The 57,671-nt window shown below is 75.0% G+C and carries 43 protein-coding genes, 1 tRNA gene and 1 pseudogene (2 of these 45 cut by a window edge); 14 read left to right on the top strand and 31 right to left on the bottom strand.

Features of this window, described 5'->3' with window-relative positions; genetic code table 11:
• A protein-coding gene (locus tag OH807_RS23230; RefSeq protein ID WP_406202064.1) for a CU044_5270 family protein crosses the window boundary here: on the top strand, nucleotides 1-642 show its 3' portion. It extends 435 nt beyond the left edge of the window; 642 of the gene's 1,077 nt are visible here — the last part of the coding sequence; its start codon lies beyond the left edge, outside the window; the stop codon is at nucleotides 640-642.
• A 295-nt stretch (nucleotides 643-937) separates the two neighbouring features.
• Here OH807_RS23230 and OH807_RS23225 read toward each other — a convergent pair whose 3' ends face one another.
• From OH807_RS23225 to OH807_RS23180, 10 genes are all read right to left on the bottom strand, one after another.
• A complete protein-coding gene (locus tag OH807_RS23225; protein ID WP_406202061.1) occupies nucleotides 938-1,411 on the bottom strand; it encodes a carboxymuconolactone decarboxylase family protein in 474 nt (157 codons plus the stop codon).
• A 259-nt stretch (nucleotides 1,412-1,670) separates the two neighbouring features.
• Complete coding sequence (locus OH807_RS23220) at nucleotides 1,671-2,462, bottom strand: hypothetical protein (RefSeq protein WP_406202058.1); 792 nt, start codon at nucleotides 2,460-2,462, stop codon at nucleotides 1,671-1,673.
• Nucleotides 2,463-2,527: 65 nt separating this feature from the next.
• On the bottom strand, nucleotides 2,528-3,034 hold the full coding sequence (locus OH807_RS23215; RefSeq protein ID WP_406202056.1) for a SigE family RNA polymerase sigma factor: 507 nt from the start codon (nucleotides 3,032-3,034) through the stop codon (nucleotides 2,528-2,530).
• Nucleotides 3,035-3,143: 109 nt separating this feature from the next.
• The gene (locus OH807_RS23210) at nucleotides 3,144-3,647 is read right to left on the bottom strand and encodes a GNAT family N-acetyltransferase (RefSeq protein ID WP_406202053.1); all 504 of its coding nucleotides are present in this window, start codon (nucleotides 3,645-3,647) and stop codon (nucleotides 3,144-3,146) included.
• A gap of 213 nt (nucleotides 3,648-3,860) precedes the next feature.
• Nucleotides 3,861-4,523: an HAD family acid phosphatase gene (locus OH807_RS23205; RefSeq protein WP_406202051.1), complete on the bottom strand. Its 663-nt coding sequence runs from the start codon at nucleotides 4,521-4,523 to the stop codon at nucleotides 3,861-3,863.
• A gap of 323 nt (nucleotides 4,524-4,846) precedes the next feature.
• The gene (locus OH807_RS23200) at nucleotides 4,847-6,526 is read right to left on the bottom strand and encodes a protein kinase domain-containing protein (RefSeq protein WP_406202049.1); all 1,680 of its coding nucleotides are present in this window, start codon (nucleotides 6,524-6,526) and stop codon (nucleotides 4,847-4,849) included.
• A 15-nt stretch (nucleotides 6,527-6,541) separates the two neighbouring features.
• Complete coding sequence (locus OH807_RS23195) at nucleotides 6,542-8,716, bottom strand: bifunctional polysaccharide deacetylase/glycosyltransferase family 2 protein (protein WP_406202047.1); 2,175 nt, start codon at nucleotides 8,714-8,716, stop codon at nucleotides 6,542-6,544.
• A 216-nt stretch (nucleotides 8,717-8,932) separates the two neighbouring features.
• Nucleotides 8,933-9,535 carry a hypothetical protein gene (locus OH807_RS23190; protein WP_406202045.1) on the bottom strand — a complete coding sequence of 201 codons (603 nt, stop codon included), beginning with the start codon at nucleotides 9,533-9,535 and terminating at the stop codon, nucleotides 8,933-8,935.
• A gap of 279 nt (nucleotides 9,536-9,814) precedes the next feature.
• Nucleotides 9,815-10,813, bottom strand: a complete 999-nt coding sequence (locus OH807_RS23185; RefSeq protein ID WP_406202044.1) for a hypothetical protein — start codon at nucleotides 10,811-10,813, stop codon at nucleotides 9,815-9,817.
• Nucleotides 10,810-11,544, bottom strand: a complete 735-nt coding sequence (locus OH807_RS23180; RefSeq protein WP_406202042.1) for an RNA polymerase sigma factor — start codon at nucleotides 11,542-11,544, stop codon at nucleotides 10,810-10,812. Before OH807_RS23180 ends, OH807_RS23185 begins: the two co-directional genes overlap by 4 nt.
• A 522-nt stretch (nucleotides 11,545-12,066) precedes the next feature.
• On the opposite strand from OH807_RS23180, the gene OH807_RS23175 reads away from it, so the two are divergent.
• The 5 genes from OH807_RS23175 (at nucleotide 12,067) to OH807_RS23155 (ending at nucleotide 16,398) form a co-directional block, all read left to right on the top strand.
• Nucleotides 12,067-12,762 carry a hypothetical protein gene (locus OH807_RS23175; RefSeq protein ID WP_406202040.1) on the top strand — a complete coding sequence of 232 codons (696 nt, stop codon included), beginning with the start codon at nucleotides 12,067-12,069 and terminating at the stop codon, nucleotides 12,760-12,762.
• A gap of 243 nt (nucleotides 12,763-13,005) precedes the next feature.
• Entirely contained in the window at nucleotides 13,006-13,749 is a 744-nt protein-coding gene (locus OH807_RS23170) for a VC0807 family protein (protein ID WP_406202037.1), read from the top strand.
• A 176-nt stretch (nucleotides 13,750-13,925) separates the two neighbouring features.
• Nucleotides 13,926-14,663 (top strand): tyrosine-protein phosphatase, encoded by a 738-nt coding sequence (locus OH807_RS23165; RefSeq protein WP_406202035.1) that lies wholly within the window; start codon nucleotides 13,926-13,928, stop codon nucleotides 14,661-14,663.
• A 151-nt stretch (nucleotides 14,664-14,814) separates the two neighbouring features.
• Nucleotides 14,815-15,528, top strand: a complete 714-nt coding sequence (locus OH807_RS23160; RefSeq protein ID WP_406202033.1) for a class I SAM-dependent DNA methyltransferase — start codon at nucleotides 14,815-14,817, stop codon at nucleotides 15,526-15,528.
• Nucleotides 15,529-15,648: 120 nt separating this feature from the next.
• A complete protein-coding gene (locus OH807_RS23155; RefSeq protein WP_406202031.1) occupies nucleotides 15,649-16,398 on the top strand; it encodes a Clp protease N-terminal domain-containing protein in 750 nt (249 codons plus the stop codon).
• Between the two features lie 134 nt (nucleotides 16,399-16,532).
• Here OH807_RS23155 and OH807_RS23150 read toward each other — a convergent pair whose 3' ends face one another.
• Together OH807_RS23150 and OH807_RS23145 are read right to left on the bottom strand one after the other, a co-directional pair.
• Complete coding sequence (locus tag OH807_RS23150; RefSeq protein WP_406202028.1) at nucleotides 16,533-17,024, bottom strand: NUDIX domain-containing protein; 492 nt, start codon at nucleotides 17,022-17,024, stop codon at nucleotides 16,533-16,535.
• 109 nt (nucleotides 17,025-17,133) lie between these two features.
• The gene (locus OH807_RS23145; RefSeq protein ID WP_406202025.1) at nucleotides 17,134-17,571 is read right to left on the bottom strand and encodes an SRPBCC domain-containing protein; all 438 of its coding nucleotides are present in this window, start codon (nucleotides 17,569-17,571) and stop codon (nucleotides 17,134-17,136) included.
• 197 nt (nucleotides 17,572-17,768) lie between these two features.
• Between OH807_RS23145 and OH807_RS23140 the strand changes: the two genes are divergently transcribed.
• Nucleotides 17,769-18,143: an STAS domain-containing protein gene (locus OH807_RS23140; RefSeq protein ID WP_406202022.1), complete on the top strand. Its 375-nt coding sequence runs from the start codon at nucleotides 17,769-17,771 to the stop codon at nucleotides 18,141-18,143.
• Here the strand turns inward: OH807_RS23140 and OH807_RS23135 are convergent.
• The 5 genes from OH807_RS23135 to OH807_RS23115 all read right to left on the bottom strand — a co-directional run bounded on the left by OH807_RS23135 (nucleotide 18,054) and on the right by OH807_RS23115 (nucleotide 22,323).
• The gene (locus OH807_RS23135) at nucleotides 18,054-19,028 is read right to left on the bottom strand and encodes a sigma-70 family RNA polymerase sigma factor (RefSeq protein ID WP_406202019.1); all 975 of its coding nucleotides are present in this window, start codon (nucleotides 19,026-19,028) and stop codon (nucleotides 18,054-18,056) included. The genes OH807_RS23140 and OH807_RS23135 overlap by 90 nt on opposite strands.
• Nucleotides 19,029-19,145: 117 nt before the next feature.
• Nucleotides 19,146-20,402, bottom strand: coding sequence for a serine hydrolase domain-containing protein (locus tag OH807_RS23130; RefSeq protein WP_406202017.1), 1,257 nt, complete (start codon nucleotides 20,400-20,402; stop codon nucleotides 19,146-19,148).
• A gap of 264 nt (nucleotides 20,403-20,666) precedes the next feature.
• Complete coding sequence (locus OH807_RS23125; protein WP_406202014.1) at nucleotides 20,667-20,939, bottom strand: hypothetical protein; 273 nt, start codon at nucleotides 20,937-20,939, stop codon at nucleotides 20,667-20,669.
• A gap of 162 nt (nucleotides 20,940-21,101) precedes the next feature.
• Complete coding sequence (locus tag OH807_RS23120; RefSeq protein ID WP_406202012.1) at nucleotides 21,102-21,368, bottom strand: UBP-type zinc finger domain-containing protein; 267 nt, start codon at nucleotides 21,366-21,368, stop codon at nucleotides 21,102-21,104.
• 61 nt (nucleotides 21,369-21,429) lie between these two features.
• Nucleotides 21,430-22,323 (bottom strand): helix-turn-helix transcriptional regulator, encoded by an 894-nt coding sequence (locus tag OH807_RS23115; RefSeq protein ID WP_406202010.1) that lies wholly within the window; start codon nucleotides 22,321-22,323, stop codon nucleotides 21,430-21,432.
• A gap of 167 nt (nucleotides 22,324-22,490) precedes the next feature.
• On the opposite strand from OH807_RS23115, the gene OH807_RS23110 reads away from it, so the two are divergent.
• The gene (locus OH807_RS23110) at nucleotides 22,491-23,252 is read left to right on the top strand and encodes an SDR family oxidoreductase (protein ID WP_406202007.1); all 762 of its coding nucleotides are present in this window, start codon (nucleotides 22,491-22,493) and stop codon (nucleotides 23,250-23,252) included.
• A 126-nt stretch (nucleotides 23,253-23,378) separates the two neighbouring features.
• Nucleotides 23,379-25,988: a lysylphosphatidylglycerol synthase domain-containing protein gene (locus OH807_RS23105; protein WP_406202005.1), complete on the top strand. Its 2,610-nt coding sequence runs from the start codon at nucleotides 23,379-23,381 to the stop codon at nucleotides 25,986-25,988.
• Between the two features lie 84 nt (nucleotides 25,989-26,072).
• On the opposite strand, the gene OH807_RS23100 is transcribed toward OH807_RS23105, so the two are convergent.
• Nucleotides 26,073-26,267: a hypothetical protein gene (locus OH807_RS23100; RefSeq protein WP_406202003.1), complete on the bottom strand. Its 195-nt coding sequence runs from the start codon at nucleotides 26,265-26,267 to the stop codon at nucleotides 26,073-26,075.
• Nucleotides 26,268-26,537: 270 nt separating this feature from the next.
• On the opposite strand from OH807_RS23100, the gene OH807_RS23095 reads away from it, so the two are divergent.
• Both OH807_RS23095 and OH807_RS23090 read left to right on the top strand, forming a co-directional pair.
• Nucleotides 26,538-27,179, top strand: a complete 642-nt coding sequence (locus OH807_RS23095) for a class I SAM-dependent methyltransferase (RefSeq protein ID WP_406202000.1) — start codon at nucleotides 26,538-26,540, stop codon at nucleotides 27,177-27,179.
• The gene (locus tag OH807_RS23090; protein ID WP_406201998.1) at nucleotides 27,176-27,751 is read left to right on the top strand and encodes a TrmH family RNA methyltransferase; all 576 of its coding nucleotides are present in this window, start codon (nucleotides 27,176-27,178) and stop codon (nucleotides 27,749-27,751) included. Before OH807_RS23095 ends, OH807_RS23090 begins: the two co-directional genes overlap by 4 nt.
• A gap of 56 nt (nucleotides 27,752-27,807) precedes the next feature.
• On the opposite strand, the gene OH807_RS23085 is transcribed toward OH807_RS23090, so the two are convergent.
• The 6 genes from OH807_RS23085 to OH807_RS23060 form a co-directional block, all read right to left on the bottom strand.
• Nucleotides 27,808-28,866 (bottom strand): MDR family NADP-dependent oxidoreductase, encoded by a 1,059-nt coding sequence (locus OH807_RS23085; protein ID WP_406201996.1) that lies wholly within the window; start codon nucleotides 28,864-28,866, stop codon nucleotides 27,808-27,810.
• Nucleotides 28,863-30,572, bottom strand: a complete 1,710-nt coding sequence (locus OH807_RS23080) for a phytoene desaturase family protein (protein ID WP_406201993.1) — start codon at nucleotides 30,570-30,572, stop codon at nucleotides 28,863-28,865. Before OH807_RS23080 ends, OH807_RS23085 begins: the two co-directional genes overlap by 4 nt.
• Before the next feature lie 146 nt (nucleotides 30,573-30,718).
• Nucleotides 30,719-31,909 (bottom strand): cytochrome P450, encoded by a 1,191-nt coding sequence (locus OH807_RS23075; RefSeq protein WP_406201990.1) that lies wholly within the window; start codon nucleotides 31,907-31,909, stop codon nucleotides 30,719-30,721.
• A gap of 55 nt (nucleotides 31,910-31,964) precedes the next feature.
• Entirely contained in the window at nucleotides 31,965-41,681 is a 9,717-nt protein-coding gene (locus OH807_RS23070) for an amino acid adenylation domain-containing protein (protein WP_406201987.1), read from the bottom strand.
• Nucleotides 41,682-41,965: 284 nt separating this feature from the next.
• Nucleotides 41,966-42,868: a sterol desaturase family protein gene (locus OH807_RS23065; RefSeq protein WP_406211132.1), complete on the bottom strand. Its 903-nt coding sequence runs from the start codon at nucleotides 42,866-42,868 to the stop codon at nucleotides 41,966-41,968.
• Between the two features lie 147 nt (nucleotides 42,869-43,015).
• Nucleotides 43,016-44,068, bottom strand: coding sequence for an Lrp/AsnC family transcriptional regulator (locus OH807_RS23060; protein WP_406201985.1), 1,053 nt, complete (start codon nucleotides 44,066-44,068; stop codon nucleotides 43,016-43,018).
• Between the two features lie 127 nt (nucleotides 44,069-44,195).
• On the opposite strand from OH807_RS23060, the gene OH807_RS23055 reads away from it, so the two are divergent.
• The 3 genes and pseudogenes from OH807_RS23055 to OH807_RS23045 all read left to right on the top strand — a co-directional run bounded on the left by OH807_RS23055 (nucleotide 44,196) and on the right by OH807_RS23045 (nucleotide 46,671).
• Nucleotides 44,196-45,749, top strand: coding sequence for an MFS transporter (locus tag OH807_RS23055; protein WP_406201983.1), 1,554 nt, complete (start codon nucleotides 44,196-44,198; stop codon nucleotides 45,747-45,749).
• A 23-nt stretch (nucleotides 45,750-45,772) separates the two neighbouring features.
• A pseudogene (locus tag OH807_RS23050) lies at nucleotides 45,773-46,099 on the top strand (transcriptional regulator); the annotation flags it as partial.
• Nucleotides 46,096-46,671 (top strand): flavoprotein, encoded by a 576-nt coding sequence (locus tag OH807_RS23045; RefSeq protein WP_406201980.1) that lies wholly within the window; start codon nucleotides 46,096-46,098, stop codon nucleotides 46,669-46,671. The pseudogene OH807_RS23050 and the gene OH807_RS23045, both read left to right, overlap by 4 nt.
• A 77-nt stretch (nucleotides 46,672-46,748) precedes the next feature.
• Here OH807_RS23045 and OH807_RS23040 read toward each other — a convergent pair.
• The 7 genes from OH807_RS23040 to topA form a co-directional block, all read right to left on the bottom strand.
• A tRNA-Thr gene (locus OH807_RS23040) sits at nucleotides 46,749-46,822 on the bottom strand.
• Nucleotides 46,823-46,912: 90 nt separating this feature from the next.
• Entirely contained in the window at nucleotides 46,913-47,569 is a 657-nt protein-coding gene (gene leuE / locus OH807_RS23035; protein ID WP_406201978.1) for a leucine efflux protein LeuE, read from the bottom strand.
• A gap of 133 nt (nucleotides 47,570-47,702) precedes the next feature.
• A complete protein-coding gene (locus tag OH807_RS23030) occupies nucleotides 47,703-49,391 on the bottom strand; it encodes an alpha/beta hydrolase (RefSeq protein ID WP_406201976.1) in 1,689 nt (562 codons plus the stop codon).
• 150 nt (nucleotides 49,392-49,541) lie between these two features.
• A complete protein-coding gene (locus OH807_RS23025; protein ID WP_406201974.1) occupies nucleotides 49,542-50,720 on the bottom strand; it encodes a hypothetical protein in 1,179 nt (392 codons plus the stop codon).
• Nucleotides 50,721-51,005: 285 nt separating this feature from the next.
• On the bottom strand, nucleotides 51,006-52,217 hold the full coding sequence (locus OH807_RS23020) for a DNA polymerase III subunit delta' (protein WP_406201971.1): 1,212 nt from the start codon (nucleotides 52,215-52,217) through the stop codon (nucleotides 51,006-51,008).
• A 216-nt stretch (nucleotides 52,218-52,433) separates the two neighbouring features.
• Nucleotides 52,434-55,880: a dTMP kinase gene (gene tmk, locus OH807_RS23015; protein ID WP_406201968.1), complete on the bottom strand. Its 3,447-nt coding sequence runs from the start codon at nucleotides 55,878-55,880 to the stop codon at nucleotides 52,434-52,436.
• 202 nt (nucleotides 55,881-56,082) lie between these two features.
• Nucleotides 56,083-57,671: the 3' portion of a type I DNA topoisomerase gene (topA, locus tag OH807_RS23010; RefSeq protein WP_406201966.1), read on the bottom strand. Its footprint extends 1,279 nt past the window's final position; 1,589 of the gene's 2,868 nt are visible here — the last part of the coding sequence; its start codon lies off the right edge, out of view — the gene reads right to left on this strand; the stop codon is at nucleotides 56,083-56,085.

Below are 57,671 nucleotides of genomic sequence, written 5' to 3'. Positions count from 1 at the left end.
GTCTACATCGAGTCGAAGGTCGCCGGCACCCACGTGCGGACGGTCAACGGCAAGACCTCGGTGGTCAGCGACGCACTGGACACCCGCCGGAGCTGGAAGTCACCGGACGGCCGCCGGGGTTGGCTGATCGACCAGGCGCACAAGGATGGCATCACCCTGGACTCGAAGGTCGCGCCGTACCTCAACGCGCCGTCCTACGACTACCTGGCCGCCCTCCCCGCCGACCCCGACGCACTCCTGAAGAAGATCTACACCGAGACGGCGGGCCACGGCCCCGGCCCCGACGCGGAGGCGTTCACCACCATCGGCGATCTGCTGCTGGAGAGCTACCCGCCCGCCGGGCTCTCCGCCGCGCTCTACAAGGCCGCCGCCAAGATCCCCGGTGTGGTCCAGGTGAACGACGCGGTCGACGCCGCCGGCCGCCACGGGGTCGCGGTGGCCCGGTTCGAGGAGAAGAGCGGCCTGCGCACCGAGTGGATCTTCGACAACGCGTCGTTCGCCTTCCTCGGCCAGCGCACCGTCCAGGTCCAGGGCACCTCCGGCGACGGCCTGATCCGGCCCGGCACCGTCGTCTACACCCACGCCGTCACGGCACGCGCGATCGTCGACGGCATGAAGCAGGCCCCTTCCCACCCCGCCTGAGCGACCCCGGCCACGGCGTACACCGGATCGCCCTCCTCCGACGGCGCGCTCGGCTCGCCGTCACCCTCCGCCTCCGCCTCGCCCGAGGCGGAGGAGTCGGCCCCGCCCATCAAGGTCCGCGACCTGACCTCGGCCGAGGTCCAGGGCCAGAAGGAGGGGATCCGGTACCTCGCCGGCACGACCGGTGGCGCCGCCCGAGCGGAACGGCCCGACGGCCGACGGACGCTCAGGAAGTCGACTGTTCCGACTTCCTGAGCGCCCGTCGGCGTTCAGGTGATTTGGGCGGCGCTGCCGATCAGCCGAACTGGCCGGGCTGGTAGTCACCGGCGGGCATCCGGAGCATGACGTTCCCGCGGTTGAAGGCGTTGATGATGGCGATGACACCCACCAGCGCCCCGAGCTGCTCCTCGTCGTAGTACTTGGCGGCGTTCTCCCAGACCGCATCCGGCACGCCGCCGGCCGCGTCGGCGAGGCGGGTGCCCTCCTCCGCCAGCTCCAGCGCCGCGCGCTCGGCGTCGGTGAACACCGTGGCCTCCCGCCAGGCCGCCACCAGATTGAGGCGCTCCGGGGTCTCCCCGGCGTGCACGGCGTCCTTGAAGTGCATGTCGAGGCAGAAGCCGCAGCCGTTGACCTGGCTGGCACGGAGCTTGACCAGCTCCTGCGTCGTGGCCGGCAGGGTCGAGCCCTCCAGCACCTTGCCCGCCGCGATGATGTGCTTGTAGACCTTGCCCAGGACCTGGTTGGTGAAGGGGTTCAGACGTGCTTCCACGATGCGCTCCAGTGCCACTGTCCGACGTTGACACAGGTAGGACCCGACAGCCCCGCCCGGTGTGACATCGCCGCGCTGTGACGCGCGTCACGCCGCCGTACTGCGGCGGGAGGCCCCGCGGAGTGCCCGGACGCCCCGCGCGCCGGCGGCAGCGACAGCGGCTACCAGGGCATCGGCCAGCGGTTTACGACGTGCCCCGCTTCACGACGTGCCCCGCCGCGGCCCCGCCCCCTGCGCGCCGTTCACGCAGGCCGGCCGCTCAGAGGGCACCGAGGATCGGCGCCCATGTGGCACCGGTGAGTGCGGCCAGCGCCTGCTGCTCGGAGAGCGGGGGCGCGGTACGGGTCGGCTTCGGCACGTCCGTGGCGGCGAAGCTGCCGGCGCTGTTCCACTGCACCATCTGGAGCTGCGCGCCGGACGCCTTCAGGGTCACCGTCACCACCCAGCGCTGGGCGAAGTCGACGCCGGCCGGGTGCTGGGCCGCGATCCGCTCCGACATCACCACGGCTCCGCCGGGGATCTCGGCACTGCTCGGCAGCTCGCGCACCGCGCAGGTGTCGCCCTTGGGGCGCGCCGGCGTCCGGTCGCAGTTCAGCCCGTCGCCGTCCCGGAGCGGCAGCTTCAGCCGCACGGCCGAGACGCCGACGCTGGCCGCCCCCTGACCGTCGTCGACGATCACGTTGCCGTTGGCCACGTAACCACTGGACGGGTCCGAGGGGTTGTTGCTCTGCCCCTTCTCCTCGCTGAAGCGGGCCCCGGGGAAGGTCAGTTCGAGCGCCTGGATCATCTGGGTGTCGGTGATCGCGGAACGCGGCATCGCCAGCCCCACCGGCTCCATGTCGGATCCGCCGCCGGTGAGCGAACCGGGGAGCGACAGGCCCGCCACCGCGAGGGCGGCGCAGGCGCCCACCCCGGCCACGACGGCGGCGCTGCGCCGGCGCCGGCGGCTGCGGCCGCGCTGGACGGCCCGGCCCGTGAGGGCGGTGAGGTCCGGGTCGAGGGAGTCGGCCGTGCGGTCCAGGGCGTGGGCGAGGTCTGCTTCGAAGGGCATGGTTGCGTCACCTTTTCTGTCGTCGAGGGGGCTTCGTGGCGGTTCTGGCCTGCGTGCGCCGGTGCTCAGTGCGGCACCAGCTCGGACAGGCTGTCGCCCAGCAGCGCACGGATCCTGGCGAGTGCGCGGGTGCCCTGGGAGCGGACCGCGCTGCGGCTCAGCCTGAGCATCTGGGCGGTCTCCTCGATGCTGCGGTCCTCCCAGTACCGCAGCAGCAGCACCGCCCGGTCCCGGGGCGGCAGTTGGCCGAGCGCATCCAGCAGGGTGAGCCGCAGGGCGGTGTCCGGGCCGGACGCCGCGCTGTCGGGCACCGTCCCGGTGGGGCGCTCGCCGGTGCTCCGCCGGCGCCGCAGGCTGAGGAAGGTGCGGACCAGGACCGTCTGGGCGTAGGCCGACGGGCTGTCCGCGCCGGCCACCTTCCGCCAGTGCACGTACACCCGGCTGAGGGTCTCCTGCACGAGGTCCTCGGCGAGGTGCGAGTCGCCGGCCGCGAGGACGTACGCCGAGCGGTACAGCGGCTTCGCCCTCTCGGCCACGAACTCCAGGTACTTGTCCTCCTGCGCTGATTTCACTCGGTCCCCGCCTGTTCCGTCGTCCTGTGATCCCCGTGCATACCCCTCCTGACTACGCGGGGCGGAAGGATGTCGCGCGGACGGGACACTTTCTTCCTCGGCTTCTTCCTCAGCGCGCGGGAGCGACGTACGCGCGCAGCAGCGCGGTGCGGCCGTCGGCCGTCGTCCACTCCCCCTCGAAGCTCCCCGCGTACTGCCAGCCGGCGCGCTCGTAGAGCCGGACGGCGGCCGTCGCACCGGCCTCGACCTCCAGAACGGGCCCGAGCCCCCGCGCCGCCGCCCGCTCGACCGCCTGGTCCAGCAGCTTCACCGCCACGCCGCGCCGGCGCGCTCCGGTGCCGACGAAGAGCCGGGCGACGGCGATCAGCCGCTCCGCCGGCTCCCCGACGGCGGCCGCGAGTTCCTCCTCGGGGCGGGCGAGGACCAGGTGGCCCAGGACTTCGGCGCCGTCCACGACCACCCAGGCCTCGACCAGCTCGCGGGGCGTCAGCCAGCCCGCGGGATCCTCGGGCCAGTCCACCGGGTAGCGGTCGGCCGCCTGGACCGTGGCGAGGGCCGCGACGCAGCCCGGCAGGTCGTCATCGGCGCGACGGCGGATCGTCAGCTCGTTCATCCCCGGATCCTGGCACAGGGCCGTTCACCGGAACGCCGGCCGACGGGCCGGGGGCTCGGGGATGCCGGCAGTGGGGAAGGGCAGGTCCGGGCGGTGGATCACCGGCTTCTGCCTCGACTGCGGGCGGGCGGGCTCCTGGTTCCGCACGGCGGAGGGCGCCGGCTCCGGGGTGATGCACCCGGGGCCGGCGCCCTCCGGAAGGAGCGGGTCGGGTCAGGAGAGCAGACCGTCGTAGTCCGGCAGCTTGAAGGTGCGCTCGGCGTGGCCGCCGTTGAGGTCGGTCCAGTTGTTGCCGACGCTGGCGATGATCGTGTAACCCTCGTTCTCGACCTTGATCCGCTCGTCCGTCTTGTACTGCTGGACGGGCTTGAAGAGGTCGCACAGGTTGCGCCCGTGCAGCTCGTCGACGGTGTAGCCCGCCTTCTCCAGGCTGTACCTGGTCACCGGCGCGATGAAGTCGACCCGCGCGGTGACGAAGATGATCGCCACGCCGTGCGCGTGGGCGTACTGTGCCAGCTCCACGACCGGCTTGATGCCCTCCATCGTGAACGGGTGGAAGTGCGTCGCCAGGGTCGTGTTGTCGATGTCGAACACGATCGCCGGCGCCTCGCCCGCCGAACCGGCGGCGGTGCGCTGCTCGACGTACGCGCGGGCCGGCGCGATGGCGGCGGTGACGTCGGCCAGCCACTGCTGCTCGGTCACCGCGCTCGCGCTCGCCGCGGCGGCGGGCGCCGCAGCCGCGACGGGGGCGGGGGCGGGGGCGGGGGCGGCGGCCGGCGCGGGGGCGGCAGGGGCGGCCAGCGCGGGGGTGGCCAGTCCGGTGGTGATCGCGGCCGTCAGGGCCGCGGTGGCAACGAGCTTCGCCTTGATGCTCATGTCGGGGAGCAGGCCTTTCCGTCGGTGGGGGTCGTCCGGTCCCCCGGGTCGTCCGGTCCCCCGGGACGTCCGGTCCGCCCGGACCGGCGGGACGGCGGAGGCCGTCCCGGCCTGGGGGCGGCAGGGCGTCAGGGGCATGCCAGACCGCGAACCGGGACGATCCGCCGCAGGGCCGGGCCGCCCGGCACGCCGGGGTCGAGGGGACGGTACTGCAGTCGGGGGCGCGGGCCAATACCCGCGGGTAACAAACAGGGGGCGGGATGACGAACAGTCGGACGGCCCGTCACCGGCCGCCGGCGGACAACCGACCGACGGCCGGTGCCTCAGTCGTTCTGGTCGTCGCGGTCGGCGGTGGCGTTGAGCGAGGTGATCAGCGCGCTCAGCCGGGAGTTCCAGTTCTGCGCGGTCTGGGCGTCGACGGCGTGCTTCTTCGTCATGTCCCGGACGGTCCGCTGGGCGTTCTTCAAGTCCTGGACGGCGTCGTCCGGCCGGCTCTGGTTGAGGCTCGCGGCGGCCTCGTCGAGGGTGCGCAGCAGGTCGAGCTGGCGGTCCCGCTCCTTGGTGACCTGCGCCTGCGCGACGGCCTGGCGCAGGGCGTTGAGCTGGACGGCCGGCGCCTGGCCGCGCGGCGGGGTGGCAGCGGCCGACGGGGTGGGGAGCGCGGCCGGAGTGGTCGGCGCGGGGGTGCCGGGGGTGGGCGTCGGAGTCGGGGCGGCCGGGGCGGAGGCGCTGTGGGTCGCCTTGGGCGCGGCCGTGGTGGCGGGGGTGGCCGGGTCGTCGAAGGCGGTGATCGCGAGCATCGCGGCGCCGGCGATGCCGGCCAGGCCCAGCGCGCCGAGCACCAGCGGCTTGCGCCGGCTCTCCCGCTCGGGACCGCGCTGCTCCGGGTCGAAGCCCTGCTCCTCGAAGCCCTGCCGGTCGAAACCCTGCCGGTCGTAGCCCTGCGCGTCGAAGTCCGGTCGGTCGAAGGGCGGCCGGGTGGGGATCGGCGCCATCACGGACGTCGGTGCCGGTCCCGGGCCGGGCGCTCCCGGGCCGGGCGCTCCCGGGCCTGCCGGGAAGGAACCGGGCGGGAAGGAACCGCCCGGACCGAACCCCGGCGGTACGGCGACCGGCGGGAGGAGCTGGGTGGCCTGGCCCGCCGAGGCCGCGGCGAGCAGCTCGCCGGTCGGGTCGCCGACGACCAGCCCGGGTATGCAGGCGAGCAGTTCGCCCCGGGCCGCCGCGGCGTCCGCCGGCCGGTCGGCCGGGTCCTTGGCGAGCAGCCGCAGGACCGCCGCGTCCAGCGCCGCCGGCACCCCGGCCCGGCGCGCCGACGGCGGCAGCGGCGCCTCGCTGACGTGCTTGAACGCGATCGCGACGGGGGTCTCGGCGGTGAACGGCGTCGCCCCGGTGAGCATCTCGGTCAGCACGCAGCCGACCGCGTACAGGTCGGTGCGGCCGTCCAGCGGGGACGCCGTCGCCTGCTCGGGCGAGAGGTAGGCCGCCGTGCCGAGCACCGACGCGGTCTGGGTGAGGTTGTGCGAGGAGCCGGCCCGGGCGATGCCGAAGTCGACGACCTTCACCCCGCCGTCGTCGGTGATCATGATGTTGCCGGGCTTGATGTCGCGGTGCACCAGACCGGCGCCGTGCGCGACGACCAGCGCCTCGCAGACGGCCGCCGCGATGCCCACCGCCCGCTCCACCGGCAGGCCGGGCTGCCGGGCCAGGACGGCGGCCAGCGACTGGCCCTGCACCAGCTCCATGACGATGTACGGCGAGCCCTGGTCGACCCCGGAGTCGAAGACCATGACGATCCGCGGGTGGACCAGCATCGCGGCGTGCTGTGCCTCGCGGCCGAACCGCTCGGCGAAGCGCGGGTCGTCGGCCAGGCCCCCGTTGAGGACCTTGACGGCCACCTGGCGGCCCAGCACGTGGTCCAAGCCCCGCCAGACGGTGGCCATGCCGCCGACGCCGAGTATCTCGATGAGTTCGTAACGCCCGTTCAGCGCCCGTCCGATCACCTGGATCCGCTCCCCTCACGTGCCGTGCCCGGGGTCCCGGACCGCCTCGTGCACCCGTGCACGATAGCCCCCGCCGCTCGTGGGGCCCGGGGTCGCGTCCGCCGGGCCGTCCTGAACGGGCACCCGCAGGCTGCCGTACCGCTGCATCCGCTGCCAGCGGAGCCGGGAGCCGGCCAGGGCGGTGAAGACCGACTGGATCACCACCAGGTACATCAGCTGCCGGTAGACGAACTGCTGGAACGGCAGGCTCCAGAGCGGGCCGATCCGCTCCCGGTCCAGCCGGAAGGCGTAGACCCCCATCAGGAGCTGGACCAGCAGGAACGCCAGCCAGAGGCCGACGATCCGCACCGGGTCGAGGAATACCAGCCCGTACAGCGCGAAGACGTCCACCACCGGGGCGAGCAGCGGCAGCAGCACCTGGAACATCAGCAGGTAGCCGAGACCGCGCCGGCCCAGCTTTCCCGCCTGCCCGCGCTGGCGCAGCGCACCGCGGTGCTTCCACATCGCCTGCAGGGTGCCGTAGCACCAGCGGTAGCGCTGCCGCCAGAGGGCGGAGAGCGAGGCCGGTGCCTCCGTCCAGGCCTTGGCGCGCTCCTCGTACACGACCCGCCAGCCGTCCCGGCAGAGGGCCATGGTGAGGTCGGTGTCCTCGGCGAGGGTCTCGTCACCCACACCACCGACCGCCAGCACCGCCGAGCGGCGGAACGCGCCGACCGCGCCCGGGACGGTGGGCATGCACTCGGCGAGGTCGAAGAGCCGGCGGTCCAGGTTGAAGCCGACCACGTACTCGATGTGCTGCCAGCGGCCGAGCAGCCCGCCCCGGTTGACCACCTTGGCGTTGCCGGAGACGGCGCCCACCGACGGGTCGGCGAAGGGCTGCACGATCATCCGGACGGCGTCCGGCTCGAAGACGGTGTCGCCGTCCACCATCACCAGCAGCTCGGCGCGGGCGGCGGCGATACCGGTGTTGAGCGCGGCCGGCTTGCCCGCGTTCTCCTGCCGGATCACCCGGACCCAGGGCAGTCGGAGCGACTCCACCAGGTCAGCGGTGCCGTCGGTGGAGCCGTCGTCGACGACGATGATCTCGACCGGGTGATCGGAGGCGAGCAGCGAACGGACGGCGGCCTCGATGCCGGCCGACTCGTTGTAGGCGGGCACGATCACGCTGACCGGCTCGGTGACCGGCGGACCCCACGGCCGGCGGCGGCGCAGCTTCTTGTGCCGGCGGGCCGCGACCAGGACGGCGGCCGCGCGCAGCACGCTCACCGCGCCCGCCGCGTAGAGCAGCCAGCCCAGCACGGTGAGGGTCCAGTCGCCGGTCCGCAGCAGCCAGATCAGGCCGAGGCCCTGCCAGTGCTCGGCCCCGGTGGCCGGGTGAACGGGGTCCGGCAGGCCGACCGATTCGCTGACGGTGGTGAAGCGAAAGCCGTGCGCCTTGAGCTGCGGCAGCAGGTTGTCCAGCGCGGCGACGGTCTGCCAGCGGTTGCCGCCCGAGTCGTGCATCAGGACGATCCGGCCCTCGTCGGCGGGCCCGCCGGCGACGGCCTCGACGATCTCGTCCACACCGGGACGGCGCCAGTCCTCGCTGTCGCGGGTGGTGAGCACGGTGAGGTAGCCCTCGCGGCCGGCCTGCTGGACGGCGGACCAGCCCGGGTCGTCCAGGGCGTCGGCGGTGGAGGAGTACGGCGGGCGCAGCAGCGAGCTGGTCACCCCGGCGGCGCCGGCCAGGCTCAGCTGGGTCTCGCGCAGCTCCAGCGAGCGGCGCCACTCGGGCTGGGCGCCGAGGTCGGTGTGGGTGAAGGTGTGCACGCCGAGCTGGTGGCCCTCGGCGACGATCCGGCGCACCAGGTCGGGGTGGGCCGCGACCTGGTTGCCGACCACGAAGAAGGTGGCGTGCACGCCGTTGCGGCGCAGGGTGTCCAGCACCTCCGGGGTCCAGCGCGGGTCCGGGCCGTCGTCGAAGGTGAGGGCGACGGTGCCGGGCTTCGGCGCGGCGCTCCGGGGCTGCGGGCGGGCCGTGTCGATCACCGGGCCGCCGGCGAGGACCTGCTGCGGGACGGAGGCCGAGCCGGCCCGGCGGGCCTCCTGGTCGGGGCGCTTGTCGTAGAGGTGCTGGGTGTAGCCCTGGATCAGCAGGGTGGCGGCGAGGGTGCACAGCAGGGCGGTCAGCAGCAGCCAGTGGGTGCGCACCGGACCCTGGCGGACGACGCCGCGCCGGCCGCGTCGGGCACGTGGGGCTGCGGCGGGACCGGGGCGACTGCTTCTTCGACGGCGGGAGGTGCTCACGGGGACGCTTTCGGGAGGGGTCGGGCCACGGAAGGCCTGCCGGAGAACAGGGGCCTGGCGCAGGCCGGGCCCGACCGGAGCTCCACCATCACGGAGCTCCGCGGGGTCCGGGACCAGGGGTCAGGGCGTCGGGGAGGACTTGGCGGGTTTGCCGCCCGCGTTGCCGGAGTTGCCCGGCGCGTCGGTGGGGCGGCCGTGGCCGGGAGTCGGGCCGGGGCCCGGAGTGGCCCCACCCGTGCTGCCCCCGCTGCCGCCGCCCGGAGTGGCGGAGGCGGGCGGCGGCGCCGACGGTCCCGCCGCCGGGGCGGACGGTCGCGGACCGGCCACCACCGGGGCAGCGGTGCGGCGGTCGCCCGCCGTCGGCTGCGCCGTCCGGGGCTGCACGCTGTCCGGCCCGGGCGAGCCGGTGATCGACTGCTCCGGAGCGGGCGCCGGACCGGACGGTGCGGGCGCGGCGGCGCTCGGCCCGGGCGGCAGCGGCAGGAACGGCGCGCTGACGGTCGGGCCGCCGAGCACCGTGCTGGCCAGCAGCGCCAGGTAGCCGGCGGCCGGCACGGCGAGCAGCAGGCCGAGGCGGCGCACCCGCCGCTGGCGGCGGCCGGAGGAGTCCACGAACACCGGGGGGACGGTGGTCTCGGCGGCCTCTTCGGAAGGAAAGGCGGCCGGGGAACCGGGCAGCGGATCCCCGGCCGCCGGCTCGTGGTCGTACAAGGTGACGGTCACGGTCGGGTCCAGGTCTGATCTGGTCGTGCGGGCGTGCGGCCCGCCCGACTGCGGGCGGGCGGGCCGCACAGGGCCCGGCCGGGCCGGGCCGGTGGCGCGTCCGGGGTGCGCCTGCCGGTCCGGCCGCGGCCGGCCGGATGAACGGCTGGCACGGGGGAGCCGGCCGGCCACCCGGGGTCTGTGGGTGGTGCGGGGTGGTGCGGGTGGTGCAGGTGGTTCGGTCCGGATGGACGGCGGGCCCGGGGGGAATCGCCCACCGCCCATCCGGAGTTCCTGGGGTTACCTCTTGGGCGAGGCGTCGGCGGACCGGTCGGTGCGTTCCGGCTTCGGGCGGGAGTCGGGGAGCGTCGGCACGACGGGCGCGGCCGGGGTGCTTGCCGCGCCCTTTCCGCCGTTGCCGCCGACGGTGCCTTCACCGGTGTTGCGGGGCTGCGGGGTGGCGTCCTTACGGTCGTCGTCGCTCGCCTGCCGGAGCACCTCCCCGCAGTACTCGGCCACCTTGTCCGGACCGCCGGCCGCCGCGACCAGCGCACCGAACTTCGGATCCGTGACCAGCGCGCGCGGGCCTTCGCCCTTGCCCGCCCGGTCGGCGAACCCCCGGCAGAGGGCGATCAGCGCGAGCCGGGCAGGCCCGCCGCGGGTCTCCCCGGTGGTCGGGGCCGGCACGGGCGGTACAGCACCGGGCGCCGGCGGCTTCGCCGTCCCGTCGGGTGCCCCGGCGGCGGGCGACCCGCCGGTGGACGGACCGCCGGCGGACGGACTGCCGGCGGGACGCCGTGCCGCGGGGCTGCTGCCCGGAGTGCCGGCACTCGTGCCCGGCGCGGCCGGCGAACCGACCACGGCCGGGGCGACCGGCGGGTGCTCCGGTCCGCCGGAACCGCCTGAACCGCCGCCGAGCGGGGACGGCAGGTTGCCCGTTCCGGCCGCGACCGCGACGCCGCCGAGCGCAGTGGCCCCGAGCACGACGGCAACGGCCTTCGTGCTGAAGGCCCTGGCCAGCGCGGCGGTTGCCATCGATCGTCTCCGGACGGGTGCGGGTACGGCGGGTGCAGCAGGGACGGACACGAGACGGGCCTCCCGGAAGGCGGCCAGGGCCGCCTCCTCCCCGGCCAGCTCGCCCGCCACCGGCGGGGCGGCGGCGGCCGCCAACACGTGGGCGACCCCGGTCTCCGGGCCGGTGAGCGAGGCTTCCTGCCCGGCCGCCGGTCGGCCCACGGCGCCGCCGAGCAGGTGCTCGGCCGTGTCCGGGTCGATCCGACGGGATCGGTTGGTGCTCATCTCATGTCCTTCAGCGTCGCGGCCCGGCGTTCTGTCACACCCTGCGGAGGAATTTTCTTCCCGCTCTTCCCGGCACCCCGCTCGGTGGCTCTGCGGGTGCCGCCCGCTCTGTGCGCACCGCCCGGCGCGGCAGGCGAGCGGTCCGGCTGCCCGGACGAACCGCTCACCGGCTGCTGGGCCGGGATCCCCGCCCCCGGGAAGGACTGCTCCAGCAGCTTGGCCAGCCGCTTCAGCCCCCGGTGCGCGGCCATCCGCACACTGCCCGAGCGCTTGCCGAGCACCCGCGCCGCACTCTCCGCGTCCAGCTCCATCACCACCCGCAGCAGCACCGCCTCGGCCTGGTCGCGGGGCAGCCTGGAGATCAGCGCCAGCGCGTCCGAGGTGCCGACCGCGGTCAGCGCGGCGCCCGCGGTGTCGTCCCCCGCGGCGAGCTCGGACAGGTACTCGAACGGCAGGTCCGCGACGGGGCGGCGGCGGCGGGCCCGCAGGTGGTCCAGTGCGCGGTTGCGGGCGACGGTCGCGGCCCAGCCCCGGAAGCCGTCCCCGTCGCCGGAGAAGGTGCCCAGATCGCGGGCGATCTGCAGCCAGGTCTCGGAGGCGATGTCCTCGGCGTCCTGGACGTCCTCGGGCCGGCCGCCGACCAGCACCCGGAGGTAGCGGAGCAGACCCGGCTGGACGCTCCGGAACAGCAGCCGGAACGCCTCCTCGTCGCCGTTCTGCGCGGCCCGCACCGCTTCCGACAGATCGGCGGGGGCGCTGCCCGGGCCTGCGGGCGGGTCGGACGGGGGGCCGGATACCGGTGCCGGTCCGGACCGGCCGACGGCCCTGTCGGTGCCCGCTCCGGGGCGTTCTGCACTCTGCACCCGCCACATCATGCGCCATCCGGGCGACTCGGGCCGACCCGGCCGACAGCCCGGACCGGACCAAGGGCGCACGGCCGGGAGGCCCAAGGTCCCGCCGGCGACTGGCCTTCGCCCACAGCCCCGGCCGCTCCCGCCCGCCTACGGTGGAGAAGGCCGCGCGATCCGGACCGGACCCGGCGGCCCACCGGCCCCCACCGCCGCCACCGGCCCCCACTGACGGCTTCCCGACGGCTGCCCGGCCGACGCACGGGCCCACGTACGGGCCCGCCCCGTGCCGCCCGCCCCTCCCCCGGCGCGCGGCGCCCGGCCGACGCCCCCGCCGGCACCGACGACCCGTGGACGTGCCCACCGGCACGCCGGGCCACGACCCCCACCAGGGATGAGACCGTGATGACGACTGCCCCCGAGCTCCACGCGAGAGGCCTGCGCGACCACCTCGCGCCCGCCCTGCGCGCCCTGGGGCTCACCGGGTGGCGCCGGACGTTCAGCCTCCCCGACGAGACGCACTGGGCCCTGCTCGGCGTGGTGGAGCAGCACCTCGACGACCGGGTCCGCTACACCTTCGACCTCAGCCTGGTCCGCAAGGCGGACTGGTCGGCGGCCGGCCGCCCCGGGCTGCGCCCCGACCCGCGCGCCGTCTACGGCGTCGAGGCCTGGCGGGCCCGGATCGGCGAGGTGCTGCCGGTCGGCACGGACATCTGGTGGGAGGTGCTGCCCGGCCCGCGCTGGCTGGTCGCGCTGGACGACTCGATCGCCGCCGTGCGCCACTACGGCCTGCCCGAGCTGATCCGCCGGGTCGAGCGGGACCGCACCGGCACCGGCGAGACGTACCTCTCCCCCGGCGAGCTGGAGCAGGTCAACGCCGCCCTGCTGGCCGTCTCGGTGCCCCGGATCCAGCGGGCCGAGCTGGCCGACAAGCAGCTCCTCCTGACCGGCGCGTGGACCAGGGCGGACAGCGTCGCCCGGACCGTCCTGCGCGGCGTCGCGCAGGGCTTCCTCTCGGCCGACGACGCCCGCTTCCGCACGGTGTGCTGCCTGGACACCCTGGGCCGCGAGCTCTGGTCCTTCGACCGGCCCGCCGGGTGACGGCCCCGTCTCCCCGGGGCCCTGGCGTCGGCGCCGGCGGGTGACACCCCGGCGGGGCCGGCCCGGGCCCGGCCGCGCGCGAACCCGCAGGCCGGCGGCACTGTCACGACGCGCACGGTGACAACTGTCATGCGGATCCCGCAACGGACGACACTGCTCTGACGGAGGGTCCGGGCGGAAAACTGGAGGCACGACGCAGGCACCGGCCCGCGGCGGAGCAGCCAGTCCGGGGAGGAACCCACCATGAGCCAGGTCATCAGCACCCACGCCGCCGTCACCGCCACCGCCGAGGCCGCCGGCACCGCCACCGCCGCCACTGCCACCAAGGCGCCGAACCCGCTGCGCACCGCGCTCCGCCCGCTGGCGCTGGACGTCGCCGCCCCGCTCGCCGGGTACTACCTGCTGCACTCCGTCTTCGGGACGAGCGAGTTCGCGGCGCTCGCCTGGAGCGGCGCGATCCCGGCCGTCCGGACCGTCCTCGGCCTGGTCCGCGAGCGGCGGATCAACCTCTGGGCGTCGATGATGCTCGGCGTCAACCTGGTCGGCCTGGCGCTGACCACCGTCACCGGCGACGCCCGGCTGATGCTCGCCAAGGACGGCGCGCTGAGCGGCAGCCTCGCGCTGGCGATCCTCTTCTCCGCGCTGTTCTCCCGGCCGCTGATGTCGTCGGTGCTGATGCCCTTCCTCACCAAGGGCGACCGGGCCCGCACCGCCGCCTGGGAGCGCCTGGCCGGCGGCCGGGCCGCCCGCTCCCGCGACTTCCGCCGCTACGAGCGCCTCTTCTCCGGGATCTGGGGCACCGCGCTGCTGACCGAGTGCGTGGCCCGGGTGGTCGGCGCCTTCACCCTGCCGGTGTCCACCATGGCCTGGCTCTCCACCGTCTTCCTGATCGGCGCGATCGCGGCCGGCTCGGTGCTCGGCCACAAGGCGGCCGATCCGATGGAGAAGCTCGTCCGCACCGAGGCCGCCGAGCCGACCACCGTCTGACCCCGCCCCTGCTCCACTCGCTCCACCTGCTCCACCCGCCCTGCCTACTCCACCTGCTCCACGCAGCCGCACCTGATCCGCCGTCACCACCGAAGTGCCCGAGGAACCATCCGGCCGCCCCGGCAGTCCTCATATAACGAGGGGGTAACGGACCCCCGCGAGAAACGGGGATCCTGATGAGCCGGACGCGCGCGCTGACCACCACCGAGGACCGCACCCTGGTCTGGGACGGCTGCCTGAACGTCCGCGACCTCGGCGGCCTCCGCACCACCGACGGCGCCCGGACCGCCCACCGCGCGATCGTCCGGGCCGACAACCTGGACCGCCTCACCGCCGAGGGCTGGGACGCCCTCCTCGGCCACGGCATACGCACCGTCGTCGACCTGCGCAACATCGAGGAGTACAAGCCGCTCCTCCCGCTCCCCGACGACATCGAGCTGGTCCGCGTCCCGCTGGACGAACTCGCCGGCCCCGCCTGGTGGGAGACGTACGGGAGGCTGGACGGCACACCGCTCGCGCTCCGCCCGTACCTCGACCACTGCCCGCACGCCGCCGCCGAACTGGTCGCCACCATCGCCGGCGCCCGCCCCGGCGGCCTGGTCGTGCACTGCGGCGCCGGCCGCGACCGCACCGGACTCGCCGCCCTGCTGCTGCTCGCCCTCGCGGGCGCCGAGCCGGCCGAGATCGTCGCCGACTACCTGCTGAGCGCGCCCAACGTCCGCCCGCTGTACGGCATGCTCGGCCTGCCGGACCAGTACCGCCGGATCGACGCGGTGCTCGCCGAGGCCGGCACCACCGCCGAGGCCGCGCTGTACGCGACCCTCGACGGCTTCGACCCGGCCGCCCGCCTGCTCGCCGCCGGCGTCGACCCGGCCGACCTGGCCGCCGTCCGCACCCGACTGCTGGGCCCCTGAGCGGCCGGGGCCACCGCGCCCCGCCCGGCGTACAGCCCCAACGGCCCTTCCCGTCGGCCAACCTGACGCACCGTCCGCACCACCGGCCGCGACAGCCGGGGGTGCCGATAATCGTTCGCGGGCGGCCGGGCCCCGGGCAATACTTCGGACCATGGTGGACTTCTCCGACTTCGACACCCGCAATTACCCGACCGTGGACGTCCGCACCGGCTACGCCCAATGGGTCGGGACGTACGAGCGCACCGTCGAGGACGCCATGGACCTCGCCGTGCTCGACCGGCTCACCACCCCGGCCTGGGCGGAGGCCGCCCGCGCGGCCGACCTCGGCTGCGGCACCGGCCGCACGGGCGCCTGGCTCCGCACGAAGGCCGCCCCCGGGCTGGTGCTGGACGGCGTGGACCTCACCCCCGAGATGCTGGCGGTCGCCCGGGGCAAGGCCGTCCACGACAGCCTGACCGAGGCGGACGTCACCGCCACCGGACTGCCGGGCGGCAGCTACGACCTGGCCGTCTCCTCGCTGATCGACGAGCACCTGGCCGACCTCGGCCCGCTGTACCGCGAGGCGTACCGGCTGGTCCGCCCGGGCGGCCGGTTCGTCCTGGTCGGCCTGCACCCGTACTTCATCATGGCCGCCGGCATGCCCACGCACTTCACCGGCTCCGGCGGGGGCGACATCGCCATCACCACCCACATCCACCTCGTCTCCGACCATCTGACCGCCGGGCTGGCGGCCGGCTGGACGCTGGTGGAGATGGCCGAGGCGGTGGTGGACGACGCCTGGATCGCCCTGAAGCCCAAGTGGGAGAAGTACCGCAGCCACCCGGTCTCGGCCGCGTACGTCTGGGAGCGGAAGGCGCTGGGGTAACCGCGGGCGAGGCACCGGGGTAGCGGCGGGCGAGGCGCTGGGGTAGCCGCGGGCGACACAACTCGGAACATCGTCAACCAGTGGTTGACGATCCTCGGGTCGACAACCTACGGTTGACGCATGGAGAATCCGATCGTTCCCAAGACCACTCCGCTGCGCCTCGACGACCTGATCGACGCGATCAAGAAGGTCCACAGCGACGCGCTCGACCAGCTCTCCGACGCGGTCATCGCCGCCGACCACCTCGGCGAACTGGCCGACCACCTGATCGGCCACTTCGTCGACCAGGCCCGCCGCTCCGGCGCCTCCTGGACGGACATCGGCCACAGCATGGGCGTCAGCAAGCAGGCCGCCCAGAAGCGCTTCGTCCCCAAGACCCCGGGCACCCCGGCCGACCTCGACCCCAGCCAGGGCTTCAGCCGGTTCACCGACCGGGCCCGGCACGTGGTGATGGCCTCGCAGGAGGAGGCCCGCACGGCCGCCAACACCGAGATCGGCACCGGGCACCTGCTGCTCGGGCTGCTCGTGGAGCCCGAGGGCCTGGGCGTCCGGGCGCTGGCCGCCCAGGGCATCGCCCCCGGGGCCGTCCGCGAGGCGGTGACCGCGACCCTGCCGGCCGCCGCCGCGGAGGTGCCCGCGCTGATCCCGTACGACGCCGAGGGCAAGAAGGTGCTGGAGCTGACCTTCCGCGAGGCGCTCAAGCTGGGACACAACTACGTCGGCACCGAGCACATCCTGCTGGCGCTGCTGGAGCAGGAGAACGGCACCGGCGTGCTGGCCGACCTCGGCGTCGACAAGGCCGAGGCCGAGACCTTCACCGCGGAGGCCGTCGCGGCGTACATCGCGACGCAGGCCGACTCCCCGGCCTGAGCCGGACCGGGCGGAGCCTGCCGGCGCGACCGACACGGCCGACGCCGCCAAGTCCGACGCCGCCGAAGCCGCCGAGTCCGCCCGGGGACGGTGATCGTCCCCGGGCGGAGCACCGCGGTCCGGTGCCCCTGCGCTCAGAAGCCGGAGACGTGGGTGGTGATGATCCGCACCCGCCCGTCGGCGGCCGCCTCGATCGCCGCCCGGAGGCGCAACGACCGTGCCGGCCCGAGCAGTTCGAGCGCCTCCTGCTCGGTGGCCCAGCGGAAGTCGTCCAGTTCGCCGGCCGGGACGGTCACGGGGGTGCCGTCCGGGACGCTGCCGAAGTCGAAGAGGAAGTGCTCGGCCGGGTGGTCGAGTTCGTCGGACGGGTGGGTCCAGGAGATCGCCAGCAGGTCACCGGCCGGCCGGACCAGCCCGGTCTCCTCGGTCAGCTCCCGCGCCGCGCACTCGGCCGGTCCCTCGCCGAGGTCGATCGTGCCGCCGGGGAACTGCCAGTGCTCCCGGTAGCCGGCCTTCACGATCAGGATCCGCCCAGAGGCGTCCCGCAGGACGCCCCCGGCGGCCGCGTAGATCCGCGGCAGGGACGCCAGCCACTCTTCCTTGGACTTCAACGGCTCGGCCGACACGGCGGTCCTCCTCCGGCGCAGGGGCAAGTGCACCCACTCTGCCACCCTCGCAGCACCCCCGCGCCGGCCCCGGACCCCCGGTGCCCCGCCGTCGCCGGCGGGGCACCGGTCATGCCGACGCGGAGAGGTGCTCGACCAGCCGGTCGAAGCTGGAGTTGAGACCCGCCTCGGCCTCCGGGCCGCAGTACATCGCCGGCACCTCGGTCTGGTGCAGGACGACCTCGCTCCGCCCGTCACCGAGGTCCTTGAAGGTCAGCGTCGAGCGCAGGCCGATGTTGTCCTCGGCGATGGCGAGCAGCTCGCCCTCGCGGATCTCGGTGATCCGGCTGGTCAGCGGGTAGCTCTCGCCGGTGGCGTCCATGACCATGGTGCTGTCGTAACGGCCGCCGACCACCGGCTCGATGGTGACGGTGTCCAGCGGCACGTGGGTGCCGACCGGGCCCCAGAAGCGGACGAACTGCTCCGGGTCGACGTACGCCCGGAAGGCGACGGCGGGGGTGGCGGGCAGCTCGCGGGTGATGGTCAGCTCGCCCAGGGTCTCGCTCATGTGGTGTCCCTCGTGTTCGCGGTGCGGTGTGCGGTGCCACCGGCAGGTCGTGCCACAGGTGTGTGGTGCCGCCGGTGTGCGGTGTCGGAGGGGTGGACCGGGGCCGCACCCGAAACTCATCGCTCCCGGCGAAAGTTTTTTTTCCGGAATCCTCCGGCCGACCGATGAGCCGCGCCCGCTCCACCGGTCCAAGCTGTGTGAACACCGACCGCGGAGCCGCTCCGCCCACACCGCCGACCGCATCCCCTGCCCCGCCGTCACCCCAGCTGACCTGCGACCTCGGCGCCCTCGCCGACGCCGACCTGGCCCTGGTCGACGCGCTCGCCCGGCTCCGGCTGGCCGCCGCCCGGCAGGGCGTCCCGGTGGTGCTGACCAACGCGAGCAGCCCCCTGCGGGAGCTGCTCGCGTTCACCGGCCTGGCCGACGTGCTGCCCGTCGCCCCCGGGCCGCCGGCGAGCCCGGCCCCGCCCGGCCCGCGCGCGCTACGCGTCCAGCCGGGGCGGGAGCCCGAACAGCGGGAAGAGCACGTCGGTGTCGAGGAAGTTGGTGAGCCCGCCGATCCGGCCCTCTGACACGTCCAGCACGATCAGTGCCCACGGCTCGTGGCCGCCCTCCGGGCTCGGCCGGTACTGCCCGAAGGCCGGGCTGCCGTTGGCCACCACCGGGACGAGCCGCGAACCCCGGCAGCCGCAGCCCGGGCCGAGCATCCACTCGCGGATGTCGCCGTGGCCCTGCAGCCAGAGCGCGAACGGCGGCATGTTCAGCGTGACGTCCTCGTGCAGCAGCGCCGCCAGGCCGTCCATGTCGTACGCCTCGAAGGCCGAGACGTAGCGGGCCAGCAGCGCCCGGTGGTCCTCGTCCAGCACGGGCGCCGGGCGGGCCGCCGCGGTGTCCGCGGCGAGCACCGCCCGGGCCCGCTGGAGCGCGCTGTTGACCGAGGCCACGGTGACGCCGAGCAGCTCGGCGACCTCGGCGGCCTTCCAGCCCAGCACCTCCCGCAGGATGAGCACCGCCCGCTGCCGGGGCGCCAGCCGCTGGAGCACGGCGACGAAGGCCAGCCGGACCGACTCGCGCTGGGCGGCCACCTCGGCCGGATCCCCCGTCTCGGGCAGGATCCGGCCGTCGGGCGCCGGGCCGATCCACGTCACCTCGGGCAGCTGGGCGTCCGTCGCGGTGGCCACGGTGGACGGACCGGCCAGGTCCATCGGCCGAGCCCGGCTGTTGCGGCCGTTCAACGCGTCCAGGCAGACGTTGGTGGCGATCCGGTACAGCCAGGAGCGCAGTGCCGCCCGGCCCTCGAACCCCCGGTGGCCGCGCCAGGCCCGGACCATGGTCTCCTGCACCGCGTCCTCGGCCTCGAAGACCGAGCCGAGCATCCGGTAGCAGTAGCCCGTCAGCTCCCTCCGGTACCGCTCCAGCTGGAGCTCGACCGGCTCCTCCGTCATCAGGTCGGCCATCCCGAGCCCCCAAGTGCTGCCCAACGCCAGTGATCACTTCGAACGTACCGCAGGGCACTGACAATGGCGCTGAGACCGGCACCGGCACCGGCGCGGGCACCGGACCGCCCCGCGGGGCTACCGCGTCCCGGCCGGCCCCGGCTGCGCGTCGTACGTCTGCCCGGAGCCGAAGGCGGTGGTGACGATCCGCCACATCGCCGGGAACTCCTTGCCGGAGGTGTCCGTCGGGTTCAGCGAGACGACCACCCGGCGACTGAGGTCCCGGGTGGCGAAGACGGCGTCGGAGTACCCCGGCCGGGAGCCGGTCTTGCCCCACACCACCAGGCCGTTCGGCAGGGTGGCGCTCATCAGGCCCTTGCTGAAGCACGCGTGGCCGGCCGTCGGGCCGATCTCGCAGTTCCGGTTCCGGACGTTGGGCACGTCCGGGACGCGGAACAGCTCGGCCTGCTGGGCGGGCGGCAGCAGGCGGCCGCGGAGCAGCGCGGTCATGAAGCGGTCCAGGTCGGCGGCGGAGGAGATCATGCCGCCCTCCGCCCACGGCCAGGGGCTCTGCTCGGTGACGTCCACCCGCTGCCGGCTGCCGTCCGGGCCGGGGACGTCGACGAAGGCCGGTGCGTGCGGGCCCGGCAACGAGACGTCGTCGCGGTCCGGGACGACGGTGTCCCGCAGGCCGAGCGGCCGGGCGATCCTGGTCTGCACCTCCTGCGCGAAGGTGCGGCCGGTGACCTTCTCGATCAGCATCCCGGCGACGAAGGTGTTGATGCCGTTGTACTGCTGGGCGCTGCCCGGCGCGAAGCCCATCGGCTGCCGGACGGCGTCGGCGACCACCTGGGCGGGCGTCCAGGACTGCGCCCGGTGCTCGGCGAACCAGCTCTCCGTGCCGTCCCCCGAGGTCAGGCCGCCGCCGCCCGGCAGGCCGCTGGTGTGGTCGAGCAACTGGCCGACGGTGACCGGCGGGTAGGCCGCCGGGAGCAGACCGGGCAGGTACTGCTGGACGGTGCCGTCCAGGTCGAGCCGCCGCTCGGCGGCGAGCTGGAGCGCCACGGTGGCGGTGAAGACCTTGGAGATGCTGCCGATCCGGAAGCGCGCGTCCGCCGGGACGTCCGCCCCGGCGGTGCCGGTCCACCGGCCGCCCCGGCCGTCCGCCCGGACCAGTGCGCCGGTGATGCCCGCGGACGGCAGGTCGGCGATCGTCTTCGCCAGGGCGCCGCGGTCCAGCGGGGCGGCCGGGCGCAGGGCCGCGACCGAACCGGCGCCGCCCGCGGGCCGGTCGGCCGCCAGGGCCGGCGTCGCGACACCCGCGCCGACGGCCGCCAGCAGTGCACCGGCGACGGCGACGGTGGTCCAACGGCGTTCGCGCTGAGGGCTGTTCATCAGGGGTGATCTCCAACTGCGGCTCGTCCGGGGGGTCGTGCTGTTCCGGTACGAGTCTGTTGGAGCGGGCCGCGGCGGCCATCCGGGACGATCCCCCAGCTGCCCCGGAGCCACCCCCGGGAGATCCCCGAAGGGCTCCTGCCCGAACGTCAGGGGCGGGAGCCGGGCCGGTCGGGCTCCGACGGCTCCCGCCCCTCGGCGCCCGGGGCCGGTGGGCGCATCAACGCATCAGGACGTCAGGACGTCAGGACGTCAGTCAGTGCGTCAGTGCGCCGAGTGCTTCTCCGCGCCGCGGTGGCGGTGGCCCTTCAGTTCGGCGTGCATCGCAGGAGCGGAGCGCATCCCCGCCACGTCGGCGTCGTGGCCGCCGTGCCGGAAGGCCGAGCCGCCGACGGAGAGGCCGGTGGCGGCGGGCGGACCGTCGGCGCGCAGCCGTGGCGGCGCCGGTGCGGGGGTCGTCGCCATACCCCGGCGCTCCAGCAGCTCCTGGGTGCCCTGGCGGAGCTTGCGGGTACTGCTCGGTGCCAGCCTGGTCATGGTCGGCCTCCCTTCGACGGTCACCGGCCGCACACACGTGGACCGGGAGGGCCGCACGGGCGTTATGTCCGCATTCCGGCCGGATTACACCTGCCCCGCTCGGGCAGTGCGCGGCCCCGACCCCGCGAACCGGCCCGAGCCGGCCGCCGGCACCGGCCCGGTTCAGCCCATGACCTCGTGGACGTAGCACCAGCGCCAGTCCTCCCCCGGCTCGTACGAGCGGATCACCGGGTGGGAGCTGTTGTGGAAGTGCGCGGTGGCGTGCCGCTGCGGCGAGAAGTCGCAGCAGCCGACGTGGCCGCAGTCCAGGCAGACCCGCAGGTGCACCCAGTCCCGGCGCCCCTGCGCCAGGCAGTCGGCGCAGCCGTCCGCCGGCGGGAGGGGGGCGATGTCCGGGGGTGCCGCGGTGAGGTCTTCGCAGGCGCTCATGGACGCAGGGTAGTGACGGCCGCCCGGCCGCGGCCCGAGACACGCCCCACGCGGCGGCCCGTCAGTCCCCCGGGGCCGGGGCCTCCGCCGGGGCCACGGTGTTCGCAGCGGCCACGACGTCGGGCGCCGCGACGCCGGGTGCCGTCCAGCTCGCCAGCAGGGCCAGCCGCTGCGCCGTCGGCGAGCCCGGCGGCGCGGTGAACACCACCAGCAACTGGTCGGGCGAGCCGTTGACCGCCAGCGTCTCGTAGCCGAAGTCCAGTTCGCCGACCAGCGGGTGCCGGATCAGCTTGACCCCGTGGGTCTTCTGCTTCACCTGGTGGTCCGCCCAGAGCCGGCGGAACTCCTCGCTCCGCACGGACAGTTCACCCACCAGGGCGGCCAGCCGGGCATCCTCCGGGTACCGGCCAGCGTCCAGCCGCAGGTAGGCCACGGTCTCGGCCGCGACGGCCTCCCACTGCGGGTAGAACTCGCGGGCGGCCGGGTCGAGGAAGGCCTGCCGGGCCGCGTTGGCCTCGCCCAGGGGGCGGGCGGAGAAGCCGTGCACCGCGTCCCCGAGGGCGTTCCAGGCCAGCACGTCCATCCGGCGGCCGAGCACGAAGGCCGGCACCCCGGGCATGAGGTCGAGCAGCAGCCGCGTCCCCTCCCGCACCTGCTGGCGGCCGCGCGGCCCGGCGGCCGTCCGGGGCGGACGGGTCAGCGACCGCAGGTGCGCGGCCTCCACCTCGTCGAGCCCCAGCACCCGCGCCACCGCGTCCAGCACCGCGTCCGAGGCGCTGCCGCCGCGGCCCTGCTCCAGCCGGACGTAGTAGTCGACGCTGACCCCGGCGAGCTGGGCCACCTCCTCCCGGCGCAGCCCCTGGACCCGGCGGCGGCCGTGCGAGGGGAGGCCGACCTCCTCCGGCTGGATCCGGGCACGGCGCGTACGAAGGAAGTCCCCCACGGTGTTCTCCATGCCCGGCAGCGTAGACCGGGTGCGCACCGCAAGGGTGGTAACGCCTGTCCCAGGATGAGCTTTCCCGGGTTGCGCCTACCCAGGACGGGCACGGCCCTGGGTGGCGGGCCGGGGCGCGCGCAGAGTGGTTCCCGTCAGCCCCCGAAGACCCTCCCCAGGAGCCGAAGATGAGCTACCCCGCCCTCGCCACCCGCACCGCCGTCGTCACCGGGGCCGCCAGCGGCATGGGCGAGGCCACCGCCCGCCTGCTGGCCGCCGGCGGCGCCCGGGTCGCCCTGCTGGCCCGGCGCGCCGACCGGCTGGACGCGCTGGCCGCCGAGATCACCGCCGCGGGCGGCCGGGCCCTCGCCGTCACCGCCGACGTCACCGACCAGGCCTCGGTGGACGCCGCCGCCAAGACCGTCCACGACGCGTACGGCCCGGTCGACCTGGTGGTCAACAACGCGGGCGTGATGCTGGCCAACCCGCTCGCCGACGGCCGGATCGACGAGTGGACCAGGATGATCGACACCAACCTCACCGGCGCACTGCGGATCGTCCGCGCCTTCGCCGCCGACCTCACCGCGGCCGGTACCGAGGGCCGCACCGCCGACCTGGTCAACGTCTCCTCGATCGCCTCGCACATCGTCTTCCCCGACTACGCCGTGTACGGCGCCACCAAGGCGGCGCTCACCCAGCTCTCCGCGGCGCTGCGCACCGAGCTCGGCCCGCAGGACGTCCGGGTCAGCGCGATCGAGCCCGGGCTGACCGACACCGAGCTGGGCGGGCACATCGACAACCCGGTGCTGCGCGAGCAGCTCGGCGGGATGTTCGCCGCGATCCCCGCGCTGACCGCCGACGACATCGCCGACCTGATCGCCTACACCGTCACCCGCCCCCGGCACGTCAACCTGCGCCACCTGGTCGCGCTGCCGACCCGCCAGGCCTGACCCGCCGCCCGTCACCACCCGCCACCGCCGCCCGCCGCCCGAACCGAGCCGGTCCGCCGGCAGGTTCCGGGCCCGGTCGACGGGTTCCCCGGCCGATCCGGGACACGCCGTGGGAGCATGCCACCCGTGGCGGTTGTGACGGGGAGAACAGAGGGCGACACCGGCAGTGCCCGGGCGGGCGGGATACCCGGGCAGGCCGCCCCCGGCACACCACCGGACATACCGGACGCCCCCGGCGCGGACGGCCCCGGACCCACCGGCCCCGGTCCGGACGACTCCGGCCCGGACGCCCCCGGTCCCGCCGGGACGGGGCGGGTCCGCCAACCGGTCACGCTGATCCGGTTCCTCGCCGGCCTCGCCGCGATCACCCTGACCCTGCTGCTGGCCGACTACGCCCGGGCCACCACCGGCGGCATCGCCAGCGATGTCGGCCAGGCCGCCCGACTGGTGCCGCGCCCGCTGGCCGGGATCGCCGGCGGCCTCTCCACCGCCGCCCTGCTGCTCGTCCCGGTGTACTCGGCCGCCCGCCGGCTGCTCAGCCCGTCCCCCGACCGACGGCGCACCCTCCAGCACGTGTCCGACGGGCTGCTCGCCGCCGTCCTCGCCTACGGGCTCTCGCTCGCGCTCGACCTCTGGGTCGACGGCGTCGCCCCCGCCTCGCTGGTCGCCGCCCTCACCCAGGCGCTGCCCGGCGCCGGCCTCGCCCACACCGAACCCGTCTACGGCTACCTCGCCCCCGTCCTGGCCTTCCTCATCGCCTCCGACGCCCGCGAACGCCGGGTGCCCCGGACCGCCCTCGCCGTCTCCGGCCTGGCCGGGCTGGCCGCCGGGTACGCCACCCCGACGGCGCTGCTGCTCGGTCTGCTGATCGGCGTCGCCGCCGCCAACGGCACCCGCTACGCCGTCGGCACGCCGGACCCCCGGCCGCGGCCCGCCGAGCTGCTGCGCGCCCTGCGGGAGGCGGGCCTGCGCCCGGTCACCGCCCGCCCGGCCGGGCCGGACCGCTACCTGGTCCGCCAGGAGGCCGGGCGCCCCGACCTGGACGTCCAGCTGCTCGACCGGCAGGCCGTCACCGCCGCCCTCGTCCAGCGCGCCTGGCGCCGGCTGCGGCTGCGCACCGCCCCGCACCCCCGGGCGCTGCGCTCGCTGCGCACCGGGCTGGAGCACGAGGCCCTGGTCTCCTACGCGGCCGTCGCCGCCGGCGTCCGCACCCGCCGGATCGCGGCCACCGCCGAGCTCGGCCGCGACACCGCGCTGGTCGCCTACGAGTACCTGCCCGGCCGCACCCTGGACCGGCTCGCCGACGAGGAGCTGACCGACGCGCTGCTCGCCGACGCCTGGGCCCAGCTCGCGCTGCTCCAGCGGCGGGAGATCTCGCACCGCGCGCTGGTCCCCTCCGCCCTGCTGGTGGACGAGGCCGGCGCGGTGCACCTGGTCGACCTCGCGGACGGTGACATCGCGGCGAGCGAGCTGGTGCTGCTCTGCGACATCGCCCAACTGCTCACCACCATCGCGCTCCGCACCGGTGCCGAGCGCGCGGTGCGCAGCGCGGTGGCGGTGCTCGGCCCGGACGCCGTCGGCGCGGCCCTCCCGCTGCTCCAGCCCATCGCCCTCGCCCGCACCACTCGCAGCGCCCTCAAGCGCGCCGCGGCCGCCCAGCGGGCCGCCGGCGCCCCGTCCGCGGCCGCCGCCGGGGCCGGGGCCGCCCCGGCCCCGGCGCCGCCCGTCGAGCTGCTGGACGCCATCCGCGCCGAGGTGCTGCGGACCAGGCCGCAGGCGCCCGTCCGCGCGGTCAAGCTGGAGCGGTTGCGCCCCCGCACGCTGCTGGCCGTGGGCGGCGGGGTGGTGGCCGGGTGGCTGCTGCTGCCGCAGCTGTTCGCGAGCGAGCAGAACCCGATCGCCGCCGTCGGCGACGCCGACCCGCTCTGGCTGGCGCTCGCCGTGCTGGCCGCGACCGCGAGCCACTTCACCGCCGCGATGGGGTTCGTCGGCTTCGTGCCCGAGCGACTGGACTTCCGCCGCGCCGTCCTCGCCCAGGTGGCGGGCTGCTTCGTGAAGCTGGTCTCGCCGGGCGGCGTCGGCGGGGTGGCCCTGAACACGCGGTTCCTCCAGCGGGCCGGCCTCCCGACCGCCCAGGCGCTGTCCAGCGTCGGCGTCGGCCAGCTGTTCGGCCTGGTACTGCACCTGTTGCAGCTCGGCGCCTTCGTCTACCTGCTGGACCTGGAGCCGGGCGGCTCCGAGCTGGACGCGCTGCCCGCCGTGGTGAGCGGCCTCGCCGGGGCCGCGGTGCTGCTGGGCGGGGTCTCCGCGGTGCCGCCCGCCCGCCGCTGGCTGGCGGCCCGGCTGCGGCCGCTGACCTCCGAGGTGCTGCCGCGGCTGCTGGAGCTGCTGCGCAACCCCGGGCGGCTGGCGATGGGTGTGACCGGCCAGCTGCTGGTCTCGCTCTGCCTGGTCTCCTGCCTGTACTGCTGCGTGCGGGCGGTCGGGCGGGAGCCGGCCTTCGCCTCGGTGGCGGTGGTCTTCCTGATCGGCAACGCGGTCGGCAACGCGGCGCCGACCCCGGGCGGGGCCGGCGCCGTGGACAGCGCGCTGGTGACGCTGCTGGAGCACACCGCGTCCATGGAGGAGGGCGGCGCTCTGGCCGCCGTCGCGCTCTACCGGCTGCTCACCCTCGTCCTGCCGGTGCTGCCGGGCTGGGCGGCGTTCGCCTGGCTCCAGCGGCGCGGCGCGCTGTAGTCGCTCGCTGTAGTCGCTTGCTGCGGCCGCCGCTCCCGGTCCTCGCCCGGGTGCTCGGCGGCGGGGTGCTCGGCGGCGGGCCGGCTACTCCCGGTACTCGTCCTCGTCGAGCTGCACGACCCGGGTCTGCTCCGCGACGTCGGCGACCTCGGTGGCCGGGTCGGCGCCGAGGGCGCGACGCTCGGCCAGCTCGTCGTAGTCGTCGCCCTGCTCCGCCTCGTCGTCCGGCTCCACCGCCTCGGCGACCTCGTCGAGGTAATCCTCTGGATTCTGCGGCATGGCATCCGTCCTCGCTGTTCGGAGGCTCCCACGGGCCCGTTGGGGGGTACTGGAAGTATCCGCCGACGGCTGCCCGGACGCGATGCGCCGTCGGCCGGTCGGCGTGTTGCCCGGGCCCAGCCCGGTGCCCGGGCCCCGCACCCCCCGTCTGCCCCGCCACCGGCACGGAAAACGGGGGCCGGGCCGCCGGGGGTACGATCAGTGCCGTACCAGCAGGGCTTACCCACACCCACCCGGTGGCCCCGAAGCCTCACGAACGACGGGGAAATCATGTCCGGCTCGCACTACTTCACCGGTGCACCCGAGGTCGCCAGCGAGCGCCGTCCGATCACGGTCACCCTGCCGGACCTCACCCTGGAACTCACCACCGACGCCGGTGTGTTCTCCCGCAGCCGGCTCGACCCGGGCACCCGGGTACTGCTGGAGCACGCGCCGCCGCCGCGGGTCCGCGGCCCGATCCTGGACGTCGGCTGCGGCTACGGCCCGATCGCCCTGACCTGGGCGAGCCGCCGCAAGCGGCTGCCGGTCTGGGGGGTGGACGTGAACACCCGCGCGCTGGACCTCGTCCGGCTGAACGCGGAGGCGCTCGGCCTGGGCAACGTGCAGGCGGCGCTGCCGGAGGAGGTCCCCGAGGACCTTCGGTTCGCGGCGATCTACTCCAACCCGCCGATCCGGATCGGCAAGGCCGCCCTGCGCCGGCTGCTGCTCCAGTGGCTCGGCCGGCTCACCCCGGACGGATCGGCCTTCCTGGTGGTGCAGAAGAACCTGGGCTCGGACTCGCTGCAGACGTGGCTGACCGAGCAGGGCCACCCGACCAGCCGGGTCACGTCGGTCAACGGGTTCCGGATTCTGGAAGCGCGGCCCCGCCCCGAGGGTGCGGGCCCCGAGAGTGGACGAGGTACGACGTCGTGAAGCAGCTCCGCGGGACCGAACTGAAGCGGCTGCACCGCTCGTGGCGGCGCAGCAACGAGTTCCGGCTCGCGCTGATCCTGGAGAACCTCCAGTCGCCGTTCAACGTCGGCTCGGTGGTCCGGACCGCCGCCGCGATGGGCGCCGAGAAGCTGTACCTGACCGGCGACACCCCGTCGGTGCGCTCGTCCGGCGCGCAGAAGGCCGCCATGGGCACCGACAAGTACCTCAAGGTCGAGCAGTTCCCGACCGTCGCCGAGGCGGTGGCCTCCGCCAAGGCGGACGGCTTCAAGGTGGTCGGGCTGGAGCTGGCGGACGAGGCGCTGCCGATGTTCGCCGCCGAGCTGACCCCGGCGGTCGCCTTCGTGCTGGGCCACGAGGACCGCGGGATCACCCCCGACGCGCTGGCCCTCTGCGACCAGGTGGTGTTCGTCCCGCAGCTGGGCCGGGTCGGCTCGCTGAACGTCTCCGCCGCCGCCACGGTGGCCTGCTACGAGGCCCGCCGCCAGGGGTACGTGATCAGCGGCACCCCGGACGGCAGCGACGCCGGCGGCCTGGACTTCGACGACGAGTGACCCGCCGGGGGGCGGCGTGCCCGCGGCGCACCGCCCCCCCCCCCCCCGGGGCGGGCTCAGACCTCGACCAGCACCTTGCCCCGGTTGGTCTCCCGGTCCAGGTAGAGGCTCCGGTAGGCCTGCGGGATGGCGTCGAAGCCCTTGTGGACCGTCTGGTGGTAGCGGATCTCCCCGCTCCGGACGAGTGCCCCGAGCTCCTCGTGCATCGCCGCCAGCCGCGGCCCGGTGAACCACTCCTGGGCGAAGATCCCGCGGATCGTGGTGCGCGGGAACATGATGTACGGCAGCAGCCGGGGCCCGGTCAGCTCGCCGTTCACCGTCGTCGCCCACTGCCAGCAGACGGCGACCTGGCTGTCCACGTTGAGCATGGTGAACACCGCGTCGGTGACCGACCCGCCGAGGTTGTCGAAGTACCGGTCGACCCCGTCGGGGGCGGCGAGCAGCAGCGCCTCGCGGACCGCCTCGGCGTCGTCCGCCCGGTCGTACAGCACCACCTCGTCGAAGCCGAGCTCCTTCAGGTGGGCGGCCTTGCCGGGCGAGCCGGTGGTGCCGACCACCCGGCCGGCGCCCGCGCGCCTGGCCAGCTGTCCGACCAGGGTGCCGATCGAGCCGGAGGCGCCGCTGATCACCACGGTGTCGCCGGGGCGGACGGTCATGAAGGTGGTCAGCGTGCCCCAGGCGGTCATGCCGGGGGCGCCCATGATGCCGAGCGCCGTGGAGAGCGGCAGCTGCTCGTCGTACCAGGCCGGGTCGAGCCGGCGGTAGGCCGGGAAGACCATCGGGAAGGCGCCGGTCCGCCAGACCTCCTCGGCGCCGTTGTGGACGACGTGGCTGCGCCAGCCGCCGAAGCCCTGGACGAGGTCGCCGACCCGGAACGCGGCCTCCGGCCCGGCCTCCAGCACCTCCAGGATCGAGTCGGCGCCCATGTGGTCGCCGAGCGGCGTCTCCAGCGCGAGGCCGTTCTGGTACGGGTCGACCGAGACGTACCTGGTCCGGAAGAGCATCTCGTCCGGGCGGAGGCTGATCCCGACCTCCTCGACCACCTTCTCGTAGACCCGGTTGACGTCCGGCACCCCGTCGAGGTGCTCGCGGACCACCCATTTCTCGATCTTCATGCCAGGGCCCCTGTCGTGACGGTGGTGGTGGACGGGATCTCGTCGGCCGGGCCGGCCGCCTGCTGCGGCGGACGGCCGACCGGGAGGATCAGATGGGTGGGCGGCGGCGCGCTCAGGTCGATCTCGGCGGTGAAGTCCACGCCGTCGTCCCGGCAGACGAACTGCATGACGTGCCGGCCGGCGGCGGCCGCCCGGATCAGGCCGCCGATGGTGGCCCAGACCCCGGAGAGGTAGAAGTTCGACAGGCCCGGCAGCACCGGGCCGCTCTTCTTGATCTCCTGCTCGACCGTCTCCGCCCCCTCCACGAAGGGGTTCCACCCGGGGAAGGTGCCGTCGTAGACCCCGGTGTAGCGGACCTGCGTGAGCGGGGTGGAGACGTCCGCGACGGCGACCGCGTCCCGGAAGCCGGGGAACCGCTCGTCCAGGAAGGAGACGATGCCGGCCCGGACCTTGCGCTTGGCCGCGGTGTACTCCCGCCCGTGCTTGACCGGCAGGGTGTGCAGCTCCTCGCCGCGCCGCACCCGGGAGGACTGCTCCGGGCCCTCGTGCAGCGCGCGCCAGGGCCCGATCTCGGAGAAGTAGGTGGCGAACACCACCGTGGAATCCCGGGGTGCCAGCTCCGGGTAGTGCCGGGTGCGGAACTGCACGTTCATGCTCGGGCAGCGGATGCCGGTCAGCTCGGCCGCCTCCCGCTCCGAGAGCAGGTAGGTGGTGCACGGGTCACCCTCGGGGAAGGGCTTGCGCAGGCCCAGGAAGAGCGAGACGTACCCCGGGGACAGCTGGCCCGGTTCGTCGATCAGCGAGGTGTAGAGCCGGCGGTAGGTGTCGTTCAGGTAGCGGCCCTTGAGCAGCTTCATCAGTGTGGTGTGGCCGTCGGCGGCGGAGACCACGATGTCCGCGCGGTACTCCCGGCCGTCACTGAGCCGGACGCCGACCGCCCGGTCGTCCTCGACCAGGATCTCCTCGACCTTGGCGTTGTAGGTGATCTCGCCGCCGAGCTTGCGGTAGCGCTCCTCCACCGACCGGGCCAGGCCCAGCGAGCCGCCCTCCGGCACCCCGGCGGCCTGGTTGGCGTGCGAGGCGAGCTGGAAGTAGAACGGCAGCACCGGGAAGGCCGGGTGCTTCTCGTAGAGGATGAAGTTGAACGCCTCGCGCAGCAGCGGGTCACGGAAGCGCTGCGCGTAGTCGGTCATCAGCACGGTGATCGACTTGCGGATGGTGTTGAAGTACGGGAGGAACGAGGCCAGCATCCGCCAGCGCTCGACCCGGCCCATCAGCCCGACCGGTTTGAGGAACGGGTAGACCGCCAGCGCCTTGCGGAAGGTCCGGATGCCGTTGCAGAACTCCCGCACCGGGGCGGCGTCGGCCGGGGAGATGTCCAGCAGGTGCGCCTCCAGCCGGTCCGGGTCGGAGTAGAAGTACACCGCCCGGCCGTCCCGGCCGCGGACGATGTTGAACGCGTCGAAGTGCCGCATCTCCTTGCCCTGGAGGGCGCCGAGCTCCAGCCAGATCTGGTACATCTCGTTGCCCGGGCCGTTGCCGAGCAGCCAGCTGATGCACCAGTCGAAGGTGAAGTCGCTGCGGTCCCAGCCGGTGCAGGAGCCGCCGGGGATCTCGTGCATCTCGAAGATCTGCGTACGGTACCCGTTCATCCGGGCGTAGCAGCCGGTGGAGAGGCCGCCGAGGCCGCCGCCGACGACGATCATCGTCTCCCGGCGGCGGCCTTCCGCGCCGCGTACCGTCGCGTCCCGTGCCGCTGTGCCCCGTGCCGATTCCCGTGCCACGTGCCTGGCCTTCCTCGTCGTCCTCGTCGTTGCCGTGGGGGTGGTCGCCCGGGTGGTCGCCGGGGTGGTCACCAGACCACCGGGAGCGCCTGGAGGCCGTTCACCATGGCGTCCGCCTTCCAGCGGAGCTCGTCCTCGGGGACGGCCAGCCGCAGCCCGGGCAGCCGGTCCAGCACCGTCTCGATGGCCACCTGGAGCTCCAGCCGGGCCAGGTGGGCGCCGATGCAGTAGTGCACGCCGTGCCCGAAGCCGATGTGCGGGTTGCCCGGGCGGTCCAGGACGAGCCGCTCCGGCTCCTCGAACACCGCCGGGTCCCGGTTGGCGGCGGCGGTGGCGATCATCACCGCCTCGCCGGCCCGGACGGTCACCCCGCCCAGTTCGACGTCGGCCGTGGCGTACCGGGGCAGGCTGAAGCCGGTGAGCAGCGGCACGTAGCGCATCAGCTCCTCGACGGCCTTCGGGATCAGCTCGGGCTTCTCCCGCAGGAGCCGCAGCTCCTTCGGGTTGACCAGGAGCTGGTGGAAGAAGTTGCCGATCTGGTTGGTGGTGGAGACGAAGCCGGCGATCAGCAGGTCGCAGGCGATCGAGAGCAGCTCGTCCTCGGTGATCAGGCCCTGCTCGCGGCAGGCCCGGACGAGCACGGTCAGCAGGTCCTCGCCGGGCTCGCGGCCGCGCAGGTCGAGCACGCCGGCCATGTACTCGATGAACGCCTGGCCCTCGACGGCGAGCACCGCGCCCGGGGTGACGGCGGAGAGCACCGTCTCGGCCCACTGCCAGAGCATCCGGTGGTCCTCGGCGGGGATGCCCAGCACCTCGCAGATGATGGTCGTCGGCATCGGGATGGCGAAGTCCTCGACGAGGTCGGCCGGGCCGCCCGCCGCCAGCACGGCGTCCACCAGCTCGTCGGCCAGCTCCCGGGCCCGGATGCGCAGCCGCTCGACCCGGCGGGCGCTGAACTCCCGGGCCACCAGCGAACGCAACCGGGTGTGCTCGGGCGGCTCGGTGGAGAAGAGGCCGGCGCCGGTCCGGGCGACCGGGCGCATCCGGGGCTGGTCCCGGCCCATCGCCTCGGCGAGGCTGAACCGCGGGTCGGCGAGCACCGTGCGGACGTCCTCGTAGCGGGTCACCAGCCAGGCGCCGTCGCCGTAGGGCAGCCGGATCCGGGCCAGTGGCTGGTCGCGCAACTCGGCGTAGCGCGGGTGGAGTTCGAGCCCGAGCGGCTCGAACGGGTAGGACAGCGGCGGGTGCTGCCTGAGCATGGGAGGGTCCACCTCTCGTGGGGCTGTGCCGGGCTTCGGCAACCGGGTACCGGTCTCAGGACGCACGGGCGGCACCCCCGGCGAGGATGTCCCGGGCCAGCCCGGCGTTGCGGGCGATGTACTCGTGGTCGAGCATCTCGGCGTGGGTGCCGAAGCCCCGGAACACGGCCGTCCCGGTGACCGAGCTGCCGTGCCAGGCGCCGTGCTGCCCGGCCGCGTAGAGGGCCACCTTGACGTCGTCGGAGATCACGCTGACCGGCGCGGTGATCACCCCGAGGTTGGGTGTCCGGCTGCAGAACTGCAGGTAGTCCCGGGCCTGTTCGCGAGTCTCCCGGGCGACGACGGCGGATCCGGTGTGCCGCTGGAGGTGCTCGGCGAGCTCGCGCTCGAAGGCCTGCACGTGCTCGTCGCCGAGGGTGAAGGACTCCGGGATCCGGTGCGAGTCCACGATCACCACGTTGGGCACCGCCCGGCCGCGCCGCTCCAGCTCCTTGGCCACCTCGAAGGCGAGGTTGCCGCCGAGCGAGTAGCCGAGCAGGGCGCACGGCCCGTCCGGCTGGATCGTCTCGACCAGGTCGGCGTAGCGGTCGACCTTGTCGTCCCCGGCCACGTAGTTGAAGGCCACCATCCGGTACTCCGGCAGGTGCGCCGCGAACTGCCGGTACACCAGGCCGTGTCCGCCGGCCGGCGGGAAGCAGAAGACGGTCTGCTGCTGCTCCTGGTTGAACCAGAGGTACGGCTGCGCGCCCTCGATCCGGCCGGTGACGATGTGCTCCACCGTCCGCGCCATCCCGTGCAGGGTGGTCACCTTGAACAGCTGGCTGACCGGGACGGTGATGTTGAACTCGTCCTGCAGGCCGTGGATCAGCTCGATCAGCCGGATCGAACTGCCGCCGCACTCGAAGAAGTCGTGCTGCAGGCCGGGCTCCTCGATGCCGAGCAACGCCCGCCAGTGCTCGGCCATCCGGACTTCGTAGAGGGTGACGGGTGGTTCGGCGGCCTGCTCGGCGGCGTCGGCCCGGGGCGCCGGCAGCGCGGCCACGTCCACCTTGCCGTTGGCGGTGAGCGGCAGGGCGGGCAGCTCGGTGACGTGCGTGGGGATCATGAAGGTCGGCAGGTAGCCGGCCAGGTGGCGGCGGAGCGCGCGCCGGTCCAGCGTCCGCCCGGGGGCGGGCACGCAGTACGCGCAGAGCACGTTCTCACCGGTGCCGTCCGGGCGGACGGCGACCACCGCCCGGTCCAGTTCGGGCCATGCGGCGAGCTGGGTCTCGATCTCGCCCGGCTCGATCCGGTGGCCGCGCACCTTGATCTGCGAGTCGGCCCGGCCGAGCAGGTGCACCCCGCCCTCCGCGTCCCAGCGGGCGAGGTCCCCCGTGCGGTAGAGCCGGACCGGGCGGGTGCCGTCGGCCCCGCCGAGCGGCAGGGTGACGAACCGGCGGGCGGTCTGCTCGTCGTCGCCGACGTAGCGCGTCGCCACCCCGGAGCCGCCGATCCACAACTCCCCCGGCACGCCGGGCGGGACGGGCCGGCCGTGGGCGTCCAGCAGGTAGAGCGTGCTGTTCGGGAAGGGCCGCCCGACCGGCACCGTCCGGCCGGGCTCCAGGCCGTCGGCAGGGCCCTCGAACCAGGCGCTGTCGATGGTCGCCTCGGTGAGGCCGTAGGAGTTGACCAGCCTGGTCCGCGGGCCGCAGAGCGCGCGCAGCCGCTGGTACTCCTCGACCTTCCAGACGTCCGAGCCGACCACCAGCAGCCGCATGAAGTCCAGCCGCTCACCGGAGCGTTCGCAGTGGTCCGCCACCGTCCGGACCACCGCGGGGACGAACTCGGCGGCGTCCACCCGCTCCGTCCGCATCACCTCGTGGAGCCGGGCGGTGTTGAGCAGCAGATCCCGGCCGACCAGCACCAGGGCGGCGCCCGAGCAGAGCGCGCGGACCACGTCCCCGGTGAAGACGTCGAAGGCCGGGCCGGCCATCTGGAGGTGGACCTTGACCTCCGTCTCCAGCCGGTACTCGGTGCGCCAGGCCCGGTAGGCCGAGGCGAGGCTCCGGTGCGGGACCTCGACCGCCTTGGGGCGGCCGGTGGACCCCGAGGTGTGGATCACGTACGCGGGTGCGTCGAGGTCGACGGGCTCGTCGGCGAAGCCGTCGGTGACGTCGTCGCCCGGCGCCTCCAGTTCGGCCGGACCGACCACCCGGACGGGCAGCCCGGCGAGCCGCCCGGCGTCCCCGACCAGCAGGCCGGCGCCGGTGTGCCCGACCAGGTACGCCAGCCGGTCGGCCGGGTGGGCCGGGTCGAGCGGCAGGTAGGCCGCGCCGGTGCGCAGCACCGCCAGCAGGGCGGTGATCAGCTCCGGCGACTTGTCCAGGCAGATCCCCACCACCGTGCCGGGCCCGGCACCGAGCGCGCGCAGCCGGGCGGCCGCCCGGCGGGAGCGCTCGGCCAGCTCCCCGTAGCCGAGCCGGGCGGTCGGGCCGGACTCCGCCGGGACGGCCACGGCGAGCGCGTCCGGAGCGGCCGCGGCGGCCCGCAGGATCAGCTCGTGCACCGGCTCCTCGTCCGCCGCCTCCTCGTGCGCGGCCCGCCGGGCGGCCCCGCTCCACTCCCGGAGCACCAGGGCCCGCTCCTCGCGCCCGAGCAGCTCCAGCCCGGTGGCCGGCCGGTCGGCGCCGGCGGTGGTCAGCCCGTCCAGCAGGTTGACGTAGTGGCCGGCCAGCCGGGCCACCGTCTCCGGCCGGTAGAGGTCGGTGTTGTACTTGAGGACGCAGTGGAACCGGCGCTCCGCCTCGTCCTCGTAGGCGGACAGGGTGAGGTCGAACTGACCCTCCTCCTCGGGGAGTTCGATGTACTCCAGGCGGTAGCCGTACTTCTCGGTGGCGACCTTGTGGTGGAGCAGGATGAACATCGCCTGGAAGACCGCCGAGCGGCTCGGGTCGTGCTGGAGCCCGAGCTTCTCCACCAGCAGGACGAACGGGTACTCCTGGTTGTCCAGCCCGCCCAGCACGGTGGTGCGGACCAGTGCCAGCAGCTCGGCCACGGTCGGCGCACCGGCCAGCGAGACGTGCAGCGGCAGCGGGTTGACGAAGTAGCCGTAGACCCCGGCGAACTCCTCGTCCGTCCGGCCGGTCACCGGGCTGCCGACGACGATGTCGTCCTGGCCCGAGTACGCGTGCAGCAGCAGGTAGTAGGCGCCGAGCAGCACCATGAAGACCGTGACGTTGTGCTCGCGGGCCAGCGCGTGCACCCGGGCGCTCAGCTCCTCGTCCAGGACGAAGAACTCGGAGGCGCCGTTGTGCGTCTGCACCGGCGGACGCGGCTTGTCGGTGGGCAGGCCGAGCACCGGCACCTCGGCGGGCAGGTGCGAGCGCCAGTACTCCAGCATCCGCGGCGCCTCGCGGCCCGCCAGGAACTCGTTCTGCCGGTTGAGGAAGTCCAGGTAGCGGGCGCCGACCGGGGGCAGTTCGGGCATCCGGCCCTGCCGCAGCCCCTCGTAGACGGCGAGCAGCTCCTCGATGAAGGTGAAGGTGGAGATCGCGTCCGAGACGATGTGGTGGACGGCCTTCATGATCACCCAGCGCTCCGGACCGCGCCGGAACAGCCGGAACCGCACCAGCGGGTCGCGCTCCAGGTCGTACGGCTTGCGGTACTCGCGGACGATCAGGTCGTGGATCGCCGGCCAGTCCAGGCCCTCGACGTCGAACACCGCGAAGTCCGGCTCGCCCGCGGCGGAGATCCGCTGGACGGGCCGGCCGGCGTCGAGCACGAAGTTGGCCCGCAGGCTGGGGTGCCGCTCGACCATCGCCCGGAAGGCGGCGGCCATCAGCTGCGGCTCCAGCTCCACCCGCACCTCGACCGCGCCGCCGATGTTGTAGGCGAAGCCGTCCGGGTTGAGCTGCTTGAGGAACCAGAGCGCCTTCTGGTTCTGCGTCAGCGGGTGGTTCGCAGCGTCCTCGTACCGCACCACCCCGGCTCCCGCGGCGGCGCCGCCGCCGTCCTCGATCAGCTCGGCCGCACCGGCGTGCAACTGCTCGACCAGCGCGGCCACCGGCGCGTCGGAGAGCAGCGCCACCACCGGGAGGGCGGTGCCGAGTTCGGTGTTGAGCCGGGCCCGCAGCTCCATCGCCAGCAGCGAGTCGAGACCGAGGCCGCTCAGGCCGGCGCCGGGGCCGATCTGCTCGGCCGGCACCCGCAGCACCGCCGCCGCCAGCGCGGTGAACCGCTCGGTGAGCAGCTCCCGGCGCTCCGCGTCGCCGGCCGCCCGCAGCGCCTCCAGCAGGCTGCTCCGGCGCGGCGCCGGGGCGGTCTCCCGGGCGGCGGCCGCCAGGTCGGCGACCAGCGGCGGCGGGGCCGGGTACCAGGAGAGGAAGACCGGCCAGTCGACCACGGTGGCGACCAGCAGCTGGGCGCGGTCCTGCCCGAGCACCCGCTCCAGCACGGCCATCCCGGCCTCGGGCGCGAGCGAGCTCATGCCGCGGCTGTTGCGGTAGTGGTCGATCAGGCCCAGCTCCTCGATCATGCCGGTGGCCCACGGGCCCCAGTCGAGGCTGAGCGCGGGCAGGCCGAGCGCCCGGCGGTGGTGCGCCAGCGCGTCCAGGAAGGCGTTCCCGGCCGCGTAGTTGGTCTGGCCGGCGGTGGTGAGCAGCGAGGCGATCGAGGCGAACAGCACGAAGTGGTCGAGCGGTTCACCGGCGAGCTGCCGGTGCAGGGCGAACGCGCCCAGCACCTTGGGCCCGTGGACGGCGTCGAACACCTCGCGGTCCAGCTCGGGCACCAGGGTGTCGCGGACCTGCCCGGCCAGGTGGAAGACGCCGCGGACCGGCGGCGACTCCAGCGCCCGGTACTCGGCCAGCCAGGCCGCCAGCGCCGCTTCGTCCGTGACGTCGAGCGCCGCCGGGACGGGCTGGGCGCCGAGCAGCTCCAGCTCGCGCAGGAAGGCGACGCTCCGCCCGGCCGGACTCGCCGGGTCGAGGCCGCGCCACCGCTCGCGCGGCGGCAGCGGGCTGCGGCCGACCAGGATCAGCCGGCGGGCACCGCGGCGCACCAGGGTGCGGCAGAGCAGCCGGCCGAGGGCGCCGAACGCGCCGGTCACCAGGTAGGCGCCGTCCGGGCGCAGGCTGGGCGGCAGCGGCCCGGTCAGCCCCTCGGCCGGGCGCAGCCGGCTGGTCAGCCGGCGGCCGGGGCGCAGCGCGATCTCGTCCTCGTCGGCGAGCCCGAACTCGCGCAGCAGCGCGGCCGCCTCCTCGGCGGGCCCGGTGACGGGCGGGGTGGCCGCCTCCTCGGCGGTCCCGGTAGCGGCCGGACCGGCCGGGCCGAGGTCGATCAGCTTGCCGGGGTGGCCGGGCAGCTCCTGGTGGCGCAGCACCCGGCCGATTCCCCAGGCGGGCGCGCCGAGCGGCTCGACCGGCTCGCCGGGCACGGTGGCCTGGGCGGTGCGGGTGACGATGTGCAACCGGGCGTCCGGCAGTTCCCCGGGCAGCACGGCGGCGAGCGCGACCAGGCTGTACGCGCCCGCGCCGGTGTGCCCGGCCACCGCGGCGCGGTCGGCGCCGGCCAGCTCGGGCCGGTCGAGGTTCCAGAGGTGGACGACGGCGGCCGGGTCGGGGGCACCGGCGGCCCGCTGGTCGGCCAGCAGCCGGCGGAGGTCGTCGGCGGAGCCGGGCTCGACGGTGGCCGCGGCGCCTGCGGCCTCTGCGGCGCCTGCGGTACCTGCACCGGCGGGCCGGTAGCCGGTGCCGGGGCGGACCAGCCGGCAGCTGCCGCCGCGGGCGGTGATCAGGGCGGCCAGTTCGACCGCGACGCCCCCGGCGTCGGCGAACAGCAGCCAGTGGTCGGGGTGTTCGGCCAACAGGTCGGGGGTGTCGGCAGGCTCCGGCAGCTCCGTCCAGACCGGCTCGGCGAGCCAGCCGTCGATGGTGGCGAGGCCGACGGCCGTGGAGGCCTTCTCCACGTCGGCCGCCCGGAAGTCGGTGACGGCGCCGAGCGGCCGACCGTCCTCGTCGTAGACGGCGATGTCCCCGACCAGTTCGTCCCCGCCGTCGCGGGTCACCGTGGCGTGCACCCAGAGCGGGCGCTCGCCGGTCGCCTCCAGCCGGGCCTCACCGATCGCCAGCGGCAGCTTGATCCCCGTCCCGGCCGGGCCGTCCCGCAGCAGCTGGGGCGTCAGCAGGGTCTGGAAGAAGGCGTCCATCAGCACCGGGTGTACCTGGTGGCCGGCGCCCTGCCCGGCGATCGCCGCCGTCGGCCGGACGGCGGCCAGTGCCTCGCCGGGGCCGATCCACACCTCGTGGATGCCCTGGAAGGCCGGGCCGTAGTGGTAGCCGAGCGCGGCCAGCGCGGCGTAGCAGTCGGGGCCGGCCAGGTGGCGGGCGGCGCGCTCCCGGACTGCTCCGGCGTCCAGCCGGTGGCCCGGCCGGCTCCGGCGCTGGGCGGGGCGGACGACACCGGTGGCGTGCACGGTGCGCTCGGAGCCGTCCGCCGTACCGGTGCTGATGGTGAAGGCGCCGTTCTCGGCGGAGAGGGTGAGCCGGACGGCCCGGCTCGCGTCGTCCGGCAGGAAGAGCGCCTTGCGCAGCTCGACGCCGGCCAGCGCCGCGTCGGTGCCGCCGGTCAGCGAGCGGACGGCCTGGACGGCCATCTCCAGGTAACCGGCCGCGGGGAAGAGCACCTGGCCCTGGATCCGGTGGTCCTCCAGGTAGGGCAGTGCCTCGGCGTCCAGCCGGGCCTCCCAGGCCGGCTCGCCCCCCGGCACCCGGCGGCCGAGCAGCGGGTGGTCCTGCCGGCCCTGCCGGACCAGCTCGACCGCGCGGGGCTCGACCCAGTGCCGGTCCCGCCGGAACGGGTAGCGCGGCAGCGGGACGGGCCGCCCGGCCGGCTGGAGCACCGACCAGTCGACCCCGACGCCGAGGTTGTGCAGGGCGGCCAGCGAGGCGGTGAAGGTGAGCCGCTCGTCCTCCTGCCGCCGGATCGAGGCCAGCGTGCAGACCTCCGGCCGGTCGGCGTCGCCGGAGCGGGCCTCCACCGCCGCCCGGCGCGCCTCCACCGTCTCCTGGATCGACCGGCCCAGGACGGGGTGCGGCCCGAGCTCCAGGAAGAGGCTGAAGCCGTCGTCCGCGAGCCGCTCGACCGCCTGCTGGAAGCGGACGCTGTCCCGGACGTTGCGCCACCAGTAGCCGGCGTCCAGCTCGGTGCCGTGCGCCGTGCCCTCCTGACCGGTGAGGTACAGCGGCACCTGCGCGGGCTTGGCCTTGAGATCGGCCAGCGACTCCAGCAGCTCGTCCTTGATCAGTTCCATCCGGGCGCTGTGGTACGGCACTTCGACCGTCAGCGGACGGGCGAAGACCTGCTCGGCGGTGAGCGCCTCGGCCAGCTCGGCGAGCACCGCCGCGTCCCCGGCGAGGGTGAGCGAGGTCGGGCTGTTGATCGCGGCCACCGAGACGGCGTCCCCGTACGGGCGGATCCGGCGGAGGGCTTCGGCCTCGGTCAGCGCGACGGCCAGCATGCCGCCGGTACCGGCCAGCTGCTGCTGCAGCCGGCTACGGTGCACGACCACCTTGACCGCGTCGGCCAGGTCGTAGACGCCGGCCTGGTGGAAGGCGGCGACCTCGCCGGTGCTGTGGCCGACGACGGCGTCCGGGCGGACGCCGCGGCTGCGCCAGAGCGCGGCCAGGCCGGTCTGGACGGCGAAGTTGGCGGGCTGGGCGAGCCAGGTCCGGGCCATCCGGGAGTCCGCCTCGTCGGCGGCCAGCTCGGCGGTCAGGGACCAGCCGGTGAGCCCGGCGAGGTGCTCGGCGCACTCCTCGACGGCCTCCCGGTAGACCGGCTCGGTCGCGAACAGCTGCCGGCCCATCGCCCACCACTGCGGGCCCATGCCGGTGAAGACCCAGGCCAGCCGGCGGTGCCGGGCCTCCCGCCGGCGTCCGGTCAGCACCCGGGGGTGCGGCTCGCCGCGCAGGTAGGCGGTGAGCGCCTCGTCCAGCGACTCCCGGGAGTCGTGCACCACGGAGAGCCTGGCGTCCAGGTGCTGGCGCCGGTGGGCCAGCGTGTGGCCGAGGTCCGCGAGACGGGCCGGGCTGCCGCCGCGGACGCCGGCCAGCTCGTCCTGGATGCCGGCGGCCAGCTCGGGCAGAGCGGCGGCGTCGCGGGCGGTGAGCGGCAGGATGGTGAGGGGCGGCGGGGACGTAAGCGGCGGGGTGGTCGCGGATGTCGGCTCGGGTGCCTGGCCGGGTACCGGCTCGGGAGCGGGCTCGGGGGCGGGCTCGGGGGCGGCCTCCAGCAGGACGTGGGCGTTGGTGCCGCCGAACCCGAAGGAGTTGACGCCCGCCCTGGCCGGCCCCCGGTGCGCCGGCCAGGGCGTGGGCTCGACCGGGATCCGGAACGGCAGCGTGGCCGGGTCGATCGCCGGGTTGAGCGTCTCCAGGTTGATGTGCGGCGGGATCAGCCGGTGCTTGAGCGCGAGCGCCGACTTGATCAGCCCGGCCAGGCCGGAGGCCGATTCGGTGTGCCCGATGTTGGTCTTGACCGAGCCGACGTAGCAGGCGTCGCCCGGGCGGCGGCCGACCGCGAGCGCCCGCGCCAGCGCGTTCGCCTCGATCGGGTCGCCGACCGGGGTGGAGGTGCCGTGCGCCTCCACGTACTGGAGGCTGCCCGGCACGATCCCGGCCTCCGCGCAGACCCGCTCGATCAGCGTCACCTGGGCGTCCGGGTTCGGCACGGTGATGCCGTTGGTCCGCCCGTCCTGGTTGACCCCGCTGCCGATGATGACGGCGTGCACCGGGTCGCCGTCCCGGACGGCGTCGGAGAGCCGCTTGAGCGCGACCACCGCGACGCCCTCGGCCCGCACGTAGCCGTCCGCGGCGGCGTCGAAAGTGCGCGAGCGGCCCTCCGGGGAGAGGAACCCGCCCTTGGTCTCGGCGATGGTGTACTGCGGCGCGATGTGCAGCAGCGTGCCGCCGGCCAGCGCGAGGTCGGTCTCCCCGCGGAGCAGGCTCTGGGCGGCGAGGTGGACGGCGACCAGCGAGGAACTGCACGCGGTGTCGAGGGAGACGCTGGGGCCGCGGAAGTCGAAGCAGTGCGAGATCCGGTTCGACACCATCGTCATCATCGTGCCGGTGGCGGTGTGCGCCGCCAGGCTCTCGAAGGAGAGGTCCGAGAACTGCACGATCTTGTAGTCCAGGGTGAACGCGCCCACGTAGACGCCGACGTCACGCCCCGCCAGCTCGGCGGGCTTCTGCCCGCCGTCCTCCAGCGCCTCCCAGGCGACCTCCAGCAGCTTCCGCTGCTGCGGGTCCATGTGGTCGGCCTCGCGGCCGCTGATCCCGAAGAACGCCGGGTCGAACTCGTCGAACCCGTCGATGTAGCCGCCCCGGCCGCCGACCAGCCGCCCCGGCTTGGCCTTGTCCCGGCTGCCCAGGGTGGCCACGTCGTAGCGGCTGCGCGGGGTCGGGGTGATGCAGTCCTTCCCCTCGACCAGGTTCTGCCAGAACGAGCGGTGGTCGTTGGCCCCGCCCGGCAGCCGGCAGCCGATGCCGATGATCGCGATCCGCTCCGGACCACCGGCCGGACCGTCGGCCGGACCGTCGTGAGCGGCGCTACCGGCATGACCGGCGCGGACGGCGGCGGTGGCGGCACCGGCAGTGGAGGTGGTGGAGGCGGTGGAGGCGGTGGACGAGAAGCCGGGGAGCGCGGAGCCGGTGGGAGCGGAGCCGGCGCGTGCTGGGGAGTCGGCGGGATCGGGTGCTGCGGGATCGGGTGCTGCGGCGGGGCTTGAATCCGTCATGGTCGAGTCCTTGTGTCGCTGCGTTCGCGCGCGCGGCGGATACGTGGGAGGGCCGCACGGGCAGGGGGACGGCGGCCGTGATCCGGCGCCGGGCAGGCCGAGAGCCGGACCGGCCGGGGGCGGGCAGGCCGGAGGGAGCCGACCGACGGACGGGCAGTCGGGCGGCGGGCGGCCACGATCGGGTGACCGGGCGGGCAGTGGGTCGGGGGACGGCCGCAGGGGCCTGCGTCAGGAGTGGGCGTCGTCGGATGGCATCGTGGAGGGGCAGGCCTGTTCGGCGGCGGTCAGGCCGGGACGTCGTTGGCCCGGGCAGGCCGACGCCAGGGCTGGAGATGGCTGGCGAGCACCGCTTCCGTCCTGGGGAACTCGGACGGGCGTTGCAGCCCCACCGCGGCCGGCCGGAGACCGGGCCGCCAGGTGAAACTGCCGAAGACGTGGTCCCAGACCGAGAGGTCGGAGCCGTAGTGCCCGGCCTCCGCCAGGTCCACGCTGTGGTGCAGGCGGTGCTGCTCCGGGCCGGCGAAGACGTGGTTCAGCGCGCCGATCCGGACGTCGACGTTGGCGTGCACGAAGTAGCCCTGGGCGACCACGAACAGGCCGACCACGAAGACCGATTCGGCCGAGAAACCCGCCAGCGCCAGGGAGAGTTGCACCGCGCCCTGGGTGAGCAGCACGTCGAGGACGTGGTTGACCCCGTTGTTGGCGACGTTGACCTTCGCGGGCACGTGGTGCACCCCGTGCAGCCGCCAGAGCCAGGGGTTGGTGTGGCTCCACCGGTGCATCAGGTAGTTGGCCAGCGAGCCCAGCAGCAGAGCCGCCGGGATCTCCGCCCAGAGCGGCAGCGTCGGATGCGGCGGCGCCAGCCGCCCGACCGCGGCCGCCACCGGCACCTGGGCCAGCGCTCCGCCGACCATCGTGAGCACGAAGTAGACGCCGTACCAGCCCCACTCGGCGAGCACCGGCTGCCATTCAGGTTCGTACGGAATCAACCATTCCAGCACCGTCAGACAGCCGATGACGCCGACCAGGAAGAACTGGCTCGTCCGCCCGAGATCCCACCGCCAGCGCAGGGCCGCGACCGATATCGACACGACAGTGATCAGCAAGGTCGGATATGCGACATGACGCAGCACGCTGCGCAGGTACGCCCCCACGGCCACCCCCTTCGCCGTCCGGCATTGGACGATCACCGAAAGCAATCGTTCCGATACTAACGGTGGCCGGAAGGCGATGCGAGTGATTTTGGAAAAGAATCACAAGCGCCGCTTTTTGTCGGATAATCGGTAGGCAAACTATCGGCCGCTTTGGCGAAGAATACGAGCAAATACCTTCGATCATCGGATCAGCAGACCGGCGCGTTTGACGCTCCGGACCACCGGCGCCGTCTCCAGCGAACCGACCCCCTCCAACGCGCCCAGCCGGTCCGTCAGGTAGCCGTAGAACGACTCGACGTCCCGGCAGACCAGACTCGCCACCAGGTTCGCCGGCCCGGTGGTCGCGGCGGCGAACCCCACCTCCGGGTGGCTCGCCAGCTCCTGGGCGACGGCCGTCAGCCGGCCCGGAGCCACCGTCAGCCAGCAGAACGCCTCCACCTCGAAGCCGAGCAGCCGGGTGTCCACGTCCACGTCGAAGTAGAGCAGTCCGGACCGGGTCAGCGCGGCCAGCCGCCGCCGCACCGTCGACTCCGGCCCCCCGGTCCGGGCCGCCAGCTCGGCGAGCGGCGTCCGCCCGTCGGCCGCGAGCGCCACCAGCAGCGCCCGGTCCAGCTCGCCCGGGAGAGCCACGCCGGCCCCTCCCGCCGACGCCGCCGCCGACCCGTCCGCCCCCGCTCCCGCCCCCTCCCCCGGTTCCGACCCCACCGCCGCCGACCCGGCGTCGGCCCGCGCGGCCGCCCGCAGCGCGGCCACCTGCGCGGCACTCAGCGCCTCGGTGCGCCCGCCCCACGCCGCCGTCCCGCCGACGAAGGTCCGCAGCAGGTAGTGGGCGCTGACCGAGAGCACCCGCGGCGTCCGCGGCAGCTTGCCGAGCAGCAGCTCCTCCCGGTCCGGCCGGGCCGGCGACCTGGTCACGCAGACGATCTCGCCGCCGCCCGACAGCATGCTCACCCACGAGGTCTCCGGCCGCCGGGCCAGCGCCCCGGCGATCGCCGCCGCCGCGTCCGGCACGCAGCTGACCCTGGTCAGCCAGTCCACCTCACCGAGCACCCGGGCGTCGGTCCGCCCGACCACCCGCAGCACGTCGTCGGCGCGCAGCCGGTGGTAGCGCCGGGCCACCGTCCGGTCGGAGACCCCGAGCACCTGGGCGATCCGGCGGAACGGCGCCCGGCCGTCCACCTGCAGGGCGTGCAGCAGTGCGCGATCCAGCTCGTCCAGCGTCACGGTTTCCACCGGACGGACGCTACCCGGTGTCGCATTCCGCCGGATCAGGGTTTCTTCGCGACGCGGCTCCGGCTCCCGCCCGAAGCTGGCGGAGCCCCGGCCGACCGGGCCGGGCACCGGAGCGAGGAGTACGGGGATGCGCAAGTGGTGGCCGCTGGTGGCCGTCAGCCTGGGGGTGTTCATGTTGCTGACCGACGTCAGCATCGTGATCGTGGCCCTGCCGGACATCGGCACCGGGCTGGGCATGGACTTCGCCGGGCTGCAGTGGGTGCTGGACGGCTACGCGCTCGCGCTGGCCGCCCTGCTGCTCGGCCTCGGCGCCCTCGCCGACCGGCACGGCCGGCGGCGGGTCTACACGGTGGGGCTGGCCGTCTTCGCCCTGGCCTCGCTGGCCTGCGGCCTCGCGCCGAACGGCCCGGTCCTGGTGGCCGCGCGGGTGGTCCAGGCGGTCGGCGGGGCGGCCATGTTCGCCACCGCGATGGCCCTGCTCAACCTCGCCTACCAGGGGCGCGACCGGGCCGTGGCCTTCGGCGTCTGGGGCGCGGTCAGCGGCGCCGCCGCCGCGACCGGGCCGGTGGCCGGCGGCCTGCTGACCGAGTACCTGGGCTGGCGGTCGATCTTCCTGGTGAACCTGCCGCTCAGCGTCGCCGCCGTGGCACTCGCCCTGCGCACCCTGCCCGAGTCCCGCAACCCCGCCGCCCGCCGGACCGACCTGCCCGGCGCCGCCGCCTTCACCGTCGCGGCCGGCGCACTCGTCCTGGTGCTGGTCCGCGGCGGCGCCGAGGGCTGGACGTCGGTGCCGGTCCTCGCCCTGGCCGCGCTCGCCGCCACCGCCCTCGCCGCGTTCCTGCTGATCGAGGCACGCAGCCCGCACCCGCTGCTGGACCTCGCGCTGTTCCGCCGCCCGTCGTTCACCGGCGTCCTGCTCTGCGGCCTGCTCTACTCCGCCGCGGCCTTCTCCTACCTGCCCTACACCTCGCTGTGGCTGCAGGCGGTGCTCGGCCGGAGCCCGCTGGCCGCCGGGCTCACCCTGCTGCCGATGAGCGCCGTCGCCTTCGTCGTCTCCGCGGCCGCCGGCCGCCGGCTCGCCACCCTGCCGGCCGCACTCCCGCTCGGGGGCGGCCTCGCGGTGATCGGCGCCGGCGGGCTCCTCCAGTGCACACTCGACGGCTCCTCCGGGTGGGCGGCCCTGCTGCCCGGCCTCGCGCTGACCGGTCTCGGCGCCGGCGCGGTCAGCCCGGTGCTGGCGGCGAGCGCGATGGCGGCCGTCCCGCCCGAGCGCGGCGGCATGGCGGGCGGCGCCCTGAACACCTTCCGCCAACTGGGCCAGGCCCTCGGCATCGCGGTCTTCGGCCTGGTCCTGCACCACGGGCTGCGGTCCGCCCTGACCGGGCCCCCCGCCGTCCCCGACCCGGCCGCCGCCGCCCGGGCCCTCAGCACCGGCCGGATCCCGGACGGCGCCCCCGAACCGCTGGTCCGGACGGCCTTCGCCACCGCACTGGACCACACCATGCTGGTCGCGGCGCTCACCGCCCTGGCGGGCGCGGCCCTGGTGGCGGTCCTGCTCCGGCCGCGGCCCGGAGCCGGAGCCGGAGCCGGGGCAGGGGCCGGCGCCCCCGGGTCAACGGACGCCCAGCCGCCAGCCGGTCCGGTGGGTGTCCTCGACGAGCACCAGGGCACCCGGGCCTAGCCCGACCGCCCGGGAGGCACGGCAACGTCGCGCTCCACTCGGTGAGCGCCTCGGTCGTCCTCGGCGACGCGGGAACGGCGTTGGAAGCCGCCCAGCCCCTGATGCGCAGACGTATCCCGGTCCCCGAGCGCCGGGCGGCACTGTGGGTGGAGACTGCACGGGCCTACAGCCAGCAGGGCAGACTGGCCGAGGGATACAAAGCGCTCAGGATCGCGGAGAGCTGTGCCTCGGAGGACATCCGCCGACGGCCCAGCGTGCTGGAGCTGGCCGGTGACATGGCCGCTCGCGACCGGCGCGGTGCCGTCCCGGAGCTTCGCCGTTTCTGCCAGGAGTTGGGAGTCCAGGTTTGACCGAGCACCGCGAGCCGTTCCTCTACGTCGTCGTCTGCGCGTCGGGCATCGCCGACGGAGTGGGCGAACTGATCACCGCTGCCCATGCCGAGGGCTGGGGAGTCGGCGTGATCGCGACCCCGAACGGGCTCGGATTCATAGACCAGGAAGCCGTCGAAGCCCAGACCGGCTACCCGATCCGCTCCGCCTGGCGCACCCCCAGCATCCCCCAACCGCTGCCCCCGGCCGACGCCATCGCCGTCGCCCCGGCCACCTTCAACACCATCAACAAGTGGGCCGCCGGCATCTCCGACACCCTCGCGCTCGGCATCCTCTGCGAGGCGTACGGCCTCGGCATCCCCGTGGCCGTCCAGCCCTACGTCAACTCCGCCCAAGCCGCGCACCCCGCGTACGCGGAGAGCCTCACCCGTCTCCAGTCGATGGGCGTCCTGATCGGCAACTACGTCCCCCACAAGCCCAAGGCCGGCGGGGGACGGGACAAGTACAGCTGGACCCATGTCCTCGATCTACTCCGCCCCGCGGCAGCCTCGTCAGTGGGAAGCAGCCGGTCCCGCGCAAACGGCAACGGGTGAAGCCTTCCGGGCGGCGCCCGGGGCCGGATACAGCAAAAGCCCCAGGTCACGGCGAGTGAGTCCTGGGGCTTCTACAGAGCCGCCTTCGGGATTCGAACCCGAGACCTACGCATTACGAGTGCGTTGCTCTGGCCAACTGAGCTAAGGCGGCGCCGCCACGCTCGGCGTGGCAACGCGGGCCAGTCTACACAGGTTTCGGGGGTGATCCGTACCCGGTTGCCGGAGGGCGGTCAGGCGGCGGTCAGGCGGAGGAGACGGCGAGCTTGGCGGCGAAGCCGGCGAAGAGGACGGCGACGCCGCTGGTGAGGCCCGCGGAGAGGCGCTTGCGGCGGCGGAAGGCGGTGGCGAGGGTGGTGCCCGCGAAGATCAGCATGGAGAGGTAGAGCAGGCTGAAGGTCTGCAGGATGCCGCCGAGGAGGGCGAAGGAGAGCGCGGGCTGCCCGTAGGTGGGATCCACGAACTGGGTGAAGAAGGAGAGCAGGAAGAGGATCGCCTTCGGGTTCAGCAGGCTGATCACCAGGGCCCGGCGGAACGGGCGCTCGGTGGAGTCGGCGGCCGGGGCGGCGTCGGGGTCGGCGGTGAGGGCGGTGCGGTGCTCGCGCCAGAGCTGTCGGGCGGCGCGGAGCATGCCGACGCCGATCCAGAGCAGGTAGGCGGCGCCGCCGAACTTCACGACGGCGAAGACGGCCGGGTTGGCCGCCAGCAGCGAGGCGGCGCCCAGCGAGGTGAGGCTGATCAGGGTGAAGTCGCCGACGAAGACGCCCGCGGCGGCGGTGTAGCCGGTCCGGACGCCCTTGCGGGCGGCGACGGACAGCACGTACAGGGAGTTGGGGCCGGGGAGGAGGATGATGACGAGGGCGCCGAGGATGTACGTCGCCAGGTCGGTGACTCCGAGCACGGTGGGGCTCCGGTGAGGGTGGCGGGTGGCAGGGGGCGCTCATCGTAACTTCGCACCGGCCGACAGTTGAAGCGGAAATCATCGGCCGCCCCGCCCCGGCCCGCCGACGATCGACGCCCCGCCCGCACCCCGCCTACGGGCCGCAGCGCTTCCCCGACTCCGGGGCCTCCCCGCCCAGCAGGTACCGGTTGACCGCACCGTCCACGCACGCGTCGTGCCGGCCGTACGCGGTGTGGCCGTCGCCCTCGTACGTCAGCAGCCGGCCGGACTCCAGCTGCCCGGCCAGCGCCTGCGCCCACGCGTACGGGGTGGCCGGGTCCCGGGTGGTGCCGACCACCACGATCGGCGCGGCGCCGGCGGCCCGGACGGTGTGCGGTGCGCCGGTGGCCGGGACCGGCCAGTAGCTGCAGGTCAGCGCCATCCACGCCATGTCGCGGCCGAACCGGGGCGAGGCCTGCTCGAAGGCGGGCACCGCCTGCTGCACCTCGGCCGGGCCGGTGAAGGGCGCGGGCAGGTCCAGGCAGTTCACCGCCATGTTGGCGAACATCAGGTTGGGATACGAGCCGTCCGGGCCGCGCTCGTAGTACGAGTCCGAGAGCCTGAGCAGGGCGCTGCCGTCGCCGGCCTTCGCGTCGGTGAGCGCGGTGCGCAGCTTGGGCCAGAGGAAGTCCGCGTACATGGCCTGGATGACGCCGGTGGTGGCCTGCGCCTCGGTGAGCCGCCGGCCGGCGTCACCGGTGGGCAGCGGCTGGACGTCGGCCGCCCGGAACAGGGCGCCGAGCTGCTCGCCGGCCTGCTGCTCCGTCCGGCCGAGCGGACAGTCCTCGCGCTTGACGCAGTCCTGGGCGAAGGCCGTCCAGGCGGTCTCGAAGCCGCCGGCCTGGGTGCGGTTGCCGCCGGCCGCGTCGAGGGACGGGTCCATCGCGCCGTCCAGCACCATCCGGCCGACCCGGCCCGGGTAGAGCCCGGCGTACGTGGCGCCGAGGAACGTGCCGTAGGACTTGCCGACGTAGTTGAGCTGCTGGTCGCCGAGCAGGGCCCGCAGGACGTCCATGTCCCGGGCGGTCTCGACGGTGCTCAGGTGGGCGAGGCGGTCGCCGGCCCGCTGCCGGCAGCCCTCGGCGAACTCCTTGTCGGCCGCCACCAGGGCGTCGATCTCGGCCTGGTCGTCGGGCGTGATGTCGGCGGCGGCGTACGCGTCCATCCGTTCGCCGTCCAGGCAGGTCACCGGGGAGCTCCGGCCGACCCCGCGGGGGTCGACGCCGACCAGGTCGTACCGGGCGCGGACGCCGCTGTCGTACGTCCTGGCGACGCCCTCGACGTACTCGACCGCCGAGCCGCCGGGGCCGCCGGGGTTGAGCAGCAGCGAGCCGAGCCGGCCGGAGCCGGAGGCCGCCGGGCCCGCCCCCTCGGCCCCGGCCGCCTCCGGGACGGCGGGTGCGCGGACCGCCGACAGGGTGAGGTCCCCGCCCGCCGGGTGCTCGTAGTCCAGCGGCACCGTGAACGTCGTGCACTCGAAGCCCTCGTCGCACGGCTGCCAGGCGAGCCGCTGCGCGTAGTACGGCGCCAGGGCGGCGGGCACGGCCGCCGGGAGCGGCTCCAGCGGCGTGACGCCGGGCCGGCCGACCGCCGCGGCCGGGGTGGCGACACCGGCCGGCGCCGACGAACCGGACGCACCGGATGCGCCGGGCGATCGGGGCGCGACGGTGTCCGAGGAGGAGGCGCCCGGCACGGACGAGCTGGAGCTGCAGCCGCCGATCAGCAGCCCGGCGGCCAGTACTGCGGCCGTCGCCGTCCCGCGCAGGTCCCGCTCTGCCCTCATCTGCTCCCCCTCGGGTGGTGGTCCGGACAGGGTCCGGGGCGGACGGCGGTGGCCGGCGCCCGGGTACCGCGAAGCGTAGTGCTGCGGGTGCGCCGGCCCGGCCGGCCGACGACCGGCCACCGACCGGCCACCGACCGGTTGACGACCGGTTCAGGACGCCTTGGCCAGCGTCTCGGCCAGGTACTGGACGGCCTGCCGGACCAGCCGCAGCCGGGACCGGTCCGCCGTGTAGTCCTGCACGTTGTCGGAGATCCGCACGTCGGCCCGGGCCGCCGCGCCGGTGCCCCCGCGCAGTGCGGCCTGGAGCTTGCGGGCGGCGTCCAGCCCGGGGGCGTCGGCCTTGGCCGCGGCCAGCAGCAGCTTGGGGCTGGCGGTCGCGGGGGCCTCGGCACCGGTCCGGACCAGCGCCACGTCGTCGTACCGGCCGGAGACGGCGGCGGCCGCGCCGTACAGGTCCGGGCGGGCCAGTGCGGCGGCCGCCGCGCACGGCGCGCCGCCCTCGACGCCGAGCGTGCCCCAGGAGGCCGGGCCGGGCGGCAGGGTGCGGAAGGCGGCCGCGACGGTGGTGCGCAGCACCGCGTCGTCGGCGATGGCCTGCGGTGCGGCGGCCACCAGCTCACAGGGGTGCTCGGTGCCGTTCGGCGCCTCCGGGGCGACCAGGATGAACGGGCGGGACTTGCCGGTCTGGACGGCCGAGCTGAGGCCCTCGAAAACGTCGGGCACCTCGGTGTCGGCGGTCTTCCGCGGGGTGGCGGCGTGCATCACGACCACCGGGAACTTCGCGTTCGGGTCCTTGGCGTACTGGGCCGGCAGCCAGACCCGGACGTTGCGCGGCTTCCCGTCGGGGCCGAGCACGGCGGACTGCAGCAGCTCGCCGCCGCCCGGGTGGCCGACGCTGTCGAACCGGCTGGGCACGGGCGAGGGGGCGGGCGGCGGGCCGGGCACCACGGCGGGGGCCGCCGCGTTGCCGGGCGCGGCCTCGGGCACCGCCCCGGCGGCCGGCGGGGCCGCCTGCCGGCCGCCCGCCGCGCCGCTCCCGGCGGAGCCGGAGTCGGAATCGGAGTCGACGAACCCGGCGGCGCCGGACTGCGGGCGCGGCGTGCTGAGGCCGCCGAACGTCCCCAGCGCCGTCAGCAGGGTCAGCGCCGTGACGCAGACGCCGCACACCATCGCCCCGGCCGCGCGCGCCAGCATCGGGCGCTGGTCGCCGGCCAGCTCGTAGGTCTCGGCGGCCCGCAGGTCGCGCCAGCGCAGCATCGCGCCGCGCGCGAGCCAGACCCCGCCCGCGGCGGCGGCCAGCAGGGGAAGGACGAGGAGCGAACGGACCATGGAACGCACCGCCTCGGGAGGAGGGCCGGGCGACCGGTGGGGGCCGGTGCCGGACGGGACGCGACGCCCCCGGCATCGGGGCGCAGTCGGCCCCCAGCGTGCGGGACGACCCGGCGGTCACACGCGGGTGTGCCCGGCGCGTACGGCCCGTTCACTCGAACGTGGGACGGCCGGCTAGCGCGGGAAGCCCTGCCCGCGCCCCCGGCCGCCGCAGCGACGGCCCCGGCAGCCCGGGCGTCCCGTCCGTCCAGGCCGTGCCGGCACCCCCGGCCCTCCCGGCACGCCTCAGCCCGCGCGCAACGCCACCGTCATCGCCTCGACGGCGAGCAGCGGGTCGACGTTGCGGTCCAGCGCCTGCCGGCAGGCGAGCACCGCCTCGATCCGCCGCAACGTGCCCTCCGGCGGGCCGGCCTGGGCGACGCGGTCCAGCGCCGCCCGCTGGTCCTCGTTGGCCAGCGCGCCGGTGGCGCCGAGCTGCAGGGCGAGGACGTCCCGGTAGAAGCCGAGCAGGTCGAGCAGGGCGACGCCGAGCGTCTCGCGGCGGGTGCGGGTGGCGCGGCTCTTCTGCCGCTTCTCCAGCTCCTTGACCGCCCCGGCCATGCCGCGCGGCGCCTTGCTGCCCTCGGAGGCGCCGTACGCGGCCCTGAGGTCGTCGGTCTCCTTGGCGTCCTGGGTCTCGGCGAGTGCCTCGGCATCGGCCTTGGCGGTGTCGACCAGCCGCTGGGCGGCGGCCAGGCAGCCGCCGATGTCGGCGACCTCCAGCGGGATCCGCAGCACCTCGGCCCGCCGGGTGCGGACCTCGTCGTCGACGGCCAGCCGGCGGGAGCGCTCGATGTCCCCCTGCCCGGCGAGCGCGGCCAGCCGGGCCGTCGCCGGGTCGACGCCGTCGCGGCCCACCAGCATGTCGGCGACCGCCTCGGCGGCGGGCTGGCGCAGCACCAGCAGCCGGCAGCGCGAACGGATGGTGGGCAGCACGTCCTGCACGGAGGGCGCGCAGAGCAGCCAGACGGTGCGCGGCGACGGCTCCTCGACGCCCTTGAGCAGCGCGTTGGCGGCGGCCTCGGTGAGCCGGTGGGCGGCGTCGACAAGGATCACCGACCAGCGGCCGCCGGTCGGGTAGCTGGACGCGCGCAGCACGAGGTCGCGCATGTCGCCGACGCCGATCGACAGGCCGTCGGTGCGCACGTACTTGACGTCGGCGTGGCTGCCCGCCAGCACCGTGTGGCAGCCGTCGCAGAACCCGCAGCCGGGCGTGCCGCCGAGCGCGAGGTCCGGGCTGGTGCACTGGAGGGCGGCGGCGAAGGCGCGGGCGGCAGTGGTCTGGCCGGCCCCGGGCGGGCCGGTGAACAGCCAGGCGTGCGTCATCAGCGAGGCGTTGATGCCCGGCTCCGGCACACTCCCGCGGCCTGAGGCGACCGTCGCCCCGGCCGCCCGGGCGGCGGCGGTCAGCTGCTCGACCACCCGCTCCTGGCCCACCAGGTCGTCCCAGACGGCCACTGCTGCTCCCAAGCTCGGTACGAACGGCCTCGGCCCGGACCGGCCTCGGCACGGACTGCCCCGGTACGGACCGCCCGGGCGGGACGCCCCGGTGCTCGTGCCCGGCCCGGTCTCCCGCTCCCCGCGGTCGAGCATACGTGGCCGGTACGACGACGGGCGGCGCCGCCGGAGCACCGCTCCGACCGCACCGCCCGTCGCCCACGCCTTCCGGCCGGGTCAGCTCCGGCGCCGCCAGCGGCGGCCGCCGCCCTTGCCGCCCCGGTCGTCACGACCGTCGTCGCCGCCTTCGTCACCGCCGCCCTGGGCACCGTCCGCGGCGGGCTCGTCGCCGCCGTACGCGCGGCGCGGGTCCGGCGCTCCCTCCGGCGCCCGGTCGGTCCGCTCCAGGCGGGCCCACTCGTCGCGCGAGCCGAGCAGGGTGTCGGTCAGGCTCGGCAGGTCGTCCATCGGGGTCTCCTCGGCCCAGGACGGCCGGGGCCGCGGCTCGGAGGACGCCTGCGGCTCCTCGTCGACCACCGGCAGCTCACGGGTGCTGTCGACCGGCTGCTCCTGAGCGACGCGCCCGGTCTGCCCGGCCTGCCCGTCGCGCCAGAGGCCCGGGGTCACCCGGTCGGCCGGCCCGGCCGCCTCGATCCGCGGCAGCACCGCGGTCCGGTCCGCGTCGGCCGGGGCCGGCTCCGGGCGACGACCGGCGTCCGCCGCCGGCACCCGGGGCAGCACCGCCGTCTCGTCGGCCGGAACGACCGGCAGCACCGCCGTCTCGTCGACAGCGGCCGCACCGCTCGCCTCGGCTGCGCGAACGGCGGCCCGGCGGTCCCGCTCGGAGATCTCCCGGGTGGTCTCGTCGCTCTCCTGCACCATCCGCAGCTCGGTGGTCACCGCGTCGCCCGGCACCGGACGCCCGTACCGGTCCTCCTGGTCCGCCCGGCCGCCGGCGTCCGAGCGGTCCGCCCGGTCCGCCGCGCTCTCGGCCGCCGCAGCCGCCGCGGCGAGTGCCGCGGCCTGTGCCAGCCTGGCCTCCTCGGCCCGCTGCAGCGCCTCCTCGGCACGCCGGCGCTGCTCCTCCCGGGCCAGCTCGCGCCGGCGCTGGAGCTCCGCCTGCGCGGCCGCCTCGTCGGCGAGCCGCTTGCGCTCGACGGCCTCGGCGGCGAGCCGGGCCTCCTCGGCCGCACGCCGCTGCGCCTCCTCCTCGGCACGGCGGCGGGCTTCCTCCTCCGCCTTGCGACGGGCCTCCTCCGCGGCCTTCCGCGCCTCCTCGGCGGCCTTGCGGTCGGCCTCCTCCTTGGCGAGCCGCTCCTTCTCCGCCTGCTCGGCCCGGAGCTGCTCCAGCAGCTCCTGCCGCTTGCGCTCGGCGGCCTCCTCCTCGGCCTTCTTCCGGGCCTCCTCGGCGGCGCGGCGCTCGGCCTCCTCACGGGCGAGCCGCTCCTGCTCGACGCGGGCGGCCCGCTCCTGATCGGAGAGCGGCAGCTCGCGGTCGAGCCGGTGGCGGATCGCGGTGGTCACGAAGCCGGGCTGCCGGCTGCCGTCGACGACCAGGTAGCGCGCCGGATCGGCGGCCGCGAGGGCGAGGAAGCCGGACCTCACCCGCTGGTGGAACTCGGTCGGCTCGGACTCCAGCCGGTCCAGCGCCTCGGTGAACCGCTCGCGGGCCCGGGTCGGGTCGACGTCCAGGACGACGGTCAGGTCGGGCACCAGGCCGCCGGTCGCCCAGCGCGAGATCCGGGCCACCTCGGTCGCGGCGAGGTCCCGCCCGGCGCCCTGGTAGGCGATCGAGGAGTCCATGTACCGGTCGGTGATCACCACGGCGCCGCGGGCCAGCGCCGGGCGGATGACGTTCTCGACGTGCTCGGCGCGGTCGGCCGCGTAGATCAGCGCCTCGGCGCGGTGCGACAGGCCGGTGTTGCCGACGTCCAGGACGAGGCCGCGCAGCCGCTGGCCGACCGGGCTGCCGCCGGGCTCGCGGGTGAGCACCACCTCGTGGCCCTTGCCCCGGATCCACTCGGCGAGCGCCTGGGCCTGGGTGGACTTGCCGGCGCCGTCCCCGCCCTCCAGGGCGATGAAGAAGCCGGTGCCGGTGTTGCGGTGGGCGGCCGGGCCGGTGAGGCCGCGGACGGCGTCCAGCAGGTCACGGCCGAGCGGCGCGGTGCCCCGTCGGTCGTCGGTCCTGAGCAGCACGACGACGGCGAGCACCAGGGTCAGCAGGCCCGCGGTCGCGACGGCGAGCGCCGCGCCACCGTGGATGAAGGTGAACGAGCCGGGCTCGACCGTGCCGTACTGGACCTCGCCGTAGGCGGCGGCGATCAGCGGCACCACGACCAGCGCGGCACCCACCACGGCCCGCAGCACCGCGTGCAGGTGCTCGGTGACCTGCGGCAGCCGGGCCTCCTCGACCTCCTGGGCGAGCAGGGCCCGCCCGGCCGAGACGACGATCCCGGCGGCCAGACCGGCCAGCACCGTCAGCAGCAGGACGAGCACGAAGTCCAGCACCAGACCGGCCAGGATCAGCGCGATGCCCTCGGCCACCAGGGCGAGCGCGAGCAGCCGGCGGCGGGAGAGCCCGGGCAGGGTGGCCCGGGTGAGCCGGGCGCCGAGCGCCGGAGCACCGGCAGCGGCGAGCACCAGCAGGCCGTAGCCGATCGGCCCGGCCCGGTGCTCGGCCGCGGTGAGCAGGGCGAGCGCGGCGACGCCCGCCATCGAGGCGAAGGCGGCGGCGACCGCGAAGGTGAAGTACGGGGCGGAGCCGGTGCGGCCCTTGGCCAGCGCGGGGCCGGGCGTCGCGTCGGTCGGGGCGCGCAGCCCCTGCAGCGGGGAGTGCGGGGCCACCTGGGCCGGGCCGCCGGGCAGTGCCTGGAGGTAGACCCGGACGGCGGAGACCGCGAACAGCGCGGCCGCACCGAGCGCCGCGAAGGTGGTCTGGTGGGCGCGCAGCCAGTCCGAGCCGAGCGCCGCGAAGACGTTGTTGACCAGGGTGAGCACGACCAGTGCGGCGGCCGCGATCGGCACGGTGGCCCAGCCGGTGCGGCGGTCCAGCGTCCGGACGGTGTCCAGGTTGGCGGCGGACGGCCGCTGCTCCCCGGGGGGTGCGTACGGGTTGGCCGGCGGCAGCAGGCCGGGCACGGCGGCGCCCTTGGCGATCGCCCAGACGCGCTCGGCCGCACCGGTCACGAAGACGGTGCCGAGCAGCAGGTAGGTCGCGGCGCCGGAGGAGCCCCGGCCGGAGTCCAGCCAGACGATCCACCACGGCGCGACGCCGATCAGCACGGCCCGCAACGCGTCCGCGCCGAACAGCGTCCAGCGGCGGTCCAGCGCGCCGCTGAGCAACCCGTGCACCGGGCCGAGCAGCGCGGCGCCGACCAGCACGGTGGCGGCCAGCCGGGCCGCGAACACGGCGGCGATCGCGAAGGCGAGGCTGCGCGGCAGGTCGCCGAACCGGCCGTCCACCGCCGCGGCGATCACGGTGAGCGCGAGCAGCACCAGCAGGCCGAGCCGGTCGGCGGTGCCGCCGATCAGCTGGGTGGTCCAGAGCCGGCGGTACGGGCGCAGCCGCAGCAGCGCGCGGGCCCGCTCCCCGGGGGTCCCGGCGGGCGCGACCTCGGGCAGGTCGGGCGCGCCGGCTCTGCCGGCCGGGGCGGCGCTGGGGGTGGGCTGCTCCTCGCTCGTCATACCGTCAGCGTAGCGGTCGGCGGTTGCCGCAAAAGGGGGAGCGGGCTTCCGGATCGCCGTCATTGCAGGGTTGTGACGCAGCACGCACAGCTCCACCACCGGGCGCGTGCCCCGGGCCGGGGCCGTCCCGCCCCCGGTGCCGGAACACCGCGGGCCCGCGCCTCCGGAGCGGAGGCACGGGCCCGGGGCCACTGGCGCGGGGTCAGCCCTCGTCGGTGGCGGTGGTCTTGCTCGCGGCGGTCTTCTTGGCCGCCGTCTTCTTGGCGGTCGCGGTCTTGGCCGTGGTCGTCTTCTTGGCCGCCGTCTTGGCCGTGGCGGTCTTCTTCGCCGCGGTCTTGGTCGCCGTCTTCTTCGCGGTGGCGGCCTTCTTCGCCGGGGCCTTCTTCGCCGTCTTCTTCACCGGCCCGCGCGCCCGCTTCTCGGCGAGGAGCTCGTAGCCGCGCTCCGGCGTGAGGGTCTCGATCTCGTCGTCCTTGCGCAGCGTCGCGTTGGTCTCGCCATCGGTGACGTACGGCCCGAAGCGGCCGTCCTTCACCACGACCGGACGCTCGCTGACCGGGTCGGTGCCCAGCTCCTTCAGCGGCGGCGCGGCGGCGGCCCGGCCGCGCTGCTTCGGCTGCGCGTAGATGGCCAGGGCCTCCTCCAGGGTGACCGTGAACATCTGCTCCTCGCTGGTGAGCGAGCGCGAGTCGGTGCCCTTCTTGAGGTACGGGCCGTAGCGACCGTTCTGCGCGGTGATCTCCACGCCCTCCGCGTCCACCCCAACCACCCGGGGCAGCGACAGCAGCTTCAGCGCGTCGTCGAGCGTGACGGTGTCCAGCGTCATCGTCTGGAGCAGCGACGCGGTGCGCGGCTTGACGGCGTTCTTGCCGGTCTTCGGCGTGCCCTCGGGCAGGATCTCGGTGACGTACGGGCCGTAGCGGCCGTCCTTGGCGACCAGCTGGTTGCCGCTGACCGGGTCCTGGCCGAGCTCGAAGTCGCCGCTGGGCTTGGCCAGCAGCTCCTCGGCCAGCTCGACGGTGAGCTCGTCCGGCGGCAGGTCGTCCGGGATGTCGGCACGCCGGCCGGGCTCGCCCTCGACGGTGGAGGCGCGCTCGACGTACGGGCCGTAGCGGCCGACCCGCAGGGTGAGCTCGTCGTTGATCCGGAACGAGCTGATCTCCCGGGCGTCGATCGCGCCGAGGTCGGTGACCAGTTCCTTCAGGCCGCCCAGGTGGTCGCCGTCGCCGTTGCCGGCCTCGGCGGCGCCGCCGGTCGCGTGGCCCTCGCCCTCACCGAAGTAGAAGCGCTTCAGCCACGGCACGGACTGCGCCTCGCCGGCCGCGATCCGGTCGAGGTCGTCCTCCATCCTGGCGGTGAAGTCGTAGTCGACCAGCCGGCCGAAGTGCTTCTCCAGCAGGTTGACCACCGCGAAGGAGAGGAACGACGGCACCAGCGCCGTCCCCTTCTTGAAGACGTAGCGGCGGCCGATGATGGTGTCGATGATCGAGGCGTAGGTGGAGGGGCGGCCGATCTCCCGGTCCTCCAGCTCCTTGACCAGCGAGGCCTCGGTGTAGCGGGCCGGCGGCTTGGTGGCGTGGCCCTCCGGGGTGAGCTGGTCGGCGGCCAGCGGGTCGCCCTCGGCGACCTGCGGCAGCCGGCGCTCGCGGTCGTCCAGCTCGGCGTTCGGGTCGTCGGCGCCCTCGACGTAGGCCTTGAGGAAGCCGTGGAAGGTGATGATCTTGCCGGAGGCGGAGAACTCGGCGTCCCGGCCGTCCGAGGCCCGGCCGCCCACCTTGACGGTGACCGACT

Source organism: Kitasatospora sp. NBC_01560 (genome assembly GCF_045208415.1).
Classification (GTDB): domain Bacteria; phylum Actinomycetota; class Actinomycetes; order Streptomycetales; family Streptomycetaceae; genus Kitasatospora.
Note: the sequence above shows the minus strand (reverse complement) of the source record. Positions and strands in the feature narration are given on the sequence as shown.

Excerpts from the sequence above, each read along its gene's own strand:
- OH807_RS23165 (WP_406202035.1), top strand. The coding sequence starts at position 13,926 with ATGAGCCGGACGCGCGCGCTGACCACCACCGAGGACCGCACCCTGGTC.
- OH807_RS23160 (WP_406202033.1), top strand. The coding sequence starts at position 14,815 with ATGGTGGACTTCTCCGACTTCGACACCCGCAATTACCCGACCGTGGAC.
- OH807_RS23030 (WP_406201976.1), bottom strand. The coding sequence starts at position 49,391 with ATGAGGGCAGAGCGGGACCTGCGCGGGACGGCGACGGCCGCAGTACTG.
- OH807_RS23175 (WP_406202040.1), top strand. The coding sequence starts at position 12,067 with ATGACGACTGCCCCCGAGCTCCACGCGAGAGGCCTGCGCGACCACCTC.
- OH807_RS23075 (WP_406201990.1), bottom strand. The coding sequence starts at position 31,909 with ATGCTCAGGCAGCACCCGCCGCTGTCCTACCCGTTCGAGCCGCTCGGG.
- OH807_RS23070 (WP_406201987.1), bottom strand. The coding sequence starts at position 41,681 with ATGACGGATTCAAGCCCCGCCGCAGCACCCGATCCCGCAGCACCCGAT.
- OH807_RS23145 (WP_406202025.1), bottom strand. The coding sequence starts at position 17,571 with ATGAGCGAGACCCTGGGCGAGCTGACCATCACCCGCGAGCTGCCCGCC.
- OH807_RS23100 (WP_406202003.1), bottom strand. The coding sequence starts at position 26,267 with ATGCCGCAGAATCCAGAGGATTACCTCGACGAGGTCGCCGAGGCGGTG.
- OH807_RS23025 (WP_406201974.1), bottom strand. The coding sequence starts at position 50,720 with ATGGTCCGTTCGCTCCTCGTCCTTCCCCTGCTGGCCGCCGCCGCGGGC.
- OH807_RS23130 (WP_406202017.1), bottom strand. The coding sequence starts at position 20,402 with ATGAACAGCCCTCAGCGCGAACGCCGTTGGACCACCGTCGCCGTCGCC.
- OH807_RS23125 (WP_406202014.1), bottom strand. The coding sequence starts at position 20,939 with ATGACCAGGCTGGCACCGAGCAGTACCCGCAAGCTCCGCCAGGGCACC.
- tmk (WP_406201968.1), bottom strand. The coding sequence starts at position 55,880 with ATGACGAGCGAGGAGCAGCCCACCCCCAGCGCCGCCCCGGCCGGCAGA.
- OH807_RS23095 (WP_406202000.1), top strand. The coding sequence starts at position 26,538 with ATGTCCGGCTCGCACTACTTCACCGGTGCACCCGAGGTCGCCAGCGAG.
- OH807_RS23115 (WP_406202010.1), bottom strand. The coding sequence starts at position 22,323 with ATGGAGAACACCGTGGGGGACTTCCTTCGTACGCGCCGTGCCCGGATC.
- OH807_RS23170 (WP_406202037.1), top strand. The coding sequence starts at position 13,006 with ATGAGCCAGGTCATCAGCACCCACGCCGCCGTCACCGCCACCGCCGAG.
- OH807_RS23205 (WP_406202051.1), bottom strand. The coding sequence starts at position 4,523 with ATGAGCATCAAGGCGAAGCTCGTTGCCACCGCGGCCCTGACGGCCGCG.
- OH807_RS23155 (WP_406202031.1), top strand. The coding sequence starts at position 15,649 with ATGGAGAATCCGATCGTTCCCAAGACCACTCCGCTGCGCCTCGACGAC.
- OH807_RS23185 (WP_406202044.1), bottom strand. The coding sequence starts at position 10,813 with ATGAGCACCAACCGATCCCGTCGGATCGACCCGGACACGGCCGAGCAC.
- OH807_RS23080 (WP_406201993.1), bottom strand. The coding sequence starts at position 30,572 with ATGATCGTCGTCGGCGGCGGCCTCGGCGGCCTCTCCACCGGCTGCTAC.
- OH807_RS23135 (WP_406202019.1), bottom strand. The coding sequence starts at position 19,028 with ATGGCCGACCTGATGACGGAGGAGCCGGTCGAGCTCCAGCTGGAGCGG.
- OH807_RS23055 (WP_406201983.1), top strand. The coding sequence starts at position 44,196 with ATGCGCAAGTGGTGGCCGCTGGTGGCCGTCAGCCTGGGGGTGTTCATG.
- OH807_RS23210 (WP_406202053.1), bottom strand. The coding sequence starts at position 3,647 with ATGAACGAGCTGACGATCCGCCGTCGCGCCGATGACGACCTGCCGGGC.
- OH807_RS23220 (WP_406202058.1), bottom strand. The coding sequence starts at position 2,462 with ATGCCCTTCGAAGCAGACCTCGCCCACGCCCTGGACCGCACGGCCGAC.
- OH807_RS23085 (WP_406201996.1), bottom strand. The coding sequence starts at position 28,866 with ATGAAGATCGAGAAATGGGTGGTCCGCGAGCACCTCGACGGGGTGCCG.
- OH807_RS23110 (WP_406202007.1), top strand. The coding sequence starts at position 22,491 with ATGAGCTACCCCGCCCTCGCCACCCGCACCGCCGTCGTCACCGGGGCC.
- OH807_RS23120 (WP_406202012.1), bottom strand. The coding sequence starts at position 21,368 with ATGAGCGCCTGCGAAGACCTCACCGCGGCACCCCCGGACATCGCCCCC.